General features: G+C 60.4%; 47 protein-coding genes and 9 pseudogenes (1 of these 56 running past the window's edge). 30 read left to right on the top strand and 26 right to left on the bottom strand.

What is annotated here, in order from left to right; translation table 11 throughout:
• Positions 1–422, bottom strand: the 5' portion of a protein-coding gene (locus tag C8J33_RS21465; protein WP_110802660.1) for a YkoF family thiamine/hydroxymethylpyrimidine-binding protein. It extends 187 nt beyond the left edge of the window; 422 of the gene's 609 nt are visible here — the first part of the coding sequence; it begins with the start codon at positions 420–422; the stop codon falls past the left edge of the window.
• Positions 423–765: 343 nt separating this feature from the next.
• On the bottom strand, positions 766–1,485 hold the full coding sequence (locus tag C8J33_RS21460; RefSeq protein ID WP_132449429.1) for a helix-turn-helix transcriptional regulator: 720 nt from the start codon (positions 1,483–1,485) through the stop codon (positions 766–768).
• Positions 1,486–1,569: 84 nt separating this feature from the next.
• Here C8J33_RS21460 and C8J33_RS21455 point away from each other — a divergent pair, with 84 nt between their 5' ends.
• Positions 1,570–2,001 carry a RidA family protein gene (locus tag C8J33_RS21455; protein ID WP_110802661.1) on the top strand — a complete coding sequence of 144 codons (432 nt, stop codon included), beginning with the start codon at positions 1,570–1,572 and terminating at the stop codon, positions 1,999–2,001.
• On the opposite strand, the pseudogene C8J33_RS27600 reads toward C8J33_RS21455, so the two are convergent.
• Positions 1,982–2,578: pseudogene (locus C8J33_RS27600) on the bottom strand (integrase); the annotation flags it as partial. The gene C8J33_RS21455 and the pseudogene C8J33_RS27600 sit on opposite strands and share 20 nt — an antisense overlap.
• A gap of 144 nt (positions 2,579–2,722) precedes the next feature.
• Here C8J33_RS27600 and C8J33_RS21445 point away from each other — a divergent pair.
• Both C8J33_RS21445 and C8J33_RS21440 read left to right on the top strand, forming a co-directional pair.
• Entirely contained in the window at positions 2,723–3,634 is a 912-nt protein-coding gene (locus tag C8J33_RS21445) for an HNH endonuclease (protein ID WP_132665332.1), read from the top strand.
• A gap of 113 nt (positions 3,635–3,747) precedes the next feature.
• On the top strand, positions 3,748–4,842 hold the full coding sequence (locus C8J33_RS21440; protein ID WP_110808111.1) for a nucleotidyltransferase family protein: 1,095 nt from the start codon (positions 3,748–3,750) through the stop codon (positions 4,840–4,842).
• Between the two features lie 151 nt (positions 4,843–4,993).
• Here C8J33_RS21440 and C8J33_RS21435 read toward each other — a convergent pair whose 3' ends face one another.
• From C8J33_RS21435 to C8J33_RS21410, 6 genes are read right to left on the bottom strand one after another with little or no spacing between them, the layout of a single operon-like run.
• A complete protein-coding gene (locus tag C8J33_RS21435) occupies positions 4,994–5,680 on the bottom strand; it encodes an amino acid ABC transporter permease (RefSeq protein ID WP_110802702.1) in 687 nt (228 codons plus the stop codon).
• 19 nt (positions 5,681–5,699) lie between these two features.
• On the bottom strand, positions 5,700–6,407 hold the full coding sequence (locus tag C8J33_RS21430) for an amino acid ABC transporter permease (RefSeq protein ID WP_110802701.1): 708 nt from the start codon (positions 6,405–6,407) through the stop codon (positions 5,700–5,702).
• Positions 6,408–6,460: 53 nt separating this feature from the next.
• Positions 6,461–7,285: an amino acid ABC transporter substrate-binding protein gene (locus tag C8J33_RS21425; RefSeq protein ID WP_132665289.1), complete on the bottom strand. Its 825-nt coding sequence runs from the start codon at positions 7,283–7,285 to the stop codon at positions 6,461–6,463.
• 16 nt (positions 7,286–7,301) lie between these two features.
• On the bottom strand, positions 7,302–8,042 hold the full coding sequence (locus C8J33_RS21420; RefSeq protein ID WP_110808112.1) for an amino acid ABC transporter ATP-binding protein: 741 nt from the start codon (positions 8,040–8,042) through the stop codon (positions 7,302–7,304).
• Positions 8,036–9,517 carry an NAD(P)-binding domain-containing protein gene (locus tag C8J33_RS21415; protein WP_110802698.1) on the bottom strand — a complete coding sequence of 494 codons (1,482 nt, stop codon included), beginning with the start codon at positions 9,515–9,517 and terminating at the stop codon, positions 8,036–8,038. Before C8J33_RS21415 ends, C8J33_RS21420 begins: the two co-directional genes overlap by 7 nt.
• Positions 9,514–10,512, bottom strand: coding sequence for a LysR family transcriptional regulator (locus tag C8J33_RS21410; protein ID WP_110808113.1), 999 nt, complete (start codon positions 10,510–10,512; stop codon positions 9,514–9,516). Before C8J33_RS21410 ends, C8J33_RS21415 begins: the two co-directional genes overlap by 4 nt.
• A 162-nt stretch (positions 10,513–10,674) precedes the next feature.
• On the opposite strand from C8J33_RS21410, the gene C8J33_RS21405 reads away from it, so the two are divergent.
• Both C8J33_RS21405 and C8J33_RS21400 read left to right on the top strand, forming a co-directional pair.
• Entirely contained in the window at positions 10,675–11,157 is a 483-nt protein-coding gene (locus C8J33_RS21405; protein WP_110802696.1) for a CMD domain-containing protein, read from the top strand.
• Positions 11,154–11,723, top strand: coding sequence for a peroxidase-related enzyme (locus tag C8J33_RS21400; protein WP_110802695.1), 570 nt, complete (start codon positions 11,154–11,156; stop codon positions 11,721–11,723). The genes C8J33_RS21405 and C8J33_RS21400 overlap by 4 nt, the downstream gene beginning before the upstream one ends.
• A 550-nt stretch (positions 11,724–12,273) precedes the next feature.
• Here the strand turns inward: C8J33_RS21400 and C8J33_RS21395 are convergent.
• Both C8J33_RS21395 and C8J33_RS21390 read right to left on the bottom strand, forming a co-directional pair.
• The gene (locus C8J33_RS21395) at positions 12,274–14,745 is read right to left on the bottom strand and encodes a glycoside hydrolase family 3 C-terminal domain-containing protein (protein WP_110808114.1); all 2,472 of its coding nucleotides are present in this window, start codon (positions 14,743–14,745) and stop codon (positions 12,274–12,276) included.
• A gap of 76 nt (positions 14,746–14,821) precedes the next feature.
• Complete coding sequence (locus C8J33_RS21390; protein ID WP_110808115.1) at positions 14,822–16,105, bottom strand: MFS transporter; 1,284 nt, start codon at positions 16,103–16,105, stop codon at positions 14,822–14,824.
• Positions 16,106–16,307: 202 nt separating this feature from the next.
• On the opposite strand from C8J33_RS21390, the gene C8J33_RS21385 reads away from it, so the two are divergent.
• Positions 16,308–16,982, top strand: a complete 675-nt coding sequence (locus C8J33_RS21385; protein ID WP_110808116.1) for a TetR/AcrR family transcriptional regulator — start codon at positions 16,308–16,310, stop codon at positions 16,980–16,982.
• Between the two features lie 143 nt (positions 16,983–17,125).
• On the opposite strand, the pseudogene C8J33_RS21380 reads toward C8J33_RS21385, so the two are convergent.
• Positions 17,126–17,534 (bottom strand): annotated as a pseudogene (locus C8J33_RS21380) (Fur family transcriptional regulator).
• 356 nt (positions 17,535–17,890) lie between these two features.
• Between C8J33_RS21380 and aztA the strand changes: the two are divergent.
• The 7 genes from aztA to C8J33_RS21345 all read left to right on the top strand — a co-directional run bounded on the left by aztA (position 17,891) and on the right by C8J33_RS21345 (position 24,216).
• On the top strand, positions 17,891–18,697 hold the full coding sequence (gene aztA, locus C8J33_RS21375) for a zinc ABC transporter ATP-binding protein AztA (protein ID WP_132665288.1): 807 nt from the start codon (positions 17,891–17,893) through the stop codon (positions 18,695–18,697).
• Positions 18,690–19,556, top strand: coding sequence for a zinc ABC transporter permease AztB (gene aztB / locus C8J33_RS21370; protein WP_110808128.1), 867 nt, complete (start codon positions 18,690–18,692; stop codon positions 19,554–19,556). The genes aztA and aztB overlap by 8 nt, the downstream gene beginning before the upstream one ends.
• A gap of 20 nt (positions 19,557–19,576) precedes the next feature.
• Positions 19,577–20,527 (top strand): zinc ABC transporter substrate-binding protein AztC, encoded by a 951-nt coding sequence (aztC, locus tag C8J33_RS21365; RefSeq protein ID WP_110802689.1) that lies wholly within the window; start codon positions 19,577–19,579, stop codon positions 20,525–20,527.
• Between the two features lie 74 nt (positions 20,528–20,601).
• On the top strand, positions 20,602–21,729 hold the full coding sequence (locus tag C8J33_RS21360) for a CobW family GTP-binding protein (protein WP_110808118.1): 1,128 nt from the start codon (positions 20,602–20,604) through the stop codon (positions 21,727–21,729).
• Positions 21,726–22,013 (top strand): hypothetical protein, encoded by a 288-nt coding sequence (locus C8J33_RS21355; RefSeq protein WP_110802687.1) that lies wholly within the window; start codon positions 21,726–21,728, stop codon positions 22,011–22,013. The genes C8J33_RS21360 and C8J33_RS21355 overlap by 4 nt, the downstream gene beginning before the upstream one ends.
• Positions 22,014–22,406: 393 nt before the next feature.
• Positions 22,407–22,997 (top strand): helix-turn-helix domain-containing protein, encoded by a 591-nt coding sequence (locus C8J33_RS21350; protein WP_110802686.1) that lies wholly within the window; start codon positions 22,407–22,409, stop codon positions 22,995–22,997.
• Positions 22,990–24,216: a type II toxin-antitoxin system HipA family toxin gene (locus C8J33_RS21345; protein WP_132665331.1), complete on the top strand. Its 1,227-nt coding sequence runs from the start codon at positions 22,990–22,992 to the stop codon at positions 24,214–24,216. Before C8J33_RS21350 ends, C8J33_RS21345 begins: the two co-directional genes overlap by 8 nt.
• A gap of 168 nt (positions 24,217–24,384) precedes the next feature.
• Here the strand turns inward: C8J33_RS21345 and C8J33_RS27350 are convergent.
• A pseudogene (locus C8J33_RS27350) lies at positions 24,385–24,555 on the bottom strand (IS630 family transposase); the annotation flags it as partial.
• Positions 24,556–24,621: 66 nt separating this feature from the next.
• Between C8J33_RS27350 and C8J33_RS21335 the strand changes: the two are divergent.
• Positions 24,622–25,629: an IS110 family transposase gene (locus C8J33_RS21335; protein ID WP_132665287.1), complete on the top strand. Its 1,008-nt coding sequence runs from the start codon at positions 24,622–24,624 to the stop codon at positions 25,627–25,629.
• Positions 25,630–26,381: 752 nt separating this feature from the next.
• Positions 26,382–26,497, top strand: a pseudogene (locus tag C8J33_RS27945) (helix-turn-helix domain-containing protein); the annotation flags it as partial.
• A 68-nt stretch (positions 26,498–26,565) separates the two neighbouring features.
• Here C8J33_RS27945 and C8J33_RS21325 read toward each other — a convergent pair.
• From C8J33_RS21325 to C8J33_RS21315, 3 genes are all read right to left on the bottom strand, one after another.
• The gene (locus C8J33_RS21325; protein WP_245507238.1) at positions 26,566–27,741 is read right to left on the bottom strand and encodes a lactonase family protein; all 1,176 of its coding nucleotides are present in this window, start codon (positions 27,739–27,741) and stop codon (positions 26,566–26,568) included.
• 112 nt (positions 27,742–27,853) lie between these two features.
• Positions 27,854–28,834, bottom strand: coding sequence for a mannonate dehydratase (locus tag C8J33_RS21320; RefSeq protein ID WP_132665286.1), 981 nt, complete (start codon positions 28,832–28,834; stop codon positions 27,854–27,856).
• 74 nt (positions 28,835–28,908) lie between these two features.
• Positions 28,909–29,613: a FadR/GntR family transcriptional regulator gene (locus C8J33_RS21315; RefSeq protein WP_132665285.1), complete on the bottom strand. Its 705-nt coding sequence runs from the start codon at positions 29,611–29,613 to the stop codon at positions 28,909–28,911.
• Positions 29,614–29,747: 134 nt separating this feature from the next.
• Between C8J33_RS21315 and C8J33_RS21310 the strand changes: the two genes are divergently transcribed.
• The 5 genes from C8J33_RS21310 to C8J33_RS21290 are packed head-to-tail and all read left to right on the top strand — an operon-like array spanning position 29,748 to position 34,907.
• Positions 29,748–31,349 carry an ABC transporter substrate-binding protein gene (locus C8J33_RS21310; RefSeq protein ID WP_132665284.1) on the top strand — a complete coding sequence of 534 codons (1,602 nt, stop codon included), beginning with the start codon at positions 29,748–29,750 and terminating at the stop codon, positions 31,347–31,349.
• A 16-nt stretch (positions 31,350–31,365) separates the two neighbouring features.
• On the top strand, positions 31,366–32,394 hold the full coding sequence (locus tag C8J33_RS21305) for an ABC transporter permease (RefSeq protein ID WP_110802679.1): 1,029 nt from the start codon (positions 31,366–31,368) through the stop codon (positions 32,392–32,394).
• Entirely contained in the window at positions 32,391–33,302 is a 912-nt protein-coding gene (locus C8J33_RS21300; RefSeq protein WP_132665283.1) for an ABC transporter permease, read from the top strand. The genes C8J33_RS21305 and C8J33_RS21300 overlap by 4 nt, the downstream gene beginning before the upstream one ends.
• On the top strand, positions 33,292–34,134 hold the full coding sequence (locus tag C8J33_RS21295; RefSeq protein ID WP_132665282.1) for an ABC transporter ATP-binding protein: 843 nt from the start codon (positions 33,292–33,294) through the stop codon (positions 34,132–34,134). The genes C8J33_RS21300 and C8J33_RS21295 overlap by 11 nt, the downstream gene beginning before the upstream one ends.
• On the top strand, positions 34,131–34,907 hold the full coding sequence (locus tag C8J33_RS21290; RefSeq protein ID WP_132665281.1) for an ABC transporter ATP-binding protein: 777 nt from the start codon (positions 34,131–34,133) through the stop codon (positions 34,905–34,907). Before C8J33_RS21295 ends, C8J33_RS21290 begins: the two co-directional genes overlap by 4 nt.
• Positions 34,908–35,121: 214 nt before the next feature.
• Here C8J33_RS21290 and C8J33_RS21285 read toward each other — a convergent pair.
• Both C8J33_RS21285 and C8J33_RS21280 read right to left on the bottom strand, forming a co-directional pair.
• Positions 35,122–35,696, bottom strand: a pseudogene (locus C8J33_RS21285) (DUF924 family protein).
• A gap of 16 nt (positions 35,697–35,712) precedes the next feature.
• Positions 35,713–36,780: pseudogene (locus C8J33_RS21280) on the bottom strand (cation:proton antiporter); the annotation flags it as partial.
• A gap of 8 nt (positions 36,781–36,788) precedes the next feature.
• Between C8J33_RS21280 and C8J33_RS21275 the strand changes: the two are divergent.
• Both C8J33_RS21275 and C8J33_RS21270 read left to right on the top strand, forming a co-directional pair.
• Positions 36,789–37,217: pseudogene (locus tag C8J33_RS21275) on the top strand (methyl-accepting chemotaxis protein); the annotation flags it as partial.
• 66 nt (positions 37,218–37,283) lie between these two features.
• On the top strand, positions 37,284–37,571 hold the full coding sequence (locus C8J33_RS21270; RefSeq protein WP_245507237.1) for a helix-turn-helix domain-containing protein: 288 nt from the start codon (positions 37,284–37,286) through the stop codon (positions 37,569–37,571).
• A 304-nt stretch (positions 37,572–37,875) separates the two neighbouring features.
• Here the strand turns inward: C8J33_RS21270 and C8J33_RS21265 are convergent, their stop codons facing one another.
• Positions 37,876–38,688 (bottom strand): ABC transporter ATP-binding protein, encoded by an 813-nt coding sequence (locus C8J33_RS21265; protein WP_422038805.1) that lies wholly within the window; start codon positions 38,686–38,688, stop codon positions 37,876–37,878.
• A gap of 233 nt (positions 38,689–38,921) precedes the next feature.
• Between C8J33_RS21265 and C8J33_RS21260 the strand changes: the two genes are divergently transcribed.
• From C8J33_RS21260 to fhuF, 6 genes are all read left to right on the top strand, one after another.
• The gene (locus C8J33_RS21260; protein WP_132665280.1) at positions 38,922–39,434 is read left to right on the top strand and encodes an RNA polymerase sigma factor; all 513 of its coding nucleotides are present in this window, start codon (positions 38,922–38,924) and stop codon (positions 39,432–39,434) included.
• 86 nt (positions 39,435–39,520) lie between these two features.
• Entirely contained in the window at positions 39,521–40,504 is a 984-nt protein-coding gene (locus C8J33_RS21255) for a FecR family protein (RefSeq protein ID WP_110802673.1), read from the top strand.
• 157 nt (positions 40,505–40,661) lie between these two features.
• Positions 40,662–43,064 (top strand): TonB-dependent siderophore receptor, encoded by a 2,403-nt coding sequence (locus C8J33_RS21250; RefSeq protein ID WP_165929857.1) that lies wholly within the window; start codon positions 40,662–40,664, stop codon positions 43,062–43,064.
• A 5-nt stretch (positions 43,065–43,069) separates the two neighbouring features.
• Positions 43,070–43,963: an ABC transporter substrate-binding protein gene (locus tag C8J33_RS21245; protein WP_132665278.1), complete on the top strand. Its 894-nt coding sequence runs from the start codon at positions 43,070–43,072 to the stop codon at positions 43,961–43,963.
• A 31-nt stretch (positions 43,964–43,994) separates the two neighbouring features.
• On the top strand, positions 43,995–45,941 hold the full coding sequence (gene fhuB, locus C8J33_RS21240; protein WP_165929856.1) for a Fe(3+)-hydroxamate ABC transporter permease FhuB: 1,947 nt from the start codon (positions 43,995–43,997) through the stop codon (positions 45,939–45,941).
• Complete coding sequence (gene fhuF / locus C8J33_RS21235) at positions 45,938–46,669, top strand: siderophore-iron reductase FhuF (protein WP_132665276.1); 732 nt, start codon at positions 45,938–45,940, stop codon at positions 46,667–46,669. The genes fhuB and fhuF overlap by 4 nt, the downstream gene beginning before the upstream one ends.
• A 246-nt stretch (positions 46,670–46,915) precedes the next feature.
• Here the strand turns inward: fhuF and C8J33_RS21230 are convergent, their stop codons facing one another.
• The 6 genes from C8J33_RS21230 to C8J33_RS21205 form a co-directional block, all read right to left on the bottom strand.
• Entirely contained in the window at positions 46,916–47,416 is a 501-nt protein-coding gene (locus C8J33_RS21230; protein WP_245507236.1) for a hypothetical protein, read from the bottom strand.
• A 53-nt stretch (positions 47,417–47,469) separates the two neighbouring features.
• Positions 47,470–48,633 (bottom strand): ABC transporter ATP-binding protein, encoded by a 1,164-nt coding sequence (locus C8J33_RS21225; RefSeq protein WP_110802668.1) that lies wholly within the window; start codon positions 48,631–48,633, stop codon positions 47,470–47,472.
• A 71-nt stretch (positions 48,634–48,704) separates the two neighbouring features.
• On the bottom strand, positions 48,705–49,730 hold the full coding sequence (locus tag C8J33_RS21220) for a Gfo/Idh/MocA family protein (protein ID WP_132665275.1): 1,026 nt from the start codon (positions 49,728–49,730) through the stop codon (positions 48,705–48,707).
• 28 nt (positions 49,731–49,758) lie between these two features.
• Positions 49,759–50,592, bottom strand: coding sequence for a carbohydrate ABC transporter permease (locus C8J33_RS21215; RefSeq protein WP_132449427.1), 834 nt, complete (start codon positions 50,590–50,592; stop codon positions 49,759–49,761).
• A 1-nt stretch (position 50,593) separates the two neighbouring features.
• Entirely contained in the window at positions 50,594–51,487 is an 894-nt protein-coding gene (locus C8J33_RS21210) for a sugar ABC transporter permease (protein ID WP_343289814.1), read from the bottom strand.
• Between the two features lie 112 nt (positions 51,488–51,599).
• Positions 51,600–53,063, bottom strand: coding sequence for an extracellular solute-binding protein (locus C8J33_RS21205; RefSeq protein WP_132665274.1), 1,464 nt, complete (start codon positions 53,061–53,063; stop codon positions 51,600–51,602).
• Positions 53,064–53,361: 298 nt separating this feature from the next.
• On the opposite strand from C8J33_RS21205, the gene C8J33_RS21200 reads away from it, so the two are divergent.
• Both C8J33_RS21200 and C8J33_RS21195 read left to right on the top strand, forming a co-directional pair.
• Entirely contained in the window at positions 53,362–54,639 is a 1,278-nt protein-coding gene (locus C8J33_RS21200) for an ROK family protein (protein WP_422038846.1), read from the top strand.
• 362 nt (positions 54,640–55,001) lie between these two features.
• Positions 55,002–55,448: pseudogene (locus C8J33_RS21195) on the top strand (IS66 family transposase zinc-finger binding domain-containing protein); the annotation flags it as partial.
• 129 nt (positions 55,449–55,577) lie between these two features.
• Here C8J33_RS21195 and tnpC read toward each other — a convergent pair.
• Positions 55,578–56,812 (bottom strand): annotated as a pseudogene (gene tnpC / locus C8J33_RS21190) (IS66 family transposase); the annotation flags it as partial.
• Between the last annotated feature and the right edge of the window lie 262 nt (positions 56,813–57,074).

The raw sequence follows: 57,074 nt of genomic DNA, 5'->3' as shown, positions 1-57,074 counted from the left end.
TAGATCTCGTCCATATGCTGGTCGATACCGAGCGTGTAGAGCGAGAATTGCGCCGCCACGGGCTGGCCGGACGAGGGCGCATTCGATACGGCGGTCATTGCCTGACGTTTCCGCTCAGCCAGTGGCGCTATCGGCCCGCTCAGTTCCGGCACCTGGCAGATCGGATCGTCCGGTTCCCCCGGGCATCCGCGCGAGATGGTCGCATGGAGCACGCAGTGCTTACCGCTCGCCGCAGCGGCCACGAACAGATCGCGCATTGCCGCGAACACAATGTCCGGCGTGCCGACGAGAAGTGTCGAGATGTCGTCCGTTTCGACACGCAACCGGTCACGATAGGGATCGAGCGCGCCGAGCGCGCCCAGAATGACGCCGACGAAATCGTCGGTCATGGGATACAATGAAATCTGCGCGCCGGAAAACATCACTACCTCGCTCCGCTGGCATTATCCAGATCAGCTTAAGGGTCCATGATCTTGACGATCACATCTCAGCCCCGGCTATACGGAGCACCCCTGTCTTCCCGATTGATAGGCTGAGATTGGAAGCAGATGCAAGCGATATTGAAGCCGTGGGCGATATACCGGTGTTCTCTCGCCGGTGACGATGCTTGTGCAGATATCCTTGGGATCCACCCATTCGATGCGCCGCGCGGCCGATCCAGGCGCATTGCGTATCATAGCGGTTATGGCGTTCGTAGGGGTTATCTCGTCGCGAAGGAATCGGAATTTCGAGCCTTCGCTCAATGCATGCCACGACCGCTCATCGTCAGCGTGGCATCTTGTTGAAAGGGCAAACATCGTCCTCGAAGGGGACGTGTCTTCGACGAAACTGCGCGCCCTCCACGATCTCAGGCGTGCTGATCCTGTCCATGCGGAAGTGGCGGAAATCCTCGCGGGCGGCATCCCAGGCCACGAGATACCAAAGTGGCGGCAGGATCAGCAGGGCCTGCGGTTCGACCTCGCGGATGGTTTCTACGCCTTTGGCGTCGCGGTAGCGGAACCGCAAATGTAGCCGCTGGAGAAATGCCGTCTCGAAGGCGGGCAGCAGCGCGGAATCGATCAGACCCAGGTCCGAAACATCCTGCCTGGGTGACAACTGTCCGACATACAGGCAGTCGAGAAGCCGGCGCAGGTCTCGCACCTTGTCTGCCGGCAGTGCCCTCTCGATCTTGGCAAGCCCCGCATCTGCGAGATCGGAGAAGGGAAGGGACCGGGCCGCACGCATGGCCGCAACGCTGATGAGGAGCGCAAACACCTCCGTCACGGAGAGCCGGGCAGTGGTCTGCACCGACTCTGGGTCGAGCTGAAGCCCGCCGCCCCGGCCGGATTCGGAATGGATGACGAAGCCCTGGTCACGCAGTGCTACGATGTCGCGCAGCACCGTTCGCCGGGAAGCACCAACCTCCCCTGCCAGGTCGTTAACCGTCGCGGTTCCGCTGCGCCGGAGGATGCGCACGATAGCGTCATGTCGGAAGCGAATGTTCATTTATGGATCCTGGCACATTCGGTGCCAGATTATGGCACCAATTTACTCTAGGCGGGTCATGGTAGCTCAACGAGGAGATTAAACATGACACTCCAAAACCAGACACCCGTCGCAAGCGCAACGCCGGTTATCATCAACCCTTCCCATCTGCACGACCCGACGCCGAATGGCTACAGTACAGCTGTCATCACCCCTGCATCCGGTCGGCTGGCATTCATCTCCGGGCAAGGCGGGCAAGACCGGACTGGCGCTCTTTCTCCGGATTTTGCAACACAGGTGGAACAGGCTTACGCAAACCTTGCCGCCGTAATCGACGCGCTTGGCGCTCGCCTGGATCAGGTCGTGAAACTGACAGTTTTCGTGGTTGATCACGACATGTCGAAGCTGGGTGTGCTGACCGAGAACGTGATCCGGGTGTTCGGCGATAAGTTCCCGGCACAGACATTGATTCCAGTGCCAAGGCTCGCAATCGACCCCATGCTTTTCGAGGTTGAGGCCGTAGCTCTGCTGGATTAAGCGCTCGACCGACGCACCGACATCGCGTCGTGTTGAATACTCGCGAACACCCGGTCAGCGTTTTTAATACAGCGGGTGCCCTTTGCAGCTTGGCGAACTTGATCCACGTCATTATCGCGGCGACCGGACAGGTGGTGTCGGATGAGCCGCGACCCACCTCGATCTCTCGCCATACAGTTTTACCGCGCAAGGTAACCAGCATTCCCTTGTCGAGGATTTCGATCCAGCCGCGCCCATCTTCGGTCGGATCTGTTTTTAGATCGAGGCCGACGATCTCCGAGCGGCGTGGGCCGCCGGCGAATCCGATCAGGAGCATGGCGCGGTCGTGCAGGCCACGCAGAGAGCCGCGATCGAGTGTCTCGATTATGGCGATGATATCTTTGGTCAATACCGCTTCCTTTTGCACAGGTGGGCGGGCGCGGCTGTCTCGAATACCTGCCATCACCGTGGCAATATGTCGGTCCTTTCGATCAAGGGTGAGGTCGCGCTGGGCATAGTTCCAAGAGAGTGAGGAAAGGCGGCGTTCGATTGTGGACACAGAGTTCGGCGAACTCGCCGCCTTGACGTAACCCGGGGCGCGATCCGCAAGACTGGCGATATGAGCCAACGCCTGGTCGACATTAAAAGGGCAAATAACGCGCCTAGGTACGACGCGCTTGAGGGCATGCATAATGACCTATCACCCTGGTTTGAATTGCGGTCACCATGGTACAGATCGGTTATGGGATTCGGAGTTTTCATTCACCGCACGGATTCGATCTATGACGACAGCCCGGCTGAGCGATATCAGTTTCCGAGCCAGTATCTCGGCCGTGTCCAATCCTGTGTCGGAGAATGGATCATCTATTATGAACCCCGAAAGGTGGCGGCGACCCGCGGATATTTCGCCGTGGCCAAGGTCGCGCGAGTTATTGCAGATCCGAAAGCGCCCGGAATGTACTTGGCTTTGATCGAACCGGGCAGCTACCTTGATTTCGTCAACGCCGTCCCCTTCAGCGGGCCTGACGGCGTGATCGAGAGCGGAGTGCTCAACGAAGTGGGCCGGATTTCGGGACGGGCGCAGGCCGCAGTTCGGCCGATCTCGCCAGTGGATTTCAATCGCATTCTGTCGATGGGGCTGGCGGAAGATCAACCCGAGTTGCCGCGGTTCGGTGAGGCGACTGAGACGTCAGGGCCGAGTGGCTTCTCGGACAGTGCCCAAGCTCCTTTCATGTTCGAACAGGAGAGGGCGCGGGTCACGCAACTCTCTTCACGCATCGTTCGTGATCGCCTGTTTCGTCGTTTGATATTGCAAGCCTACAACAAGCGGTGTGCGATAACCGGCTTAAAGCTGATCAACGGCGGCGGCCGGGCCGAGGTAGACGCCGCCCACATCCGCCCGGTCGACGCGAATGGTCCGGACATCTTGTCGAACGGCATTGCCTTGTCCGGAACAGCCCATTGGATGTTTGATCGCGGTCTTATCGGCTTGTCGGACGAACTTGAGGTTCTAGTCTCACGCTATGCAAACGATCGCGACAGTATCCAGGGTCTCATCAACCAGACCCGAAGGGCGATCGTGCCAGTAGGTATTCACGAGCGCCCGCATCCCCAATTTCTACAATGGCATCGTGAGAATACATTTAAACATTAGCATGCCGGTGGTTTATATCCTTTCAAGGCGGAGAACTTACGTCCCGTATTGCGACCTATCCTTTCGAGCGTTATACTGTTTTTGAAAAACAGTATAACGCCGGAGTCGAGCTTATGAAATCTGTCGACCTCATGTACCAGACTATGCTCGCCGAGCTAGGTCAGCGCTCGCTTGACGCCGCTTGGACGGCTGATTTCCCTCCAGAGGGGCGATTTACCCCTGCGACCATCAAGGGACGCAAGTATTGGTACTTCGACATCCCGGATGGACACGGTGGTACCAAACGTCGCTATGTTGGTCCTGCTGACGATCCGGATATAGCACAACGCGTATCTGATCATAAGCGGGACAAGGACGACCTACGCGCTCGCAGGCGGTTGGTAAATACCCTGACCCGCGAAGGTGGGATGATTTCCCCCGACGCCATGTCGGGCGACATTGTCGAAGCTCTTGCCGATGGGGGGCTCTTTCGACTCCGTGGTGTTCTAATAGGCACGGTGGCCTTTCAATGCTATTCAGGGCTGCTGGGCGTGCGCCTTCCCATGGCTGCCATACTGACCGGCGATGCGGACATCGCTCAGGATTATGCCATCAGTCGAGAGGTTGAAGATAGTCTGCCTCCGATCGTGGAGTTGCTGCAGCACGTCGACGCCAGTTTCCGGCCCGTTCCACATAGATCGGGATCAGGGGCCTCGTCAGCGTTTCAGAATGCCGACGGCTACAGAGTTGAATTCCTGACATCGAACCGTGGCTCGGACGACTACGTCGATCAGCCAGCGAAGATGCCTGCTCTTGGCGGTGCTAGCGCGGATCCACTGCGCTTTCTCGACTTTCTCATCAGGGAACCGGTCAGGACAATCCTGCTCCACCGAAGCGGCATCCCAGTCGTTGTCCCTGATCCGGCTCGGTATGCCGTCCATAAGCTCATAGTCGCCAGCCGTCGGCACACCGACGGGCAAGGGCCAGCGAAGCGCGAGAAGGACATTCGTCAGGCCGCGCTGCTTTTCGAGGCGCTGCAGCAGACAAGGCGATCCGCTGACTTGGCCCTCGTCTACAACGAAGCGTGGGAGCGCGGCCCTGCGTGGCAAGACGCTATCCGAATTGGGGCGGGGATGCTGCCGGCACCAGATGCAGACCGGTTCAAAACTGTCCTAATCGACGGCGCAAAGAAAAACCGAGAAGAAATTGAACTTCCGTTCGGCGAATAGACGTACTTGAATTGAATGCCAAGCTGTTGATCTCGTTGGAAGTGGCTCACACAAATAGGGTGCCGAGAGTCCGATTCTGTTCAAGGTGGCGGTGCGAACTCAAGATGCTGAACGCAGGATTTCTCGTTTAAGGGCGTGCTAACATTCAATGTCATACTCTCAGCGACCGCTCGAGGCGGTCTGCAACGAATGTGACGATGTAAGCGATCACCATGTAGACGAACACGGCGATCAGGAAAGCTTCGAGGTAGTAGAAGTTAAGGGCCGCAGTCAGTTGCGACTGGGCGAAGATATCGACGACTTCGATCGCAAATCCCAGCGAGAGCGCCTTCATGATCACCATGATCGAGTTGGCGAGATCGGGGATCGCAGCGACGATTACCTGAGGCAACATCACCCGGCGAAAGAGCTGTGTTTTCCTGTAGCCGAGGGAATAGGCGGCCTCTGCTTGCCCGTTGTCGAAGGAATTGAGCGCGCCCTTGACAACCTCCGCCTGGAAGGCCGAGACGCAGAGCGTCAGCGCGACTATCAGGGTGATCCAGTTCGGCGTCGAGTGACCGTTGTAGTCAATGCCGACGAGCGAGGTCAGGAACCTCGATGTCGGTGGTAGGCCGTAGTAGGCGAGGAAGATTACGATCACCATTGGCACGCCTTTGAAGATGACCTTGTAGGCGACGACTAGTTCGCGGAGCAAAGGAATACGCCGATATTCCACCATCGCGAACAGGCTGCCGATCATCGTGGAGAAGACGAAGATGCCGAGAGCCATGGCGAGCGTCACGGGGACTGCGCCGAGTATGTCCCAGAGATCGGGCAGAAGGACTTCGGAGTCGAACATGGTATGACCTTTCGAACGCTCAGACGCTGGGCATGACTGTGGCTTTCGCTCGGGCAGTGTTGGGCGCAAACCGAGCGTTTCGTTTCTCGAAGAAGCGCACGATGCTCCATGCCACGAGGCAAAGCAGCGAATAGATCACCGCCAGGACCAGGTAGGTCTCGAACTGGTACTGGTTGTAGTCGCGCTCCATGACGAGGTGGGCGGTCGCCATGACGTCCGCAGCGCCGATGTACATCACGAGCGCGACGTTGTGGATCAGGTAGATGATGGCATTGCCGTAGCCCGGCAGGGCGATGTGTACCGCCTGAGGACCGACCACCCGGACGAGTTTCTGCAGGAAACTGTAGCCCAGACTGTCGGCCGCATCGTGCTGACCCCGTTCCACGGCGAGGTAAGCAGGCCGCAGCACCTCGGACAGATACCCACCATGATACAGGCTGAGGCCGACCATCGCCGCCACGTTCGGAGAAACGAAGTCCTCCACGTCAAGGAGAGCCACCACCAGCGGCAGTCCATAGAACGCGACGAAGAGTTGGAGAACGACAGGGACGCTTCGGGCGTAGGAGACGTAGAAGTCAGCAAACTGGCTGACCACGGGAATCCTGCGCACACGGAAGGTGGTGGCGACCAGGGCCAGCAAAAAACCGGCGATCATGGCCGTGAACGTGATCGCGAGCGTCAGCGGCAATGCCGAGAGCAGCTCTGGGATCATGATGGAAAGGTCCACTGGGGAGCACTCCTTGTTTCAGTCCTGGGCCTGATCGCCGGTCGTTGCCAACGTCACTTCATGTACGATGTGATGTCTTCACCGAACCATTTCTGCGAGAGCTTCGCCAGTGTGCCGTCAGCCTTCAGTTCTTTCAGAGCCTTGTCGATGCCTTCGGAGAGTGCCTGGTTCTCTTCCGAGCGGTGGATCAGGATAAAGGTGTTGTTGATCGCAGCCGGCTCGCTCGCCGTGATCTCAAGCTTCTGCTGGTCGATCACCGTCTGCTCGCCGAGGTTCGATGGCAAAATCAGCGCGTCGTATTTGCCGTTCTCGACCTCTTTCAGGCGATCCGGATAAGGAATGCCAGCGCTGGAGGCGGTAACCTCGATCTGGGTGTCGGGGTTTTTTTCCTGCCAGGCATTCGCAAACTTGTAGATGCCGCCACCTGCCGTCACGGGCACGATCTTCTTGCCGACGAGATCCTTCATCTCCTTGATGCCGCTGTCCTTGCGGCTGTAGATCTTGATGAGGCTGGCACCAATCGGGCTTTCCGGGATAAGGAACTGCTTTTCGCGGGCGGGTGCCCGATAGTAGCCGCCGGTCGCCATGTCGTACTTGCCCGTTGCAAGGCCGGTCTCCTGCGCAATGTCGGCGGCACCTTCCATCAGGAATTTGTACTGTGGCAGCTTGGCGTTGATCGCTTTCAGGACATCCGGCTCATAGCCCTGAGGCTCGACGCCGATCGCCCCCCAGGAAAGCGGCTTGGATTCGGCGGACGTCGCAACCTTGATCGTGCGGACGTCGTCTGCACGGGCGAGACCAGCGGTCGCAAGTGCGAGTGTGAGGCCTGCAACGGCGAGACCGAAGGTGCGGCGGGATGTTGACGCGAGGAATGACATGTCAGGCAACCTTTCGTTACTGGATGGAGTGTTCTGTGGTGAGGAACTGGGTGAGGCGCGGGTTCGATGAAGCTTCGAAGATCTCGGCGGGACTGCCGTCGGCCGCAACGACGCCGCGATCCATGAAGACGATGCGGTTCGAGATGTTTCTTGCAAACTGCATCTCGTGCGTGACGAGAAGCGAGGTGATCCCCGAGGACGTCACGTCTCTGATCACCTTCAGAACTTCGCCGACAAGTTCGGGGTCGAGCGAGGATGTGGGCTCGTCGAACAGCATGACGTCCGGCTTTACCGCCAAAGCACGGGCGATGCCCGTCCGCTGGAGCTGGCCGCCTGAGAGCTGTGAGGGATAGCTGTCGATCTTGTTCGACAGGCCGACCCGATCCAGCTCTTCCAACGCGATCCTGCGCGCCTCTTCCTTCGACTTGCGCTGGACCACAACGAGCGGATCCATGACGTTCTGGAGGACCGTCATGTTCCTGAAGACGTTGAACTGCTGGAAAACCATGGCGGTACGAAGCCGGATCGCCTGGATCGCCGTGCGGTCGAGCTTCTGGTAGTCCATACGAACGTCATCGAAGGCGATCGTACCCGACGACGGTCTAGCCAGAGAGTTGATGCACTTCAGTAGGGTCGTCTTACCCGTGCCGCTCGGTCCGATGATCGACACGACATCGCCGCGCTTTACGGAGAGATCGACACCATTGAGAACCTGCGTGCTTCCGTAGGATAGCTTGATGTTCTTCAGCTCTAGCATTTCAGGTCCGTGTCCTTTCGGAGTGGTTCGCGGAGCGCATCGTCGTCGGCCCATTCGTCCCCGAGGAGTTCCGGCGTGTCGAAGGCTTGAAGGTTTTCGAAATGACGCTCCCGATCCTCGACAAAAAGCGCCCGGACGATGCCACGCGCGAGCCGGTCCGCGCCTTCGCTGACCGCAGGGATGTCTCCTGTCAGCTTGCCGTGGGTCAGCGTCGCCGGGAAATTGAAGCAGTGGATCTTCGAAAGAGCGGGGCAGGCGCCGGGCACCGTTTCAAGGAACTCGAACGCGTCGCCGAGATCCGGTGAAGACTCGAGTTCTGCATTCGGCATGCCGGCCGGCACGGGAAAACGATCGCGCCAAAGCCGGATGAACGGTGAAACGGCTGCGAGTTCCGGTCTGTTTTTCAGCTCGATCTTGAAGCCGGTCCCGAAGATCAGGAAGTCGATGCGATAGCGACCCTTCGGCGTGTCGAGTAGGATATGATCGTCCTTCTGAAGGAGCGCCGTGATGGGACTTTGCAGATGTAGATGGGCCTGCGGAAAGGCACTGAGGCGCAGAACGCTCGGGCGTGGCGGTGGTGTCTGCTCGCCCATCGCGTAGTTCAAGAAGCGCCACTTCCACGCGTCGGGAAGGCCTGCGAACCCATGTACGACGCCTTGGCTGCCAATGCCGGTGAACTTGTTGATACGGGGCAGCTCCCTGCGACGAACGAACATATCGAGGCGTGCCGCTCCGGCCTCCAGCGCGGTTGCGGCATTGTCCATCGCCGATGCTCCAGCGCCAACCACCCCGACGCGCTTGCCGCGAAGAGCGGAGAAGTCGATGCTATCCGCAGTATGAGCCCAGAATGTCCGATCGATGTCGTTGGAGATCGGCGGCACATAAGGCCCCCCAAGGCCATCGCGACCGGTGGCCAACACCACGTGACGGGCGATTAGGGTTTTCGTCGAGCCGGACTGGCTGCAGTGAAGATCGAGCATGCCATCCGCGCGCGGCAGGATGGCCTCGACGGAAACACCATTTCGCACGGGAAGGTCGAGGACCCGTCGATACCAGATCAGATAGTCCATCCAGATTTCGCGTGGCGCCCGATCGAGCGCAGCCCAGGCTTCCGATCCGAAACGAGCCTCGTAGTAAGCGCGGAATGTAAGAGCCGGCAGTCCCATGGCGGGTCCGGTGAGCTGCTTGGGGGAGCGCAGCGTGCGCATCCGGGCATAGGTGACCCATGGGCCTTCCTGGCCAGCCGGCGCCTTGTCGAGCACGACATGGTTGGCCACGCCCAGGCGCTTCAGCATGCCGGAAGCAACAAGCCCCGCCATACCGCCACCAAGGATGACGACGTCGATAACCGGCCGATCGCCGATGACACGCGGTGGGACCCAGGACTTCGCCGGGAGCTCCAGCCAAGCCAAGTCCTGTGCCAGCCGCGCTTCAAGTGCGTCGAGGTCTTTTGGGAGAGAGGACGCAGCGCTCATGTCGGCACTCTTTCAGGCGAAGCGGTCGGTCCATAGACCGTGTCTGCCAAAGCGTCCGCGCCACCCGCATCCAGCAGGCGGCAGCCCGGCATGGCCAGCGCGACCGCACGAGCCGCGTCGATCACGGCCGCGACGGTGGCGGTCATGGGCAGCGCCGCAGGTGAGATTGCCCCAAACAGAAACGGGATGTCGTGGTCAAGCATGCGCATCACCGTGCCCTCTATGGGGACGCCGACCACCGTTGCCGGTTCGACGATCGCCACGCCAAGGCCAGCACGGACCATGGTCAGAGCCGTCATCGATGCATTGACGTCGATCATCTGCTGCGGCTCGACACCGGCCTTTTCCAGTGCCTCATCTATGCGATGACGTAGGCGGTACGGGTTGGCTAGGGTTATGATGCGGCGCGCGGCAAGCTCTGAAAGCTTGACAACCTCGCTGTTGGCGAGCGGATCGCTATCAGCAAGTGCAACAACACACGGCGCATGGGCAACCCAATGGACGTCAAGACCGGGATGTTCCAGCGGCAGGCTTGAAATACCGAAGTCCGCCGAACGTGCGAGCACGGCCTGGACAACGTTTTCCGCAGCAAGCGCCTGTACGTGGAGATGACGCGGGATCAGCCCTGGTGCGACCGCAGCGATGGCTTGAGGAAGCACACCTGCTGCGAGCGAGGGCGTTGCTGCGATCGTCAGGGATACCGGCTCGCCCAAGCCAATTGCGCTGGCCCTTTCGCGGATATGGGCAAGGCTCGACAGATGCCGTTCTACTTCTGCATGGAAAAGTAGCCCGCGTGCCGTTGGTGTTATCCGAGGTCCGTTTCGGTGCAGGAGTGCGTATCCGATATCCGCCTCTAGATCCTGGATGAGCCGGGTCACCGCCGGTTGAGAGCGGCCGAGCAGCCGCGCTGCACCTGTCACGCTTCCGGCGGACATGACGGCTGCGAAGGCCTCGAGTTGTCGAACATCTATAGAGCTAGAATGCATGAATGACATCAATCACCCTCCTTCATGTGAGTAAAGCATGAGCATGCTCAAATGACGATCATTCCTAGATAATAATTCCACATGACTCGGCGACCTTCATTCCAGATTGACATGCTTCGATCCTGTACCTACCTAAATTTCACGCCTGTTCTATGAGCCAAGGAGCGTGTCTTGAACGTGATCGAAACCCTCGTGTCTGCGAGGCCGGGCTCTGCTCTGGCCGACGCCATGGAAAAACGCGCCGAAATCCTTCGCCTCAGCCAGGCGGCACACGATGCGGTTCTCCTTCCTCGGGATCCCGGCGGACTTTCGCATGGCCTCAGGGCAGCACTTGCGGCACGCATGTCGCGGCAGAATGCGGACGAAAGCCTTGCAGCTCACTATGAGACACTCGTCGCCCGCGCCGCCGAGCCGGAGACAAGTCATCTCGTGATCCCCGGCGCGACGAGCGACGATCTACGAACGGCAGCGATCGTCCGGCACGCCGACATGCTCACGGTGTCGCCTCGCGATGCGACCCGAGCCGACATCCTCGCGCTGAGAGAAGTGGGTCTTGATGATGCCGACATCGTGCGGCTGTCGGAACTCGCTGCGTTCGTAAGCTATCAGGTGCGCGTGATCGCCGGCATGAACCTGATCGGGAGAAGAACATGAGCGACGTGATCCATAGCTTTACCACCAAGGTTCCGCGTTGGCAGCCGTACGTGGTGCCCGTCGATCTTGAGACGGCAACGGAAGAGCAGCGTGCGGCGATGCAGGTCACTCCCTCGGGCAAGGGCATCTCCACCTATGTCCTGACCCTCGCGCATGATCCGGAGTCGCTCGCCGTCCGTTCGCCGCTCTTCAACGACATCATGTACGGCAAGGACGGGCTTGCTTCGGGTGAACGGGAACTCGGGGCAACCGCAGCGTCCGTCGTAAACCGATGTATCTATTGCGCGGCTGTCCACGCATCCCGGTTTATCAGCCACACCAAGCGGGCAGACGTCATCGATACGATCTTTGCAGACGGGGTTGATGCGGAACTCGAAGAGCATCTCCAGGCGATCTTCACCTTCTCGGCCAAGCTCTCGACGGCCCCGCCCAAGGCGACAGACGACGATGCAAGAGCGCTCGGCGATGTCGGATTCGATGAACTACAGCAGCTGGACTTGGTTTTCTCTTCAGCGATCTTTGGTTGGGCGAACCGCCTCATGCACACGCTCGGCGAAGCAGTTTAAGATTAGGCTGATCGTTTAGACAAGGTAACCATGAATGACGGTGTCCGTATTCTTGGTGCGGCGGCCTCAGCATGTCGTTGATGACCGCCTTTTCACTGTTAGCTGTCACCTGCACTCTCGCGTCAGCGGCCTTAACCGCATCATCGCAGCGCTTGTCTGCCTCAGCGCCATCACTGGCCCGAGAGTCGTCACTTTCGCTCGTCAGCTTGCCGTCTGGCTTGCTGGTCATGTGCTGGCTCCTGGTGAACTGTCGCCAACCTAATTAGCGATGCGCCGAAAGTTCCGCGCAGGGCCAACGTCATCACCAAGTACCGCATTGCGCCAATCGGAGATGTTAAAGACGTGCTGCTTGTGGCGAGGCATCAAACTTGTATTGGGTGCTCTGCGAGCGGCCATCATCGGAACGCTCAATCACAACGTCAATGCTCGCGCCTGGGCTATCATGTGGCCATACATCACCGAGCCTCTGCGGAAAACGTTACCGCAATGGCTCGGTGGTTAAGCTAGCGCCTATTGCGCATGCCCCGGCTCCGATCGATGACTATGCCCCTCAGATAGAGGGGTCTGTAACGTGACCCAGCCATTCCGCCGGGTTGACGATGGCGATGCGGCTGCGGATATCGGCGGCATTTGCGGCAATCAACAGCTCATAATTACCGGCTTCCGAGCGGAAAGCCTTTGCCGCGACATCGAAGAAGCTCAGATCGCGCAACGTTACCGTCAATGTCGCGGTCGCGGTTTCGCCCGCGGCAAGTTCAAGCTTTGCAAAAGCCCGCAATTCCTTCTCGGGCCGTGAGAAAGCCGAGGCCAGCGGACGCACATAAAGCTGCACGACATCAGCGCCCTTGCGCGCGCCGGTATTGGTGACATCGACAGTCACGGTGATACCGTCCTCACCGAGTACCGTAGACGATGCCTTCGCCTCACCCCAAGAAAATTGCGTATAGCCCAGACCGAAGCCGAACGGGAAAAGCGGCTCCACCCCATGGCTGTCGTGGTGGCGATAGCCGACAAACACACCCTCATCATAGCGCACATGACCATCCTGGCCGGGATAGACCAGCGGATTGCCAGTGATGGCGGAATTGTCCGACAGCGATTTCGGGAAGGTCTGCGGCAGGCGGCCACCGGGTTCCGCATCGCCGAACAGCACGTCTGCCACAGCATTTCCCAGTTCCTGGCCGGGATACCAGATTTGCAGAACGGCCTGAACCTTGTCCAGCCACGGCATTTCCACAGGCCCGCCGGTCTGGAGGACCACAACGGTGTTCGCATTGACGGCTGCAACCTTTTCGATCAGCTCCTCCTGGCGGCCCGGAAGGCGCATATCGGGAAGATCGAGACCTTCGGTATCCCACTGACCCTCACGGCCAACGAAGACAAGGGCGACATCGCAATCGGCAGCTCTGGCAACGGCTTCATCGATGGCGGCATCGCCGAGCGGCTTTTCGACGCCGAAGCGAATGGCCGTCAGGTGAATGCCATCGGCGGTATCTGCCGGCGAGCAATAGTCGATTGTCAGCGTGTAGCTGCGCCCGGCTTCCAGTTCCAGCCCCTGGCGCTGCTCGCTATTGGCGGTGCCGAAATAATTGTCGCCCCGCGCCCAGCCATCATAGCCGTTTACGACCAGCTTGCCGTCGATAGAGAGCTTCGCAAGACCGGCATTGGTCATGCCGAAAATATGCTCACCACTGTCAGAAGGCACGAATTTCCCGGTGATCCGCGCCGAGAAATTTGCGGGATCGAGATCGGGTGACGGCAGGTCGAACCAGAAGAATTCGCCCTTATCAGCCCTTTCCGTGTGAACGGGCGTGCCTTCCAGCGCCCGGCCGGTGAAATATTCAACTTCGATATCGCCTGCGAAAACCTCGACAAGGCGGTTATTGCTGCATCCGGCCGCGTGGTGCACGCTATTGGCATTGGAAAGGGCGGCGCGAATACCCTGAAGTGGGCTGACGGTGTAATGCGCGGCAATCTGGGCGCTACCGCCACCCATGACGCGGGCTACACCGGCATTGGGCCCGACAACGGCGATGCTGTCGAGCGAGGTTCGCGCGAGTGGCAGAATACCTTCGTTCTTGAGCAGCACCGCGCCTTCGGCACCGATCTGGCGGATAAGGGCGCGATCCTCAGGCAGGTCGAGTGAGCTTTCCGCAAGATCGGGCGCAGTTTCGAGCGCGCCAACCCGCTCCAGCAGCGTCAGAATGCGGCGTGCCGCATCACGCACCGTTTCAGCCTTCACCTCGCCATCGTGAACGGCCTTGACCAGCTTTTCGCCACGGTCACGGCTGGGCCCGGGCATTTCGAGGTCGAGACCGGCATTGACCGTATCGGCCGTTGAATGGGAGCCGAACCAGTCCGACATGACAATGCCGTCGAAGCCCCATTCCTTGCGCAACACGTCAGTCAGCAGCCACGGATGTTCGCTGGTATAGGTGCCGTTGAGGCGATTATAGGATGACATGACAGCCATTACGCCAGCTTTCTTCACCGCCTGCTCGAAGGGCAGAAGATAGATCTCGCGTAGGCTGCGCTCATCGATGTCCGACGACATCGTCTGGCGCTCGATCTCGGATTCATTGCCGGCAAAATGCTTGATCGTTGCCGCAACACCACCGCTCTGCACGCCCTGGATATAGGCAACGGCGAGAGATGCCGTCAGCAAGGGATCTTCGGAGTAGCACTCGAAATTACGACCATTGAGGCCCGAGCGATGGATATTGACGGTGGGCGCCAGCAGAACCGATGCGCCCTTGCTTTTCGCCTGGCCAGCCAGCGAAACACCCATGCGCTTCACAAGCTCCGGGTTCCACGTCGCACCAAGCGCAATCGCTACGGGAAAGCAGGTTGCCTTGACACCGGCAACCAGGGAGCCTGCACCACGGGCGCCATTGGGGCCATCTGTGACCTTGATCTTGGGAATGCCGAGACGCTCGACTGGCACGGTTGTCCAGAAATCTGCGCCTGCCAGCAGCGAAACCTGCTCTTCGAGCGTCATCTGGTTCAGGATATTCTCGATCATACGAGCCTCCGGTTTTGCAATGCTATGGAAGAAGGGATGCGTCAGTCATCGGGAATGGCGCGTCCTTGGCATCCTGTCAGCGGACACCGCGCACGGGGGCAATCGCCAGCGCGCCGAGGAAGGCACTGACAGCGGCCACGGCATAGAGAACGCCATAACTCTGGCCCCCGGCATTACCGATCGCGAGAAGAAGGGGTGCGACAGCCGGGGCAATCGATTGCGGCACGGCATTGGCGATATTGAGAACGCCGAGATTTCTGGCCGCATGGGTTTCGCGGTCCGGCAAGATATCCACGACCAGCGCCTGATCGACCGCCATATAAACGCCGAAGCCGATAGAGGTCACTGCGATACCGCTGTAAAAGGTGGCGAGATCGCTTGAGAAAACAATGACCACAATACCTAGCGCATAGGTCATGGCGGCTACCAGCACGAATGCCTTGCGGCGACCCATGCGATCAGACATGTAGCCGGACACGAAAGACGAGCCGACAACGCAGATCGCTGTTATCAACGTCGATATGAACATGATGTCGCCGATATCGGCCTCCGCCACCTTCAGATGATCCATCAGGTAATAGACCTGATAGGATGTCAGGACCGCAAAGCCGAAAAACACCAGAAAGCGGCTGAGCCATGCATAACCGAAATCAGGGTGTTTGATGGGATTGACCCAGAAGCTGCCCAGCAATTGCGACAATCCCGGTGCAGCCTGCTGCGGCGCATCCCTGGCGGGACGATCCTCGATCACCAGAACAAAGATGAGAACCGTCACTAGGCCGATAGCCGTGGGCATGAGGAACATCGCATTGCTGGCGGTTCCCGTCAGGGCCAGAATGGCGCTACCGATCAGCAGGGCGATATAGATCGACATGCCCGCAAGCGCAGAAACCAGACCGCGCTGATGTTCGGGTACCTGATCCGGCACGGTTGCCACAAGTGCCGCCAGCATGGCGTTGTAGGCCGTCTGGATTACGCACCACGCGATGCCGATCACCACGAGGCTCGATGTATAGGCCATGAAAATCTGCGCGATACTTCCCACCACCACGCCACCCACCAGCCAGGGCTTGCGTCGCCCGAAGCGCGACCGTGTACGATCCGAGAGTTGTCCGAAAATAGGGTTGGCGAGCAGCGCGAAAAGCGCCCCGATGCCGAGGATGGCTCCAAGGCTGGCACCTTTGCCTGCGGGGTCAAGCGTATTGACGCGAATGGCCAGCGTCATGGCAATGGGCGTCATGACGGCCGTGAAGAAGCCGACACTGGCAAGCCCGTAAGTGAGAATGAATGGCAGACCGACCGATTTTTCGATCGCCTTGCCCGAAGCAACTGCAATGATATCCGGGCCTGCAATGCTCATTTCCGAAATCCTCCACCTCGAAAAAGTTCGTACCGGTATCGTCCTCCGTCGAACCTCCGGTTAAATCTACCGACTACTAGGTATTTATAAAGAGTCAACTTTTTTGTTTGTTCATGGACTGGCATTCGGGGTTTGCGCTGAAGGTTACGGGCCGCATATTTCACGCTAGAAGAGCACGAACGCATCGAGGGGTGGAACAGGTATGAATGAAGGGAAAGCCGTCGGAGAAACCTTCGATGGATCGCCGATCAAACGGCGTAAATCCTCAAAAGGCATTATCCGGCGAGAGGAAATCCTTACCGCGGCCAGGCGCCACTTCGCCAGTGCCGGCTATCAAGGCGCCTCTTTCGCAGCCATCGCCGCCGATGTCGGCCTCTCCTTGCCCGGCCTGCTTCATTACTTCCCGACAAAGGTGGATCTTCTGCTTGCCATTCTCGACAAGCGAGATCTGGAAAGCACATCGGCTATCGACGCCAGTAGCGCCAACTGGCGCACATTCCTGCTTGGCCTGATAGAGGTTGCCAGAAACAACCAGACCATTCCGGGCGTGGTGCAGGCATTTGCTGTTCTCAATGCCGAAAGCCTGACGACAGACCACCCGGCGCAGGCGTGGTTCGCCTCAAGGGTGCACGATCTCAAGGGAAACCTGGTGCGCTCGCTGCAAAAGGGGTTAACCGCGGGCGAACTGAAGGCCGATACCGATCCCGACATCATCGCGGCCGAACTGATAGCCATGATGGATGGTCTTCAGATGCTCTGGCTCAGATCGCCAGAAGAGTTCGATATGGTCACGATTTTCTCGGCTTATACCCATCGCCTGATTGCAGCAATCGAGCTTGTCGAGCCAAGACATCACACGGAAAAAGCAGGCCGATAACCGGCCCGCGTCAGGTGGAAGGCAACGTCAAACGCCTCAAATCCATCAAGCGGCAAATGTTTGCCGGGCTAAGCTCGGCCTGCTCAAGGCAAGAGTTATGGCTGCCCTATGACCCTTTACTGCGCGGAATATGAGTCAGACCCTCAGCGGCATTCGGCGCAAAGGCCGTGCACCTCGATCGTGGTCGAGCGGATCTTGAAGCCGCTGTGCCGGGCGCGGGATCCCAAGGCGTCTTCGATCGTCGCGTCGTGGAATTCGTTGACCTTTCCGCAGGACTCGCAGATCTCGAAGGCGGTGATCCGTGGGTGGATCTGCCCGTGCATTGAATGACAGCACACGACGAAGGCATTCATGCTTTCCAAACGGTGAATACGGCCGGCCTGCATCAGCTTGTCCAGCGCCCGATACACCTGAAGCGGTGCGCGCAAGCCGTCGTCGCGCAGCCTGTTCAGAATGCTGTAGGCGCTCAGCGGCGGACGCTTGCAGAACCGAGAGCACGAGGCTCTGGTTTCGCGTCAGCTTCAGATCATCGGAAGGAACGGCGGGCAACATGCAGATCTCCGAAAGGGTGTCGGTCTTTGAGGTCGGCCCGGGATTGTTTCTGCCGGTTCCGGGTCGTGGCTTCATCGCATCGCGGTGGATCCTCGAGGCGGCAACGGCGACGGTAGGCGGGCCCTCGCTCTTCAGCGTGCAGACCTCGTTCCGGCTTACGGCAGCGGAAACCCCAATGAGGTCGTCGCGTCGTTTGATCTCGCCTATCACCTGGGGTTGATCCGCCGGCTGCAAGGTCACCGTCTTCTCGGATCCGCGCCGTCATCGGAACGTCGAACATATGTTATTACGTAACAATTCATTTGACGTATGTAATAACATTACTTATACCGCCGCTGTCAATCCCTGAGGACGCGATGAGCAGCACCTGCCTGGAATTCAAAGATCTGACGCTCGGCTATCAGCGCCACGCAGCCGTCCACCACCTTTCGGGTGTGGTCGAGCGGGGGTCGCTGACGGCGGTCGTGGGTGCCAACGGATCCGGCAAATCCACGCTGATGAAGGGCGTGGCCGGCATCCTGAAGCCGATCAGCGGCAGCTTCGACGCGGCGTTCAGGCGGCTCGCCTATCTTCCGCAGCAATCCGAAATCGATCGGTCCTTTCCAGCACGGGTGATCGATCTGGTCTCGCTCGGTTTCTGGCAGGAGAGGGGGCTCCTTGGTGGCGTGACCCGCAGCGACAAGGCGCGGCTTCTGGGCTGTCTTGCGGCCGTCGGCCTCTCGGGTTTCGAGACCCGGTCGCTTGACAGTCTTTCCGGCGGGCAGATGCAAAGGGCGCTCTTCGCCCGCACCATGCTGCAGGATGCCGATCTAATCCTGCTGGACGAACCCTTCAACGCGGTGGACGAGCGCACGGTCCGGGACCTGCTTGCGCTGATCCGGCAATGGGGGGACGAAGGCCGGACAATCCTTTGCGTCCTTCACGATCATGCGCTGGTGAGAGGCCATTTCCCGCAGACGCTGCTGATGGCCCGCAAGCGCGTGGCATGGGGCAGGACGACCGATGTCATGACGCCGAACAATCTTGCGGCGGCCCGCACATTCCAGGAGGCCTGGGACGAGAACGCCGCCTGGTGCGTGGAGCCGGTCCCGGGGCTGCTGCCTCAGGCCCCCGAAGATCCCCTGAATGGCCGGGATGTGGCGCGGAGTGCCGCGCATGTTTGAATGGCTGGTGTCTCCCTTCCTCGAATACGGCTTCATGCAACGGGCGCTTCTGGGCTCGCTGGTGCTCTCCGTCAGCTGCGCACCTGTCGGCGTCTTCCTGATGCTGCGCCGCATGAGCCTGACAGGCGATGCCATGTCCCATGCCATCCTGCCGGGTGCGGCCATAGGCTTTGTTCTCTTCGGGCTCGAGATCATGCCGATGACGGTCGGCGGGCTGGTCGTCGGCCTGTTGGTGGCGCTCGGCTCTGGCTTCGTGTCGCGCTTCACGGTCCAGAAGGAGGATGCCTCGATGGCGGCCTTCTATCTCATCTCGCTCGCCGTGGGGGTGCTGCTGGTATCCTGGCGCGGATCGAGCGTCGATCTGATGCATGTGCTGTTCGGCTCCGTCCTGGCGCTCAACGACGAAGCGCTGGTCTTGATCCTCGGAATTGCCGTTGTCACGTTTCTGGCCCTGGGCATTTTCTGGCGCGCGCTGGTCGCCGAATGCCTCGATCCTTTATTCCTGCGCTCCGTCAGTCGCATCGGCGGCCCGACGCACCTCCTGTTTCTGGTGCTCGTCGTTCTCAATCTGGTCGGCGGCTTCCAGGCACTCGGCACGCTGCTGTCGGTCGGGCTGATGATGCTGCCGGCCGTGACCTCGCGCTTCTGGTCGAACGATGTCCGGGCGCTTTGCGGGATCGCCATCGCTATCGCCGTCGTCTCGTCGCTTGGCGGCCTGCTTTTATCCTATCACGCCTCCATGCCATCCGGCCCGGCCATCATCATGGTCGCGGGCGTCGCCTACCTGTTCTCCGCTCTCTTCGGCCGAAGGGGCGTGCTTGCCAGCGCGCTTCCCTCGCGTCGGCATACGTCCGCCTGATCACCAAAAAGGAGATTTCCATGTTCAGGACAGTCCGTCTCATCACGTGCGCCAGCATTCTTGCCCTTGGCGGCTTCGCGTCCGGCGCGTCGGCCGCCGACCTCAAGGTCGTAGCCAGCTTTTCCATCATCGCGGATCTCGCGAAGAACGTCGGAGGGAGCCGCGTTCAGATCTCGACCCTCGTGCCCGTGGATGGCGACGCCCACGTCTACGAGCCGCGTCCGGCCGATGCCGCAGCGCTCAAGAAGGCTCAGGTCGTTCTGGTCAACGGCCTCCATCTCGAAGGCTTCATGTCCCGGCTGATCGAGACCAGCGGCACCGAAGCGCCCGTCATCGAGGTCAGCAAGGGCGTCGAGCCGTTGAAGGCGGACGAGGCGGAAGGGCACCACGACGAAGCCGGCAAGACTCCCGAGGCCGGCCATGCGGGCCATGATCACGGCGCGTTCGATCCCCATGCCTGGCAGTCGATCGCCAACGGCGAGATTTACGTGAAGAACATCGCCGACGCCTTCTGCGCAGCGGACAAGGCGGGTTGCGCGACGTATACGGCCAATGCCACAGACTATCTGGCAAAGCTCAAGGCGCTGGATACGGAGGTGAAGGCCGCGATCGCCGGCATCCCGCAGGAAAAGCGCACCATCATCACCTCGCATGATGCCTTCGGCTACTTCTCCCATGCCTACGGCCTGAACTTCATCGCACCGGAAGGCATATCGACCGAAGCGGAAGCTTCTGCGGCCGATGTCGCCAAGCTCGTCGATCAGGTGAAGCAGGACAAGGCGTCGGCGATCTTCGTCGAAAACATCACCAACCCACGGCTTGCCGAGCAGATTGCCCGCGAGACCGGCCTGAAGATCGGCGGCACGCTCTATTCCGACGCGCTTTCGGCAAAGGACGGCCCGGCCTCCACCTATATCGACATGTTCCATCACAACGTAAAGACGATGACGGCCGCCATTCTCGGCAGCTGATCCGCAAGCGCCTGTCCGGCTTTGGCCGGGCAGGCGTCTGACCCCGACCTCAAACCGCAGGGAGTCCCTGGACGATGGCGGGCAGCGTGTTCAAGCGATGGCGCAAGGCAGCGGGTGCTACGGAGGATGGGGTGAAACGGCTGTACGATTCCGTGCCGGTCACGCTTCTGACCGGCTTTCTCGGATCGGGCAAGACAACGTTGCTGAACGATGTTCTGGCTGATCCGCGCATGCAGGGTACGGCCGTGATCATCAACGAGTTCGGCACCGTCCCGATCGATCACGATCTGGTCCGCAAGGGCTCCGAAACCTATGCCCGGACGACCACCGGCTGCATTTGCTGCACGGCGACAAGCGACATACGGGGCTCCCTGTCGGAGCTTCACGATGCTCAGATGCGTGGCGACATACCCCCGGTCGCTCGGGTTGTGATCGAGACGACCGGACTTGCCGACCCGGCACCGATCATCAACAGCGTCATTCCCGGGGGATCGCCGGCGCTGGCGCTGCGGGATCATGTCGTCGCCCGGCATTTCCACCTTGCCCGTGTCGTAACCACGTTCGATGTGCTGGGCGGCCGCGCGACGCTCGACGGTTTCCTGGAAGGCTGGAAGCAACTGGCCTTTGCCGATCACGTTGTCCTGACCAAGACCGATCTCGCTGGGGGGCATCACGACTGGCCGGGAGAACTGAGCGCGCTCAATCCGGCCGCTGTCTATCACGACCGCCACCGGCAGGGGTTTGCGCTCGCCGAACATTTCGGCAAGGGTGCCTATTCCGTCAGCGGCAAGACCGAGGACGTCCCCGGCTGGCTGGCGATGGAGAGGCTGGCGGCTCACGGAGATCATGCCCACGACCCCAACCGGCACGGCGATGAAGTCGAGGCGATCAGTCTGCGTCATGACGTGGCCCTTTCGCCCCAGGCGGTCGAGACCTTCCTGCACATCGTGACGACCAATATCGGCTCCGGCCTGCTGCGGCTGAAGGGCCTGTTCGCGCTTTCGGATGATCCGGCCCGGCCGCTGGTCGCGCACGCCGTGCAGCATCGCCTCTACCCGCTCCAGCGCCTGGAACGCTGGCCGGACGACGATCGCGGCAGCCGCGTGGTGCTCATCGGCCGGAACATGCCGGTCAAGCCGATCCGCGATCTCTTCGAGGTGCTGGCTCCCCGTGCGCCAACACGCAAGCGCGGCGCGGCATGAGTGCGGCCTTCGTCAACCCGCTGGCGCGAAACGGGGCCTCGGTCATCAACAGTGCACGCTCGATCAAATCCTGGGCACGCCAGCTGCTCGCGCTGCCGGACGAGGCAGTTGTCACGGTGAGCGAGCTCGCTTGCCACGTGCCCGGCTGCCCGCCGAAGGAGACGGTCATTCTGGTGATGCAAGACACGGATATGCTCCAGGTCTCCATCCATATGGCGATGAAGGATGTGTCGGAGCAGGATCTCGCCCATGCGTTTTCCGATGCCGTGAAGGCCAAGCAATGAAATGAACGCATGATGTGAGGAAGCGCGATGCGATGTTTGGTTCGGATCGACGCATCGTGCGTCGCGTGAGAGTGGCGAGCATCTGTCGCGCGACTATTCGATACCGAAAAGGCCGAGCAATGTCCCCTCGACATGCGTGCGGCCCCTGTCGGACTTGGCAATCGCGACTGCCTCGCCTTCACTGGAGCCGTGGTCGTTGAGCGCGTTCATGCGACCGGGGATCGAATTCGGGCGACTATCAACACCCGCCGGTGCTGCACCAGTCAGAATGATATAGAATCCTGCATAAAACACCCAGTTAATACACTATCATATATCATCATTGCCATGCCTTGCAGAATCCTTTATATATTATCCTGTATATATGGTATTGCCTGATACAGGATAATGATTATGGCATACAAAACTGAGCACATCACCCAGCAGATACGTGCAGCACGCGAGGCACGTAACATGTCCCAGCGCGAGCTAAGTGCGCGCTCTGGCCTGACACAGAGCCATATATCGCAGATAGAGCGGGGCACCATGGAGCCGGGACTTGCAAGTCTCGTGGATGTTGCGCGTGCGCTCGATCTCGAGATCGTCCTCGCTCCTAAAAAGCTGATGCCGGCGATAGGAAACATCCTCGCCAGCGCATCCTTAACGAGCAATTCCCTGACCTCGCAACAGCGCCATCTGGTGGGACGTATCGACCGTTGGCTGGCTGAAGGAAGAGATCGCTTCGCTGTCGCCTCGGATGCCGATAGCCTTAAGGACAGTCTAGCGCTCCTGCGCCATCTGCCATTGACGGCCGACGAGCTGGAAACGCTACATGACCTGACCATGAGGCTTCAACGCTGGAAGAGCGATCCGCCCTCGCCCAAGGAAGTGCGCGATTTTGTGCACGCCGTAAGGGCACTGCGCAATGCAGCGGTGCATCGTGACCGCGATGACGCGATTCCGCGCTCGGCCTATGCGCTGGACGAGGAGGACGATGATGCCTAAGGTCACGGTACTGGATGTCAGGCTTAATGGCGAACGGGTCGCGACCCTGACCAACCTGCAGGATGGCCGCACCATCTTCGCGTTCAACACGGATTATATCGACAACGAGAAGCGCCCGACACTCAGTCTTTCCTACAAAGACGCCTTCGGCGGGCTTGTGACCAAGTTCCGGCCTTATAACATGGTCGTGCCGCCGTTCTTCTCGAACCTTCTGCCGGAAGGACCGCTGCGCCGATACCTTGCCGAACGCGCCCGCGTAAAGCAGACGCGCGAATTTTTTCTGCTTTGGATGTTGGGGCGCGACCTGCCGGGCGCGGTAACCGTACACTCCTCGGAAGGGGATGACGCACCTCCGGACGACGATCGGGACGATCTCGAGGCACGACCGAACGCCTTGCGGTTTTCGCTGGCCGGCGTGCAGCTGAAATTCTCGGCATTCAAAAATACGGGAAGAGCAGGCGGCCTGACCATACCGGCGGAAGGGACCGGCGGTTCATGGATCGTGAAACTGCCTTCTCAGCAATATAGCGGCGTTCCCGAGAACGAGTTCGCGATGATGACGATCGCCGGCATGATGGGGATGAATGTCCCCGAGATCCAGCTGGTCGATCTGGATGCCGTCGACGGTCTACCGCAAGGCTTGGGCGAGCTGCAAGGTCAGGCGCTGGCGATAAGGCGCTTCGATCGCACGGCGGAAGGTCCGGTCCATATCGAAGATTTCGCGCAGGTGTTCGGTGTGTTTCCCGATCACAAATACGACAAAGGCAACTACCGTAGCATCGCGCGCGTGCTGGGTATCGAAACAGGACCTGCCGATGTCGCCGAGTTCATACGGCGGCTCGTTTTCAGTACGCTGATCGGCAATGGCGACATGCATCTGAAGAACTGGTCGCTGATCTATCCTGACCGACGAACACCAGCGCTTTCCCCCGCTTACGACCTGCTATCGACGATACCCTATATGAAAGGTGAGGATACGGCCGCACTAAACTTCTCGCGCACGAGGAAAATGGCCGCGTTGTCACTGGACGAACTGGCGCATCTCGCCGCCAAAGCGGAATTATCCGAGAAGCTGGTGCTCGATACGGCACGCGAGACGGTGGAGCGTTTCCGAGCCGTGTGGGACGCGGAGACAGCCAACTTGCCAATGGCCGACAAGGTTCGGGAAATGATCGAAGCACACGCGCCGTCGATCGCGTTGTATCGAGAATGCACGTAGGCGAAGGGACAGGGCGCCGTCCGAAGATGACGCCCTGGCAAGCTGGGCATTGATCCGTGAAAATTTCGACGCTTCACTGCATAGGCCGACAAGGTCTTTCTCGGCATCAAATGCAGATCGCGTTTGATCTCAGCCCGAACGGGCGGGAAACGCTAGAGCGCCTCCACTTTACTCGGGGTCATATCCGCACGATTTGAAGTCGTTGGCGCATTCTTGCGGCTCGAACAGGGTGACGATCTGGCCGACCGTATTCCATAAGCCCTCGACCGTGCGCTCGGCTTTGGCGCGCAAGGCAGCCTTGAGCTTGGCGAACGCCTTCTCGATTGATGTTGTGGATGGCTCCTGCTTCAGCCGGCGTATTCCGGCTTAGTTCGGGTGTCATTGTCCGGAGCAAAGGAGCGATCCATGTCAGAACTTGCCACAGTTGGTATTGACCTCGCAAAGAGCGTCTTCCAGATCCATGGTGTCGACGAGAACGGTCTGGTTCTTGTACGGCGCCAGCTTCGCCGCAGCCAGTTGCTTGCGTTTTTCCAGAACCGCCCACGGTGCCTGATTGGCATGGAGGCTTGCGCTGGTGCTTATGACTGGGGACTCAGGCTTCAGGAAATGGGACATGACGTCCGGCTGATGCCGCCGTCTTATGTGAAGCCATACGTGAAGCGCGGAAAGACCGACGCCGCGGACGCGGCCGCCATCTGCGAGGCTGTGACGCGGCCCTCGATGCGGTTTGTCGCCATCAAGAGTGAGTCCTGCTCGTTGGTCATGGTTCTTCATCGCACGCGGGACTTTCTGGTCCGTCAACGCACGCAGATCGGTAATGCGATCCGGGCTCACATGACTGAGTTTGGCATCAAAACGGCTAAGGGCGCGCAGAATGTCAAGCGGTTGAAGGAACAAGTGGATCAGTTGCCGCAAGCGGCTCGGATGCCCTTGATCTTACTCTTTGAGCAACTTTCCGAAGCGGACATGCGGATCGAGCGGCTGACGGGCGAGATCGAAGAGACCTATTCGCAAAGCGAGACAAGTCAGCGTCTGGCGATGATCCCTGGTGTGGGCCTTTCGGCGACGATTATCGCGGCAACGACACCGAATGTCGACAACTTCGACTGCGCGAGGGATTATGCCGCCTGGCTCGGCCTTACGCCCAAGCCTCACTCTACCGGAGGCAAGCAGAGGGTGGGCGGGATCTCGAAGATGGGTAATCGATACATCCGGCGCCTGCGGTATCTCGGCGCCATGGCGCAGATCATGCTCAGACGTCGGCTCAAGCGAGAGTCAGGATCGGACCGGCTGTCGGGCATGCTCATGCGGAAGAAGACGAAGATTGTCGCGATTGCCCTGGCGCATCGCATGGCAAGAATGATCTTCGCCGTCCTCAGGGACGGTTCTCGATACGAGCCGCAGGCCGCCTGACAGCTCTCGGAATGGTCAGGGCAACGTGAGGTGATGGCCAATAAGCAGAGACGAAGAACCAAGACACCCCGATCAATCCGAAGCTCTTCGAGAGCGCTCGATTGAGTAGGACCTGCTCTCCAGGCGGATATTCATCAGGGCGCGCAGCGGTCTCGCTGCATATCAGACGCGGTATACCTGGCCGCAACCGACCTGTTCACCGGAGCCAATCGTATCCTTGAATCGCAGGAGCCATCCATACATGGATTGAGCAGGGCTGATTTGAGATGGTAAGCGCTCTCTTCGTTTTCACAGTGATATGGCGGATTGAGATGCTGAGCTTTCAGAGTTTTTGCCGCCATTTTTGGAGACGCTTGGCCTTGAGTGTGTTTCAGCGCGGCATTTGACCCCGCTATAAGCGCGGAAGCGCCAACTCAGCTGGACAGTAAAAAACAGAAATACATCAGCATGTTACGTCGTAGCGTCTAGGCTCAACCTTCCGCACCTCCAAGGGGTTAAACTCGGCAGCTGGTTCATAGTCGGAACAGAGGCCGACCCGGATAGGATAGGTCTGGATCTCATCGCTGACAGATCCGGCCACGAAAGCGAAATGGGCTATACGGTTCGAAAGACGTGCGAAAGAGAGTGACGGCGCTATGCTCAATAGTTCCATAAGATATCTTATCTAATCGATATATGTAGCGAGGTGGGTTCAAGGATGAAGTGCGACTTGCGATAGATAACAGTGGCTTATCAGTTGCAAGGAACGACCCATGAAACGCACCTATTACCATATCGATCTGGATGAACGCCGCAAGATTGCGCGCTGCGTACGGCTGGACTGAGCGTTGACGTGATCGCCGAGAAACTGCATCGACATCGCTCGACCGACGGCGTTCGCGGAAAGGGTGAAGCCGACATCGTTCCCCTTTGCCGACGACGACTGCGACGACCCGATCATGGCACGTCGACGATTTCGATCCAGTTCGCGCCCTTGCCCACGGGATAACGCCCTTGTTCTGTAAGCCTGCCGGTCTGGCCGTCTATGGCGTAGACGGAAAGCCTGTCGGATTTCTCTCCCGATGCGATGAGGAAGCGGCCGGTGGGGTCGATCCGGATGCCCCGCGGCTGTTTCTCCGTGCCGATGCTGCTAAGACGTGTCAGCGCGCCGGTTTCGGGGTCTACCGCAAACGCCGTGATGATGCTGGTCGATCGCTCGGTCGCATAGACGAAGCGGCCGTCGGGCGTCACGCCGATATCGGCCGCCCAGATCCGCGCGGGTGGCGTCGTGGTGCTGGCGGCTGCGGGCTTCAACGGCTGACTGAACGGCGGCGGGGGTGGAGGCGCGACGCCCGGCTCGAGGGTCGATTCGGGTGGGAGGATCGTGGCGGTGTCGCGTTCGGCCAGCGTCCCCGTCGCGGCATCGAGAGCGTAGTGGATGACCTCGCCGGTGAGTTCGGTGAGAATATAGATGGACCGGTTGTCCGGGGAGACGACGATATGTCGGGGACCCTGCCCCGGCTTTGTCTGCACGGATGCCGGGCTGTTTGGCTCCAGCAGGCCTGTCTCGCCGTTCAGCCTGTATTGAAGCACCGCATCTGCGCCGAGATTGGTGACGAAGATGTATTTTCCGCTTTTATCGCTGACGATGGAATGCGCGTTGTGCCCGGTCGGGATGACCTGCTTCGCACCGTCCTTGACCAGACCTTCCAGGCCCACCGGAAGGGATGCGATCTTGTTGCCGCCGTAGGACGCAAAGAACAAAAGCCTGCCGGAAGGATCGATCGAGACATACGGCATGCTGTCCGGCAATGCGGCCGATGCCTTCTCCGTCAGGCTGCCCGTGGAGGGATTGATCGCATAGGTCAGCACCCGGTAGGGCTGCGACCGGACGACGGCGTAGAGACGCGTCCGGTCGGGACTGACGGTCATGGGCATGACCGAGGTGCCGGCATCGACATCACCCAGAGATTTGAGATTGCCGGATGTCTCATCCAGCCGATAGGTATCGATCTTCCCGTCTGTCGCGGCGGAAACGTAAACATATGTCTCTGCGCGCGATACGGTGGCAGATACCATCGAGGTGGCGGCAATCGTCAGGCAAAGGGCTGAAACGGACATTACTTTCGGCATCGGCAATCCTTCGCGTTATGATGAAGAGGCAGGCGACCGGGTGCCGGCCGATCCGGCATTTCACGGTGAGGGTGAGAGCGACCGGCTGCCTTCCGTCGGCAGCCAGCAGGTCTCAAGCGTCGAAGGCGACCAGCGCCTGCAGCAGCCCGGCGGTGTAACCGTAGCAATAGGCGAAGGCAACGCCCTGCGGGTCGCGGCCGGAGATCGCGGGCACATGATCCGGCATGATCATGTAGGAGTAGCCGACTTCCTTGTAGACCTTCAGGGAGCGGGCCATGTCCATGTCGCCTTCATCTGGGAACGTTTCCATGAAGGAAAGCTTCCGGCCGCGGATGTTGCGGAAGTGAAGGTTGAAGATCTTCTTCCGGCTGCCGAACCAGCGGATGACGTCCTCGATCTCCTCGCGCGGATTGTCGAGCATCTCGCCGACCGTGCCCTGGCAGAAATTGAGGCCGTGATAGGCGCTCTCCCGCATCGTGACGAATTTCTTCAGCCCTTCCACCGTGCCGAGGACGCGGGTCACGCCCTTGTAGCCGGGCGGGGTGTAGGGGTCGTGCGGGTGGCATGCGAGGCGCACGCGGTTGGATTCAGCAACGGGCACGACGCGTTCAAGGAAATAATCGATCCGCTCCCAGTTCTCCTCTTCGGAAAGGACACCGGCTAGACCCGGTGCGGCGTCGCGATCGGTCTTGTCCCAGCGGAAGGACGCGTTGAGAGAACCGCCCCGCCCCTTCTCGTCCGGCGTGCGCGGAATGCCGATCAGGTTGAGATTGTACTTGGCCGCGGGAATGCCGGCCTTTGCGAGGTTCTCGATCAGCGTGCAGATCGCGTCGATCTGCCGGTCGCGGTTCGGCCCCGCCAAAAGGATGTCGGGATAGGTCGCCGTCTCGATCGGGCTCGACGGCAGCGGCAGCTGAATCATGTCCAGGACGAGCCCGAAGCTTTCGACCTTTTCGCGCAATCTCTTGAGATCGTCGAGCGACCAGCGGTCGAGCGGACCGTCCGGATCGGCGCAGATATGGTTGACGCCGAGCTGTGACCAGACCCGGTAATCGTCGTCGTCGCGCGCAGCGAGTTGGGTTCCTACATACATGTCGTATCCTCCTGAACGTGATATGACATAATATGAATTTTGCGGGTTGTCGAGCGAGGCGCAGCGGTGTCGCCTTACCGCGCGAGCCGCCGGTATCGCTTCTGGCTGGCGACGAGATGATCCCGCATCGCCACCCGCGCCATCTCCGGATCCTGATCGAAAATCGCGTCGAGAACGCGTTCATGCTCGGCAAGGACGCCTGTCAGGTACGTCCGGCTTCCGGCATCCGGCAAAGTGGGAAACTGCCCCCGGGGAATGGATCTCTGGCCGTATCGGTCGAGCGCTTCGGCGAAATACCGGTTGTTGGTGGCAGCGGCAATGGCGCGGTGGAACAGGAAGTCGATCTCTACCGTCGGGTCGCCGGCATCGATCTTGCGCGCCATCTCCTGATGCGCCAGACGGATGGCCTCCTCTTGGGAAGCGGACCGTCTATATGCAGCAATTCCAGCAGCTTCCACCTCAACACCCATGCGAAACTCGATGAGTTCGAGCGTCTGTGGTACGCTTTCTAACTCGATCGGCGTCAGCGTAACGGATGTCCGGCTCGCGGTATCCATGACAAACATGCCCTTGCCCTGGATCGGCGTGACCAGCCCGGCCGCGCGCAGTTCGGCAATCGCTTCACGCACCACGGTACGGCTGACGGAGAACTGGCGTTCCAGTTGGGGTTCCGTCGGCAGTTGTGCGCCGGACGAGAGGGTCCCTGCTCCGATCTGGCGCTTCAACTCGTCTATGACGCCCTGCGCAAGACGCGGCCTTCGATTTGAAACGGTTTTCATTGTTCTGTCCCCATGCCGCGTACAAGGCAGGTATCACATTTTACGACGTGCTATTGCGACTTTCAAAAAATGACCATAATCATAATACGACATATCACCTAATCTTGATGAATATGTCTCTGGGAGGACGTTCGATGAAACCTTTTTGCTCACCGTTTCTGGTAGGAGCGGCCCTCGCCGTCTCTCTCGGCAGTGCGACGGCCGCGTTGGCGGAAACCCCGAACGATCAGTTGATCATCGGCACGTCACTGGCGCAGGTCCTGTCGCTCGATCCGCAGCAGGGAACCGAGGTCAAAACGCAGGAGATCCTCGCGAACACCTATGACCGCCTCGTCTTCTCCGACCAGACCGATGGCTACAAGATTAAGCCGCAACTCGCCGAAAGCTGGGAGGTGGACGACAAGGGCATCACCTTCAAGCTGCGCGACGCCACCTTCACCTCCGGCAATCCCGTGACGGCGAAGGACGTGGTCTTCTCGATCGTCCGTCTCCTGAAGCTCGACCAGTCGGCCGCCACCAACTACAAGACCGCTGGTTACACGGCCGACAACATCGAAGGCCTCGTGTCCACCATCGATGACAAAACATTCCGCATCGAACTGACCGACAAGGTTATTCCCGAAGCGCTTCTCTATCGCCTTGCCATGGGCGTTTCGAGCGTCGTCGATAGCGTCGAGGTCGAGAAGCACGTAAAGAACGGCGATTACGGCAATGAATGGCTGCGCACGACCGCGGCCGGTTCAGGTCCCTACACGCTGCGTCGCTGGACGCCGAACGACATCGTCCTGCTTGAGGCCAACAAGGATTACCGCGCTGGCGCGCCGGCCATTCGTCGCATCGTCATGCGGCATGTACCCGAGAGTCAGGCCGCCCGCCTGATGCTGGAGCGCGGCGATATTGATATCGCCAACGCGCTGACGGCCGCCGACGTCCGGACCTTCGAGACGAACACAGGCTTCGTCATCGATCAGGTCAAGACCGGCGGTTACTACGTGCTGGCGATGAATGCCGGCCGGGAAGCGCTTGCTAAGCCCGAGGTTCGCGAAGCCATCGCCTACGGCATCAACTACAAGGGCATCGCGGATACGATCCTCGGCTCCTACGGCCGCTGGAGAAACGTGCCGGTTCCCGAGGACTGGGCCGGCGCCATCGCCAATCCCGACTGGTCGTTCCAGCCCGAAAAGGCCAAGAAGCTGCTCGCCGATGCCGGATACCCCAACGGCCTGTCGCTGACGCTGAAGACGATCTCCCAGACGCCGCGTGTCGATATGGCGACAGCGATCCAGGCAAGTCTCGCCGAAATCGGCATCACGGTCACGATCCAGCAGGGCAACGGCGCGGATATCGTCGCGGCTCACCGGGCGCGCGACTTCGACCTCCTTCTTCCACAAACCGGCTCTTTTATGCCGACGGCGCTCGGGTCTCTGGACAATTTTGCGTCGAACCCGAATAATGCCAAGGAAGCCAACAATGCCGGCAACTTCGTCTGGCGCTCGGCCTGGGACATTCCGGACCTCAATGCGCTGCGCGAACAGGCGAACCGGGAACGCGACGATGCGAAGCGTCTCGACCTCGTCCGGCAGATCCAGGAAAAATTCATCGCGCTGAAGCCGGCGGTGCTTCCGATGTTCGAGCGCTTCGAGCCGATCGTCGTCAGCGGGCGCGTGAAAGGATATAGCGGCCACCCTTGGTCCCTGACTCGCATCGAAGCTGTCACCAAGACAGACGCCCCGTGACCAAGGCGATCGTCTCATGAAAGAGTTCACCCTCATCGAGCTTGGCAAGCGGATTGGCCAGTTGCTCCTCAGCCTGTTCGTTCTGCTTATCGTCACCTTCGTGATCGGTCGCATCCTGCCGACCGACCCCGTCGGGGCGATCGTCGGGGAGCTGGCCGATCCTGCCGCCTATCAGGCCATGCGCGCTCGGCTCGGGCTCGACCTGCCGGTCTATGAGCAGTTCTGGCTGTATCTGACCTCGCTCCTGCACGGCGATCTCGGAACGGCGATCCTGACCGGAAACCCGGTCCTGCAGGATCTGGCGCAGGCCTTTCCCGCGACGCTGGAGCTGGCGACGCTCGCTGTCATCCTCTCGACGCTGGTGGGCGTGCCCCTCGGCATGACCGCGGCCTTTTTCCGCGATACCTGGATCGACAAGTTCACGCGCGTGATCTCCCTCGTCGGCCATTCGATCCCCGTCTTCTGGTTCGGCATCGTCGGCCTCGTGATCTTCTACGCCGGCCTCGAATGGGTCGGCAGTCCGGGGCGGGTGGATGTCTATCTGGAGGGTCTCGTCGAGCCGAGGACCGGGTTGCTGCTGGTCGACAGTCTTCTCGCCGGCGATACCGAGGTCTTCTGGAACGCCGTCCACCACATTATCCTGCCCGCCTGCATTCTCGCCTATTCGGCTATGGCCTACATTACGCGTATGACCCGCAGCTTCACGCTGGAGCAGCTCAATCAGGACTATGTGATCGCGGCCCGGGCCAAGGGCGCATCCAGCATGCGGATCGTCACCGGCCATCTCCTGCCGAACATCGCGGTCCAGCTCATCACCGTCCTTGCGATTTCCTACGGCGGGCTGCTCGAAGGCGCTGTCGTCACGGAGATCGTGTTCTCCTGGCCCGGCATCGGACAGTACATGACCAATGCGCTGATGACCGGCGACATGAACGCGATCCTCGCAGGCACCCTCATCATCGGATTGATCTTCATGCTCCTCAATTTCCTGTCGGATCTCGCTTATCTGGTGTTCGATCCCCGTACCCGCGAGGTGACGACATGAGCGCCGGCGATATTCTCTCCCCCGCCCCCGCCCCCGCCTCTGTGGCGCAGGGTGCAGTCAGCCGCTTTGCCGGTAGCCTGCGGAGCTTCGTCGTCAAGCTGGCCGACGAGCCTCTGGGCATGTTCGGTTTCGCGGTTCTCCTCGTCCTTGTCATCGTTGCCATTCTCGCGCCATGGATCGCGCCCTACAGTGCCACGTCGCAAGATCTCACCCAGGCGCTCCAGCCGCCGAGTTTCGCCCACTGGGCGGGAACCGACGAGTTCGGCCGGGATATTCTCTCCCGCCTGATCTACGGCACGCGGATCACCATCCAGACCGTGCTCGCCGTGTCGCTGATCATCGGGCCCGTCGGCCTTCTGATCGGCATCGTCGCCGGCTTCGTCGGCGGACGCACGGACGCGATCCTCATGCGCGCGACCGATGTCGTCCTGAGCTTCCCCTCGCTCATTCTGGCGCTGGCCTTCGCCGCAGCGCTCGGCGCCGGCCTCAACACGGCCATCATCGCGATATCGCTCACCGGCTGGCCGCCGATCGCGCGTCTGGCACGGGCCGAAACGTTGATCGTGCGCAACACGGACTATGTGGCGGCGGCAAGGCTCTACGGCGCATCGCGCACGCGCCTGCTGTTGCTCTACATCGCGCCAATGTGCATTCCCTCCGTCGTCGTGCGGCTGACGCTCAACATGGCCGGCATCATCCTCACGGCCGCCGCGCTCGGCTTCCTCGGGCTCGGCGCGCAGCCGCCGGCACCCGAATGGGGCGCGATGATTTCCAACGGGCGCAAGTTCATGCTGGACAACTGGTGGGTCGCGGTCATGCCGGGCCTTGCCATCCTGATCACCAGCCTCGCCTTCAATCTCGTGGGCGACACCCTGCGCGACATACTGGATCCCCGCCATGCTCGTTGACCAGCCCATTCTCCAGATCCGGGATCTTTCGGTTCGCTTCGGGCGGGCGAAGATCCCGGCCGTCAACGGCGTCAGCCTGACGGTGGGCGCCGAGCGGGTCGGCATTGTCGGCGAGTCCGGTTCGGGCAAATCGACGCTCGGCCGCGCGGTCATGCGCCTCCTGCCGCCCGCAGCCCGGATCGAGGCCGCGACCATGGATTTCGAAGGCGCGCCGCTTTTGACGCGCAGCGAGAAGGCGATGCGCGGCCTGCGAGGCAATCGCATGGCGCTGATCATGCAGGACCCGCGCTATTCGCTCAATCCGGTCCTCACCGTCGGCAAGCAGGTGGCCGAAGCCGCAACGCTGCATCAGAAGATCAGCCGGAAAGATGCCTACGCGCTTGCCGCCGATATGCTCGGCCGCGTCCGCATCGCCGATATCGAGCGGACGATGGCGCTCTACCCGCACCAGATCTCCGGCGGCATGGGTCAGCGCGTCATGATCGCGATGATGCTGCTCTCCAAACCACGTCTGGTCATCGCCGACGAACCGACATCGGCCCTCGACGTCAGCGTGCGCGGCGATGTGCTGCGGCTTCTCGACGAACTGGTCCGGGAGAACGCCTCAGCCCTCCTGCTCATCAGCCACGATATCCGCATGGTCGCCGCGTTCTGCGAGCGGGTGCTGGTGATGTATCAGGGACGCGTCGTGGAAACGCTGACGAAGCTCGAAGACGCCGCGCATCCCTATACGCGCGGGCTGATCGCCGCCATGCCCGATCCGAAACGTCCCGTTTCCCGATTGCAGGTACTCGACCGTCGGGCCATCAACGAAGCCGGAAGCGCGCTATGATCGATGTCGAAAATCTCTCCGTCTCCTTCGGGCAGGGCGCTGCCCGGTCTCAGGTCGTCAAGTCGGTGTCGTTCTCCGTGCGCAAGGGTGAGACGCTCGGGATCGTGGGCGAGTCCGGTTGCGGAAAATCGACCGTCCTGCGCTCGCTTGCGGGACTCGACCGCCACTGGGAGGGATCGATCCGCCTGGCCGGCGAAGCCATCGATCCTGACCGCCGGCGCGAGCAGCTTCTGCTCGCACAAATGGTCTTCCAGGATCCCTATGGCTCCATCCATCCGCGCCATCGCATCCGGCGGGTTCTGGCCGAGCCGATCAGAGCCATGGACAAGGGGCCGGGATGGGATCGCGTCGGTCCGGCGCTCCGCCAGGTCGGCCTGCCCGAGACGTTTGCAGAGCGCTTTCCGCACGAACTATCCGGCGGCCAGCGCCAGCGCGTCGCTATCGCCCGCGCCCTGATGCTCGAGCCGGAGATCCTGCTTCTCGACGAGCCAACGTCGGCCCTCGACGTCTCCGTCCAAGCCGAGGTGCTCAACCTCCTCTGCGATCTGCGCGACGAGCGCAATCTCACCTATGTCCTCGTCAGCCATGATCTCTCCGTCATCGCCCATATGTGCGACCGCGTCCTTGTCATGCAGCGCGGCATCTTCGTGGACGAGGTGACAAAGGAAGACCTGCAGCGCGGCGTCACGCATCATGCCTATTCGCAGATGCTCTTCGAGGAAGCCGTCAATGGCCTGAGAACGGTGAACGACGTGGCGCCCGTCCTGAATTAGAGGCGGCGCCGAAGCGTTCTGCCGAACGGCCCGTCGGGGCCATCCGGCATTATGACAAGCCGATCGCCTACCGGTTGTTCGTCTTTCGCCACTCGGCAAACAGCGTGAGAGCTCTCTAATATCGCCTTGAATGGCCGGCCAAGCTTCATTCCGAGTGCTCAGCCACGGTTCAGCACCAGCTCCTCCGCGCGGCATACGTGATGATGACAAGCCCTTACCCCTGGAAACCGCCTCTCGCGAGATAGGCACTCTCCTCCGCCGTCGTGGTCCGGCCGAGCCCCGGATTACGGTGTGGGAAGCGTCCGAAGCGGCGAATAATATCGCGGTGGCCTTCGGCGTGCGCCAGCCAGGGCTGTCCTAGCCCGGCGTTGAGCCGCACGGATAGCTCCTGATCGGCCATATCCTCCGAATGGGCGAAAGGCAGACAGAAGAACAGCCGCAACTCCGGCTTGACGCGCGCCATATGCCGCGCGTCCAACGCCAGCCGGGCATAGTGACGGGCGAGCGGGTCGGTGGCGAACATATGCGCCGTGCCGCGAAAGGCGTTGCGCGGGAACTGGTCTGTAAGGATCAGCAGGGCGAGCGCCCATCCGCGGTCGCCATCCAGTTGTCGCAGCGCCTTGCCGCTACCTCCCCATGGAATTCCAGGAAGCGGTCACGGAAATCGCGATCGAAGCTCACGTCCTTTTCGAACCAGCGGTCTCGCCCGCCCGCCTCCAGCCAGAAGCCCGTGACGGCCGAGATCCGGTCCTCGCCTTCGCAGGGCGTTCTGTTGCGCCGGGCGATCATCAAGCTGAGCTTGGTCCGCGGGGGCATCCCTGCGCGGTGTGTTGCCATGGATCAGGTCGCGACCGGCGTAGATGCCATCGGTAGTCTCAAGGGCGAAGCGCTCGCTATCGCGTCAACGAACGTCCTCCATCACGCGCCCACGTTCGTCCTCATCCATATCCATCAGTTCAAGCGCCTTCCGGCCGAGAGCCAGCGCAGATTCGAATGTCTCGCGGATCTGATATTCCACGCCGGCATGGATCAGTTCGATGGCATGCTCGCGGTCGAACGAGCGCGTTAGCACCGGCACCAGCGGGAACTCCGCCTTGACCAGCTCGGCGATCTTCAGGCTCGCCTCGCGGTCATTGACCGCGATAATGACGAGGCCGGCGTCATGGGCGCCGGCGGCATGAAGGATGTCGAGGCGCGCTCCGTCGCCAAAATAGACCTTGAACCCGAAATCCTGCGCATCGCGGATGGCGTCCGTATCGGTCTCGATGATGGAGATCGAGCAACCATTCGCCAGCAGAGGCTGGCTGACGATCTGACCGAAGCGGCCGAAGCCGATCAGCAACACGCTGGCCGACAAATTCTCCGCCGCCTCGACCCCTTCGATCGATGGTGCGGGCTTGGGCATCAACCGGTCGTGCAGGATGATCATGAGCGGAGTGAGCGTCATCGAGACGATGATGGTCGCCGTCAGGATGGCGTTTGCTTCACTGTCGATGATGCCGACCGATGCGGCCGCAGCGTAGAGCACGAAGGCGAACTCGCCACCCTGTGCCATCAGCACGGCGCGCTCGATCGCCTCGCGGATTCCGGCCCGGAACAGGCGGGCGACCACATAGAATCCGATGGTCTTCAGCGCCATGTAGGCGATGACGGCGAGTGCGATCAGCCGCCAGTTGGCGGCGATGACCGCAAGATCGAGCGACATGCCGAATCCCAAGAAAAACAGCCCGAGCAGGATGCCGCGAAATGGCTCGACATCGGCTTCGAGCTGGTGACGGAAAGAGGATTCAGACAGGAGCACGCCGGCGAGGAAGGCGCCCATCGCCATCGACAAGCCGCCGAGCTGCATCGCAAGCTCCGCACCCAACACGACGCAGCCGCCGTTGTCATGAGGCCGGCAGGGGTTTTGCAGTGGTTGCCCAGGAAGTTCGGGAACTCGCGCAGCGCTCTGCCAAAGCGGCCAAGGAGATCAAAACTTTGATCGGCAATTCCGAAGTTGCCGTCGGCGAAGGTATTAAACTGGTCAATGATACAGGTGAAGGCCTTACGGCGATTGCAGGGCTGGTTCAATCCATCCACCTGCAAATGGATACGATCTCCACTGCAGCACAGGAGCAGTCGCTCGGGATCGGGGAAGTGAATACGGCAGTAAATCATATGAATCAGGCGACGCAGCAAAATGCGGCAATGGTCGAGGAGATGAGCGCGGCAGGTGTGGGCCTTGCGCAGGAGAGCGGTAAGCTGACGGATCGGCTCGGCGAGTTTCGGACGGCCGACGATCGCAAGCACGCTCAGCGAGAAGATCACTAAGGCGATTCCAGATCGAGGCGCGCCTCATGAGCTAGGCTGCGGGTGCTTCGGACCAGAGTTGACGCAGTGAATACGACATCCCTCTTGGACGGTCGCATTCCGCTCGCCTCCCTTATGCAAGTGCTCGCTATAGCCGAATGTCTGAACTTTCGCCATGCCGCTAACAGGCTCGGCATCAGCCAGTCCAGCGTCAGCACTCGTATCAAGACGCTGGAAGAAGACCTCGATATTTTACTGTTCGAGAGGCGACATCGTGGTGTGCGCCTGACCGACGGCGGACGCGGGCCGGAGCGCCTCGTGATCGCCGGCTTTTCGCCATGTCGTTCCTGTTCTGTGCGCTCACGACCTGAATGAGACGCCGTGAGCGGATTTGAACGGTTGGTTCCATCAAATGGTAGAGATAATGGCGGAAACGGGTTGGCTCGCGTTGCGTATCTGGCAAGGCAGACAGATAAGCCCATCGCAACCGCGCCACACAGCTCTGACGAAAAAAAGCTGTCCTCGGTGTGACGATCGCCGGTATTATGGTGCGCTAGTATTGGAGACGCCTGCGCAGAACAGCCAAGAGGCATTCCGACATTGCGGGAGCGAACAAGGTTTGAACCGTGAAAGCCAACATTCCTCCTTGCTCGGTGCTTCGCCAATTTTGCCGCACTCCTCATAAGGCGTAGGCGAGTGGGTTTGACTGGTGGGTGACGGAGATAACGCCCATGTTGATCCCGTAAATCGTGTGAAGCGTAGGCGGTACCATGATCTCCTCGGGCGTTCCGGTGGCGACGACACGGCCGCCTTTTAGCGCGTGGATTCGGTCGCAGAAGCGCGCAGCCATGTTGATGTCGTGAAGGACGATGACGACGCTTCGCCCGCTTTCCCGCGCCAGCCTTCGAACGAGTGAAAGCACCTCGAGCTGGTGCGCGATATCAAGCGCTGCTGTCGGCTCGTCGAGCAGTAGACACCGAGCATCCTGTGCGATCAGCATGGCGATCCATGCACGCTGCCGCTCACCGCCGGAAAGCGTATCCACGATGCGTTCAGCAAAATCTTCGATGTGCGTCGACGCAATGGACGTCTCGACCTTCTGTCTGTCGACGTCGGAGAACCGGCCCAGAGCGCCATGCCATGGATACCGTCCACAACCGACGAGTTCCCTCACCGTCATTCCCGATCCGGTACCGAGATCCTGTGGGAGATAGGCAACCGACCTTGCAAATTCACGACTGTCGTATCCTGCGAGATCCCGATCCCCGTAACTGACCCTTCCCTGTGTTGCAGCCTGCTGCCGAGCCAGAATTTTGAGAAGACTGGATTTGCCGGATCCATTGTGCCCGACAAGGGCCACCACCTCTCCTGCCGGAAACGTCAAAGTGACGTCCGACAGGATCGCGTTCCCGTTGATCTCGAGACTGATCCCATTCACTGAAAAGGCGTTTGCTATTTCGCTCGTCTGTTGCCATTGCCGAACCAGAGCCACGTGACCTCCTCTAAAAGGAATTTGATGCCGGAAGCGCAATAGACGTCCTGCCTGCGCAGCAATCCTAGTCGATCGTGACCGGATGATGCAAGATTGCAACGTCCGAAAAAGAAGACGGTCGTACTCAAGTTAATGTCGCGCCGTCTCTGGAACACGCAATCCGTATGCTTTAGCAATCACCGTTATCAGCCAGTGTCTCCTGCTGGCAGCTAAAATGACCGGCGACTTAACCGATGACGATGAACATCGCCAGATTGTTGAACTCTTTCGTTCACCTGAAGCCTCAGTTGCTGGCCACCGCCCGTCGGCGTCGGGCCGATCACAGTCTTGCGGAGGATCTCCTTCAGGATGCATGGATCAAGCTCCAGACGGCCGTCCCGCAGCAGACCATCGAGAACCTTGCCGGCTACATCCACAGGACGGTTTCCAACACCACGGTCGATCACCTCCGAGGCGACAAACGCCGTCGTGATATCAACGCGGAGGTGCAGGGCATCCTGAGAGGTGAGGCCGAGGAGCGCTCGCCGGAACGCGCCGTAATGGCGCGCCAGACACTCGCTGCTGTTGCCGCGACGCTTGACGCAATGCCGGAACGCTCACGTCGGATATTCCTGTTAAGCCGTTTGGATGGTCTCACCCATAAACGGATAGCAGAACGCGAAGGCATCAGCGAAGAAGCCGTATACTATCATATCAGGCGGGTTCTCGAGAACCTTGCAGTCCTGCGCGGGGATATCGAAGCATGATCGACGCCGGCGGATCGACCTTTGCCGCTTCTGTGGTAAGACCTTGGCTCCTCAGACACATCTAGGAAGATCGTTCGGTATACGACATGAGCGACACCGACAAGAACATGGCCGGCCGTCATCGCGCCGCGACCGATGCGCGAGACTGGCTCGCGCGGCTGACGTCGGGTTCGCTGAGTGCCGCCGAACTCCAGCAGTTCAAGCACTGGCGAGACTGTCGCCCGGAACATCGCGCCGCCTTCGAAAAGGAGCGACTGTTCTGGATGGGACTCGATCGGCTGGACGAACAACTCAGCCACATAGCCAGTCCGAAAAGACCGCCTCTCACGCGGCGCGCCTTTGTCGGCGGCGGAAGTCTTGCTGTGGGCGCGCTGGCCAGTGTGGTCGCCGCCCCGCGCCTCAGCCTGTGGTGGAATGCGGACGTGGTCGTACCGGCAGGTAACCAGCGCGAACTCGCGTTTGCGGATGGCACAGTCGCAGCACTCAATACGGGCGGGGCAATCACGATCGATTTCAGGCCCGGTATGAGGCTTGTCCATCTTTTGCAGGGCGACGCTGAGTTCGTTGTTCCCCCGGCCGTGGATGGCAGTGCCTTCAGGGTCGCCTCGGGCGGCGGCAACACCGACATTCAGCACGGGCGCCTTCTCGTCAGCGCCCGTGAGGACCTGACTGCCGTCGCCGTCGTGGATGGAGATGCCTCCGTCTACAGCCCGGTCGCGGCGGATGAGATCGATGTCTCGGGACGTCCGTCCGTCAAAATCTCGCCCGCCGAGCAAACAACATATCGATTTGGCGAAATGCCGGATCAGCCGACGGTCGCGGATCTCGAAATGCTGCTCGCATGGCGACATGGAAGGATTATCTTGGAAGGCAAGCCATTTGCGGCGGCTATCGCCGAGATCGGACGCTACGTCCCGGAAGCAGTGATTCTACGGCCGGGCGTCGATCGCGACGCGCGCGTCAGCGGCATATTCTCCACGACGAAACCTTTGGCGGCACTGCAGTCGATTGCAAAGACCCAAGCCCTGTCCGTCCGCCGCATTCCCGGCATTGCAATCGTTCTCGCGTAAAATCGACAGACTTTCTTCGAAACCTGTTTAGGTAAATCCTTCTCTCATACGTCAAGATTTCGAACACGGTAGAATGCCGGTGTTTGCGAGATGACGTGTGCATAGGGGCGATCGAATGAGGAACACTGGAAATGGCAGGCCGCGGCAGGCAGGACAAATGAGGCTGTTGCCCGCGCTGATGGCAGGCGTGACGATTGGCTTTGCCGGGTTGGCGAACGCCGGGATGGGCAGTCCGGCACAGGCGCAAACCAACCAGACCCGGGCGTTTGACATCCAGGCATCATCGCTGTCGCGTGCCCTGCGCCAGTTTTCGCAGCAATCCGGCGTTCAGGTCGCCTACAGCACCGCGATCGCCTCCAGCGTCTCGGCCCCGGCCGTCAAGGGACCGCTGACGCCGGAAGATGCGCTGTCGGCGCTGCTTTCAGGCTCCGGCCTGCACTATAGTTTTACAGCCAGCGGTGCGGTCACCATTCTGGGTGCAGAGCCTGTAACGGGCTCCGTCAAGAACTCCGAAGCGACGGTGCTTGAGACGATCCACGTTGTTGGCAGGGGTGGCGCCTACGAGCCGGTAGAGGGTTACCGTGCCGAAAGCTCATCATCCGGCACGAAGAGCGATACCCCCATCATCGAAACACCGCAGTCGATCAGCGTGGTGACGGCGGACCAGATCGCCAACCAGCGCGCGACATCCCTCTCCGACACCTTGAGCTACACGCCAGGCGTCACGACCCAATCCGGCGGGTTCAGCCGCATGGTCGATGACTTCATGATCCGTGGCTTTAATACAGCAAGCGGCAATACCGGTACCTTGCGTGATGGCATGAAGTTCCAGTCGAACGTCTATGATGGTGGTCAGGAGCCTTACGGGCTTGAGCGTGTGGAGGTGCTGCGGGGCGCGTCCTCCGTCCTCTACGGACAGGTTGCACCCGGCGGAGTCGTCAACGCCATCTCCAAGCGTCCGACCGCCGAGCCCCTGCACGAGGTCAATCTCGAATACGGAACCGACAACAGGAAACAGATTTCTGCCGATTTTGGCGGGCCAATCGATGAGGAGGGCGTCCTGACCTACCGGCTGACCGGCCTTGCCCGGGATGCAGACAATTGGGTCGACAATACGCCCGATGACAAGAAATACATCGCTCCTGCCCTGACGTGGAAACCGGACGACGAAACAGCGCTGACGCTGCTTGGCAGCTACCAGCATGTGGATACCCGCTTCGCGCCGCCATACCTCCTGACGGACATCACGTCTGGCAAGATCTCCCGCAACACCTTTACCGGTATCGACGATTTCGACACCTACCAGTCCGACACCTACACGATTGGCGGCATTTTCGAGCACACGTTCGACAACGAAGTAAAGCTGCGGAGTTCTACCCGGTATTTCCACGCCGATATTCAGTGGAACTACATGATGCCGAACGTGACGCCCATCAGTGCATCGGGGATCATGACACGGCTGGCCTCCGAACGTGCGGAAACGTCCTATGGCATCACATCCGACAATTCGCTCGAATACACATTCGATGCGCTGGGTGCCGAACATACGGTTCTGGGCGGCCTCGACTTTTACCGCCGCTCCTATGACAGCCACCGCTATCGCGGCGCAAGCTACAGCACGCTCGACCTCAACACCGGTGTCAGCACCGGCAGCCCCAATGTGAATCATGCCGTTGATCGCGGATCCGACAGTCTCGGTGACCAGTACGGCATCTATCTGCAGGATCAGATCAAGTTCGATGATCACTGGGTTCTGCTTCTCGGCGGACGCCACGACTGGGCCGACAGCACCACGAAAAGCTATCAGACCGGTGTCGTCACGGATCAGCGGGACAATGCTTTCACCGGTCGTGCCGGGCTCGTCTATCTGTTCGACAACGGCGTCGCTCCCTACGTCAACGTCAGCCAGTCCTTCTTGCCGCAGGTCGGCTCGGATTATCTCACGGGTAGCGCGCTCAAGCCAAACGAAGGCCTGCAATACGAGGCGGGCGTTCGTTATCAACCTGGCGGTACCGATCTCCAGTTCAGCGCCGCCATCTATGACCTGAACCAAAAGAACGTGGTTTCCTATAGCTCGACGGGCAACGCATACCAGCTCGGCGAGGTCCAGTCGCGCGGCCTCGAACTGGAAGCCCGTGGCGAAGTTGGAAACTGGGGTCTCGTTGCGGGCTATACATTCACGGATGCGGAGATCACGCAAAGTGCAAAGACCGCCGAAGTGGGCGAACAGGTCGCCCTTGTCCCAAAGCATAGCTTCTCGCTGTGGGCGGATTATGGCCTCGATGATCTCGGGCTGGAAGGCGTTCGGGTCGGCGGCGGCATGCGGTTTATCGGCAAGAGAAACCTGACCGACAGCGCGATCGACAATGGCGGCTACGTCCTGTTCGACGCGCTGGCGACTGTCGATCTGGGCAAGTTCGACCCCAAGTTGGATGGGCTCGACCTGAAGGTCAACGCTCGCAACCTGTTCGACCGCGAATATGTCAGCTGCGCTGCCATCGATGGCTGCCGTTTCGGCGAACCGATGAGCGTTTCGGCAAGCCTTTCCTACAAGTGGTAGTCCGAATGCGGATCACCCGACGTGACATTCTGGGAGCGGCCCTCGCCGCTCCCACCGTCATGTTGTCGCGCCATTCGTCTTACGCGGAAATGAACACGGCACGGATGGTCAGCCTGGATCTGCTGATCACCGAACTCCTGCTCACACTAGGAGAAATACCGATCGCGGTGGCGAACATCCCGCTTTACCGCCGTCTGGTATCAAGCCCGATCCTTCCACAAGGCGTCATGGATCTCGGCCCTCTCAACGAACCCAATCTGGAATATCTGCAGCAGTTGGCACCGGGCCGCGTACTGGTGGCCGACTGGCAGGCGCCCAACCTCCAGTCATTGGCGCGGATCGCCCCGCTGATGCCGATCAAGGTCTTTGCCGGCAAAGCGCCGGCCCTGACACATTGCGAGACACTGCTGTCCGACCTAGGGAAGCTGACAGGTCGGGGAGCTCGGGCCGTCGAGGCGATTGCCGCAACACATGAAGCGATACGGACCGCGCGGTCGCGGCTGCGGACATTTTCACGGGCAATTTATATCTGCCGCTTCAGCCGCGACGGGCGCAACATCGCGCTGTTCGGCGGAAACGGCATGTTGGGTGACGTCGCGGGTCGGACCGGACTGCGCAACGCATTCTCCGGCCGCGTGAATGCGGCCGGTGTAACCAATGCGCCCCTGTCTCGCCTTGCAGACGAACCCGATGCGGTGATCGTCCATTTCGATCGCGGCGAGGAAACCGACGTGGCGCTCAAGCGCCTTGAGGCAAGTGCGCTCTGGCTTGCCCTGCCCGCAGTCCAGAAAGGCCACGTGATCCGGATGCCCGTCATCTATCCAAGCGGTGGCCTGCGCTCGGCCGAACGCTTCGCAGATCAACTCGGCGTACAATTGGCAGCGCTTGCCGATGGCTGAAACGATTTCTGGACCCACCGGAAGCCGCTCGATGCTTCTGCCTTGCATTCTGTTCGGGCTGGGGCTTCTCTTGTTCGTTGTCTACATCAGCGTGACGGGACAGGCCGGTGCCTCGCGTCTTTTCGAGGCGCCCGCCACTGAACTCAAAACCGTGCAGCTGCTCTATGGAACGCTGCCTCGCTTCGTCGTCGCGCTCGTAGCCGGTGCACTGCTCGGACTGTCGACCACGCTTATGCAGCAGGGTCTGGGAAATCCGCTCGCGGAGCCTGGTACGATCGGTCTCCTTTCCTCCAGTCGCCTCGCGGTTGCCTGCACCCTGATCTTCCTTCCCGGTTTTACAGGCAGCGTTGCCGTGCCGGTCCTTGGAGGATCGCTGCTCGCCCTCGTCATCGTGCTCGGCCTATCGATGCGATGGGGGCTTTCGCCGCTTTTCCTCATCCTCAACGGCCTCGTCTTCGCCATGCTCTGCGACGCCGTCACCTCGATGTTGATCCTCAGCCACTACGACGAGCTTGCGGACCTGCTGCTCTGGCAATCCGGATCGCTGGTGCAGGACAATTGGCAGGTCGCCCAAACCTTGACCGTCTGCCTCGTTGCGCTCACGGGCATCATCCTGCTCCTCAAGAAACCATTGACGCTGCTGGATCTCGATGACGCTGCTGTTGCGAGCCTCGGTCTCTCGCCGACTGCAGCGAGACTGGCAGCGGTCGGTCTTGCCGCCGTTGCCGCTGCGGTGGTGACCGCGCAGATCGGCCTGCTCGCGTTCGTTGGGCTGGCCGGCGCGGCGCTCGCCAGACTTTGTGGTGCACGCCGCTTTACGCACCGCATGGCCCTCTCCGGGTTTCTCTCCGCTGCATTGCTTTTGCTGACGGATCAATCGGTTCAACTGGCAGAAGGACTGATGGCCATTCCGGCAGGCACGATCACGGCGCTTTTTGCTGCGCCCGTCTTGTTGATCCTGCTGCATTCCGGCCGTACGGGAGCGAAGAAGGGGCGGGTGCTCAATGTGAATGTGCCGGCTCGTATTCGTGCCACGCCGGGCATGTTGTTCGGCGTGTTCGTGGTGCTGATGATAACCGTTATTCTGAGCCTGACGGTGGGACGCACACCGGACGGGTTCACATGGACCACGGCCAACACGTTTTTCGAACTGCTTCCGTGGCGCTGGCCGCGTGCCGCGGGAGCGCTCAGCGCAGGCGGGATGATCGCGCTCTCGGGGTATCTCATGCAACGCATGACCGGCAATCCGCTGGCGAGCCCGGAACTGATCGGCGTGTCCTCGGGCGCAACGCTCGTCATGCTGCCGGTGATCGCCCTGCTGCCGCCGCTCGGCCGGACGCAGACCATGGTGATCGCCGCTACCGGCGCCTTGCTGTTCCTTGTCCTGGCTTTGCGGCTTGCGCGCAGATCGAACTATGCACCTGAAAAGCTGCTGCTGACCGGGTTAGCCATCACCGCGCTCAGTGGCTCGCTTCTGTCTGCCGCCATCTACTTCGGGGATGTCAGAGTGACACGCCTGATCGGTTGGTTATCCGGGTCGACCTATGCCGTGAGTTCGCGGGAGGCCCTGACATCCTTGGCTGTGCTCCTGGCGGTCCTGGCCGTCCTGCCCCTGACACGGCGCTGGCTCAGCATGCTGCCACTCGGAGAAGCCGTTGCGACGTCTGTTGGCATCGAGATCAAACGCGCCCGTTTCGTCTTGATCGTCCTCGTCGCTGTTCTAACGGGCACTGCCACCGTTATCATCGGTCCGGTTACCTTTGTCGGCTTGGTCGTTCCACACCTTGTCAGGTTGATGGGTGTTCGGCGCCCGCTGGCACAGGCCGCCGGGTCTATGCTCGCCGGCGCTGCGTTGATGACCGCATCCGACTGGATCGGCCGCATCATCGCGTTTCCCTGGGAAGTCCCCGCAGGGCTGGTCGCCAGCGTCGTCGGTGCTCTGTTCTATGGCTTGACGGCCCGGCGAGGCCGCCGATGATCGCCGAGCTCGCGCACCTGTTCAAGGGGCCGTTTGCCGCGTTGGGCGAGGCGTTCTTCGTCAATCCCGCGCCGCAACTGCCGCTAAAGACGTTCTTCGCCTCGCAGGCGCTGCGTGACAGGTTGGATTGCTTCTCGCAGCGCTGGCCCGAACCCGACCCCCGCGCCGTCGCGACACAATGGTCGAAGACCTATTTCTCGGTACTCCTGCCCGGCACGCTCCTACCTTCCCTGCTCCTCGATTGGCAACTCCCGCTTTCCGTCGAGACCGTCGGGCTGCACCTTTCCCCGGACGGCGCCGTCCGTGGTTTCGATCTGTCATCATCGGGAGGCCTCCGAAGGCCGACAGGAGAGACATTAGGCCGTTTCGAATTTCTCGTGGAAGGACACCTGCGCCCTGTTATCGATGCCATGGCCTCCGTTTTGCCCTTGTCCCGGAAAGTCCTGTGGAGCAACGCTGGAAATGTTTTTGAGAACGTTCTCTGCCGAGCGGCAGACCTGCTTGGCAAGGATCATCCCGCGCTGTGTGAGGCGAACGCTATCCTGGCAAATCGTCTCTTACCTGACGGAAAGCCCAATCCCCTATTCGAGCCCGTCCGCTACATTGTCGAAGCAGAAGCGGCCGTGCGCCAGCGCCGGATTTGCTGCCTGAGATATTTCACACCTGAACTCGGCTACTGCAAATCATGTCCGAAATTGAATCTCAGCAAAGATAACGAAACGAGATGATATAGCCGCCTGTTGAAGAACGCCAGCCCGCCTAAAGGTATAGCGACAAGGCCCATGATACAGCTTACGCCTTGACGGAATTCGAACCTGTGACACACCAAAGAATTGCGGCTCGGCAACACCTCCGCCGACCTGAACTCTGCACCAAGAGATTTAGGCCAATTGAATGAGTGTGTGGAAATTTGCGCGATCAGTTGGGTGATGCAGAGTTCGCTACGTTTTAGAAGCGGCGGCGCTCATGGCAAACTACGCGTAACTTTGTTCAGAGACAGAATCAAACGCCATGAAGCCGATGAACCCGGTGATCATCCAGCTCTGTTCGCTTCTCGCGCAGAAGAACACTGACTGCCAATTCAGCTTTTGGACACCGCCCCCGTGAAGCGCGATGCCGTCGTCGAACGTCTTGCGCGCAATGGCCGTGTCTCCCTGCACGGTCACGTCGCGCATAGTGGTCGCACGATAGAGTGCGCTTCGCCGGTCTTCAGCATAGGCTGTCTCCGCGGCGCGCTTGGCATCGGCAAGCCACGCCGTCCGATAGGAATCAACTGTGGGAAATCGTAGCCACCAGTCTTTCGGATTAAGCGAACCTTCGGCATCGAGGCCGCAGAAGCCATCCCTCCGGAAGAAGCCGCCAAAGATCGTCCAGTCCTGTGCAACGAAGCCTTCGATGTCCTGGCGCACCAGCATTTCCCAGATAGAGTGCCGGTCAGGGTCGGTGGTTGAAAACGGGTTGGTTTCGTCGTTCATGGCAGCGTCCTGTCGGGGATGATATCAGTGTCGGTCAGGGTCGGATGCCCGGTCTATCGGATGGCAAGACCCGTTGCGGGATCGAACCAGTGGAGACTCTCAAGCTCGACCGTCAGCGGAAGGCGTTCGCGCGGGCGCGGCGTTTTTGCCGGTGGAATGCGCGCGACGAGCCGGTTCTTGCCCTTGCTGCTCGATGTCCCCGCTTCATCGGTATCATTGACATCGACCGGTGGCGACGCGATGTCGAAGAAGACGAACGTATCCGCCCCGAGCGCTTCGGCAACCGGAACGGCCTCGTTGAAGATCGCCTCCTCCGGCGTGCAGACCCGGAACATTTCCGGCCGGATCCCCATGATCACCTGGCGTCCTGCGAAGTTCAACAAGGCAGTGTTCAAGGGCACGGTGATCTGCGTGCCCGTTCCGATCACCGTCGCCGTCAGCCCGGCGCCGCTGCTCGACAGATCGACGCGTACGAAGTTCATGGCCGGCGAGCCGATGAAGCCGGCGACGAAGAGGTTCGCCGGACGGTCGTAGAGCATCTGCGGCGTGTCGATCTGCTGCAGATTGCTTTCAGTCGCGTCACTCACGGGCTTAAGCACGGCGACGCGGTCGCCCATGGTCATCGCTTCGACCTGGTCGTGCGTCACATAGAGGGTGGTGACCCCCAGCCGCTCGTTGAGGAGCTTCAACTCGCCGCGCATTTGGACACGGAGTTTCGCGTCGAGGTTGGACAGAGGCTCGTCCATGAGGAAAGCTAAGGGATGGCGGACGATGGCGCGACCCATCGCAACGCGTTGCCGCTGCCCGCCAGAAAGCGCCCCCGGCTTGCGCTGCAGGTAGCGGGTGAGGTCTAGCATTTCAGCTGCTTCACGCACCAGCCGTTCAATCTCCGCCTTCGGCATCTTTCGCTGCTGCAAGCCGAACGCCATGTTTTCGTAGACCGTCATGTGCGGATAGAGGGCGTAGTTCTGGAATATCATCGCGATATCGCGATCCTGCGGCTCGACATGGCTAACGTCGCGGTCGTCCATGATCAGGCGGCCGCTGTTGAGCATCTCGAGGCCCGCGGCCATCCGCAGCAGCGTTGATTTTCCGCAGCCGGAGGGACCGACGAGGACAACGAACTCGCCGTTCTCGATCGTAAAGCTCACATTGGAGACGGCGACCGTTCCATCCGGATATGTCTTTCCGACCCGGTCGAAGGCGAGCGATGCCATTGAGGTTACTCCTTGTGTGTCGGGGTAGGACCGTGCCCCGCCGAAGATCGAGGCAGCGGTCCAGAAAAGGATCAGGCGATGTCGACGGCCTTGCCGCTGGCTGCGGACGCTTCGATCGCGGCGAGAACCTTGGCGTTGGCCAGGCCGTCCATTGCATCGGCGAGGAGCGGCGCATCGCGCACGACAGCATCGACGAAGCGGCCAATGGATTCAAGAACGAAGCCGCCGATGCGGGTCTCGCCGGTCGGCGTCATGCCGATATAGTCTGAATAGCGCAGGCCGCCCTCAACCATCCGGCGCAAGCCCCCGTTATGGGTAGGATCGGCTTGGATCTGGCCTTTATCACCGACCAGTTCCAGCTTGAAATCGACGAGCGACGGGTTGTCGGGTGACAGGATCCAGCTGTTCTCCATGGTGACGACCGCGCCGCCGGCAAATTCAAGAATGCAGAGGTGAAAATCGCGCGTATCGACGCCGCCAGCCTTCAACACACCGTCGCGCGTAACAGCATAGACCCTGACGACCTCGTCATTGAGGATGAAGCGCAGGACGTCCACAAGATGGCTGCCAAGGAACCAGAGGGCGGAGGATTTCGCGGCCCAGCTCAGCATCTCGAACGGCACGAAGGTTGTGTTCGACAGGCGCGCCATGCCATGCCGCGGCACGCCGATCTCGCCCGATTGCACCATGGTGCGAACCTGCGCCAGGATCGGGTTCACCCGGTTGTGAAAATCGATCATCAGCTTGCCTCTGGAGGCTGCCGCCGCCTCGACGATCTTCTCGGCTTCGCGCACGGTGGTCGCGAGCGGCTTTTCGCTCAGCACATGCTTGTTTGCCTTTAGCGCCGCCAGGATGATCGGCGTATGCGTGAAATCGGGGGTCGCAACGGAGACGGCATCGATATCGTCGCGTGAGACGAGGGCCTCGTAGTCCGTCAGGGCAAAGGCGGCGCCGGAGCTTTCCTTCATCTTCTGCGCCCGGCCTTCGTCGATATCGCAGACGGCGACGAGTTCCGTCTCGGGCAGCACGTTGAAGGTGTGGGCATGGTTGGTGCCCCAAAGGCCGGCGCCGATGACGCCCATTCTCAGTTTGGTCATGTCAGGTCTACTCCAAAATGGTGGCCGATTAGCCCTTCACCGAACCAAAGGTGAGGCCTCGAACCACGTAGCGGTCGAAAACGAGGAAGATGATCATCGGAGGGATCATCGCGACCACTGCGGCCGCGGCGATGTAGTTCCAGGTGACTCCGCTGGTGGCGAAGTAGCCGAGGGTGCCTACGGGAAGTGTGGCAGTGGATCGCGCGCTGAGCACGAGGGGGAAGGCCGCATTGTTCCAGGCAAACACGAAAGCGAACATGGAGGTAACGATGATGCCAGGGCGCACGATCGGTAGCGTGATGCGCCACATGATCGTGTACCAGCGGGCACCGTCCATTCGGGCCGCCTCTTCGAGTTCGGCCGGCACCTCGTCGATGAAGCTCTTCATCAACCAGACCGAGAAGGGAATTGTCATGGTCTGCAGCACGAGCACCATGGAGAGGTAGGAGCCGGTAAGGCCGATGCGGTTCATCAGCACGAAATACGGGATAAGGAAGGCGATCGGCGGCGCCATCAGCAGGCCGAGATACCAGAGCATGATGTTCTTCTTGCCACGCAGCTTGAACCGCGACAAAGCATAGGCTGCGGGGATCGAGAACGGCAGGTTGAGGAGCACGGCGCCGATGGCCACGACCAGGCTGTTGACGAGCTGAGGCGCGTTCGTGCCGGGATCGACCAGGATGTGACGGAAGGCGTTCAGCGTCGGTGTGAACGTGAATTGGGGCGGCATGGCGAAGGCCGTTTCAGGCGGGCGCAGGGCCAGCGCAATGAACCAAAGTATCGGCCCGATGAACACCGCGAGGAACAGGAGGCCCGCCGCATAGGTCAGGATCGTGTAGAGGCTACTCTTTGCTGAGGGCATGTCACCACTCCTCGTTTCGGAAGGCGAAGAAGACGTAGAGGGCGACGATGATGTTGACGATGAGCACGGTGATCCACGTCATGGCGCTCACAAGGCCGATGTTGAAGTTGATCAGACCCTGCTCATAGAGCGAGTAGCCGAGCGTGCGGGTGGAAGTGCCTGGGCCGCCGCGCGTCAGCACGAGCACCGTGTCGAAGGTGTTGAAGAGCTGCATGAACCGGAGCATGACGATGATGATGGCCGTGCGCTTGATCAGCGGCAGCTTGATCCGCATTAGGATGGTCCAGGCCGAGGCCCGGTCGAGCCGTGCCGCCTCGATGATCTCCTCCGGCACCGAGAGAAGGCTGGCATAGAGAACGATCGCAAAGAAGGGCGTCCACTGCCAGATGTCGGCGAAGAGGACGGCGGCGAGCGCCGTGGACGGTGAGCCGAGAAGACCGACCGCGGGAATTGGAATGCCGATGGACGTCAGCACCCAGGTTAGAAGGCCACCGCCGGGGTCGTAGAGATAGCGGAATAAAAAGCCCACGACGATGGGAGCGATCGTCGTGGGCAGAATGAGCAATGCCCGCACGACATTCATGCCTGGCAGTGCTCGAAGCAAGATCAGCGCGATCGATAGGCCGAGCGCGAATTCGAGCGCCGTTCCCACGAAGGAGAGCAACAGTGTATTGGTGAGAGCCGCCTGAAAGTCGAAGGCGTTCAGGGCCTGCACGTAGTTGTCAAAGCCGACGAAGGCCTGCGGCTCGGGCCCGATCTGCAGGTTCCAGAAATAAAAGCTGGAACGAAGCGCAAATAGCAGCGGATAGGCGATCAGCACCAGCAGCATGATGACCGAAGGCGCGATCAGCAGGTAGGGCAGGTTTCTGCGAACGAAGCTTCGCCGTCCGGTCATAGTAGCGACCGGCGTGTGGGCCGTTATCGTCGTCATCTCAACGTCCTGTGTCAGGGTTCCCGATGCCCCTGCCCGCTTCAAGGGAAGCAGACAGAGGCGGCACGCACAGGCGTCAGCTGTTGGCCAGCTTGCCGATCAGGGCCTTAGCGCCGTCGAGCGTGTCGTCATAGCTCTCCTTCTGGTAGGGGATCATGAAGTTTCCCTTGAGGATGCTGGCAAAAAGGCTGTTGGCGCGCTCGAGCGCGGGAGCCGGGGCTTCCGACCCAGTGAGAAGCTGGTTCAGCGTCAGACCGAATACGCTTTCGAGTGCGGTGTAACCGGGAACGGGTGGTCGCGTGACCTTGCCATTGCCCTGCTTCATCATGCGGTACTGCACGTCGAGATAAGGATAGACCGCCTTCAGGTCCTTGTCCTCGTAAAGCGAGGCGCGCCCGAAGTCGGAGAACTGGTAGTTGAGGTCGGGCCAGAGCGCCATCTTCTTCTGGGTCGCCTTGGAGGTCGCCCATTTGATGAAAGCATAGCCTGCCGCCTGCTTGGCGGAACTGGCGGGAACGCCTAGGCTCCAACCGCCGACGCTGATGGTCTGCGCTATTCCTTCGGCCTTGGGAAGCGCCGCGGTCGCATAGACGTCCATCACCGAGGACTTGCTGCCCGTCATGTAGCCCGAATTCTTGATCAGGTAGAAATACGGCGTCCACCAGTAGAACATGCCGATGTCGCCCTTGGCGAACCGCGTACCGGCATCGAACCAGACGTAGTTGATGGCTTCGGGCGGCGACAGCCGGTAGAGCTCGCGATAGACCTCGATCGACTTTTCCCAGGCCGGGCCGGAAAGCATCGGCTCGAAATCCCATGGCTGGGCAGGAAAGAACTTGAACCAGGAGGCGCCGTGACTCGCTGAGATCTGGGTGAACATATGAACGATTGGTGACGGCTGCGAACCGCAGACGACGGTCGGGAATACCGGTACGTCCTTGAACGTCTTGCCTTCGAGCTTTTTGAGCGTGTCGATATAGGCGGTCCAGGTCCAGGCATCCGACGTCTCCGTAGGGGGCGCGACGACACCCAATGCCTCGAACATGTCCTTTCGGTACATCACACCCTGCGCGTAGGCCGCGACTGGCAGCGTCGCGATTTGCCCACGCCACATGTTGGAGGAATAGAGGACCTCAGGGATGAAGTCGGCGAGATCGATATCGGGATCCTTGGCGATGTGATCGTTCAGGGAGACGATCCAGCCATTGTCAAGGTACTGTCCGAGCCACATCTGGTCGACGGCGATGACATCAGCATCCGAGGTGTTGGCCACGAAGGCGGAGACCAGGCGCGCCTGGAGCGCATCGTAGGACAGACTTTCTAGCTCGACCTTGATGCCCGTTTCCTTTTCGAAGTCAGGCAGCATCGCCTTCAGCGAGAAGAAGAAGGGATCTTCCACCGAGAGCACACGAACGCTGGTGATGTCCTGCGCCTGCGCCCGTGAGGCAGCGAGTGCGCCCAGCACGCCGGAGCAAACGGCTGCCGAAGAAACGCCCTTGAGCAAGTTCCGACGCGATAAGGCAATCATATCCTTCTGCATGTCTCTCTCCACAGTTTGCTTTGGCGCGATACGTCATCCTGCGTGTTTCCTGCACGCTGGTCGTCTACGCCGTTGTTCCCGTTTATCTGCCTGCGCTTCTCCGAGGCAGTATGTTTGTACGTCGCACAAACTTATGGTAGATGTCAATCGTGACGTTGTTGACCGAGAGTTTTTGTGAGCAGGATTGCATGAAGCGGCCGACGACAAACCAAAACCATTCCCGCAAACGGCTCTCATGATAATACGAGGAAGATGGCATGCCGCCTTGGGCCCGTACCGATTGAACAGGAAAGATGCCGTGGCTTCTGATCTCCAAAGCAGGAATAGTCTGAACGGCTTGCGGTCGGCGAGACCGGAGATCGCGAGGCCCGAGGCGGATTCCGAAGGAACCACGCCAACGGCCATGATGCTCGTTTCTCCGTCCGATATCGGCGCCATCAATCGCGGCAGGATTCTTCAGGCGCTCTACGACAACGGGCCGACGAGCCGGGCCGATCTCGCGCGTTTGGCCGGCGTCAACAGAACGACGGTGACCGGCATCGTACAGCCAATGATCGAGGAGAAACTTCTTGTTGAAGGCAAGGCCACGCGTTCGGCCGTCCAGGGAGGGAAACCAGCGCGCCCTCTGTTCTTCAACCGCGATGCTCCGATGCTCGCCGCCGTTCTGTTGCTTCCGGGCAGGATACAGACCTGCCTCGTCACCTTAACAGGGGAGATTTCCGCGCTCGAGAAGGCGCCCTTCGATGTGAACGGCGATGTCGAGGATTTCAGCCGCATTCTGACGGAAACCCTGGCACGATCGCTCGATCAGGCGACCCAGCCCCCTTTCGGCATCGGGATCGCGGCCGGCGGCATGATCGACAGCGACAAGGGCGTCATTGTGACCGTCAGTCTGGCGCCCGTCCTGACCGGCCTGCCGATCACCAATATCCTCAGCGCGCATTTTGGGTTGCCGGTCGTCATCGATCACCATCCCCGCGCTCTCCTAGTCGGAGACCGATGGTTCGGGCCGGGACGCGGCCAACAGAACTTCGCGGCCATTTACACCGGCGAAGTTCTGGGCGGCGCATATTACATCAACGGTCAGGTTTATAGGGGGCTTGCCGGTTCCGGTGGCGAACTCGGCCACACCGTCGTCCAGCTCGATGGCCGTGCATGCAACTGTGGGAAGCAAGGCTGCTGGGAGACGATCGCCACCCTTGCTTGGCTGAGACGAGAGGCGGAACGAGTGGGTCTCGATGACCCCGGGACAGTAACGAGCGCGCGTCTGGTTGAAGATGCCGAAAGTGGGTCATCGCGCGCCGAAGAGATCCTCGATCGCTACGCCCGCAACATCGCAGTCGGCATCGCCAATCTGCAGCAAACCTTGTCTCTCAACTTCTACATCCTGCATGGCGACGCTGCCACAGGAGGCGCGCGCCTGTCTGGATCGATCGAGCGCCATGTGCGCAGCTTCGTGCTGGCACGCCCCAACCAGGACATTACCATCGTCAGCAACGGGCTCGGCGAAGGCCACACAGCGTTGCGTGGGGCGGCTGGGCTTGTTGTCTCCGAGCATTTGAAGCTCAAGATTTAAGAAGGTCGCCGTTCTTGCCAAGAATATGAAGTTTAGCAGCCGGAATGCTGTGGATCCGTTCCGCCCTGATGGATGTCCAACCGGTGGCCTACCATTAAGCGAAAGGGTCCTGCTTCAAGACGATCCAACTCGATCCGACGCCTTGAACGGATATGAACTGCCGACCCCCTCATTAGTTGGCGGCACTCGTACTAAATTCCTTGTCCTGGCAACCACTTGCAGAAGTACCGCTCAGTTGTCTACCCCTCAAATATCAACGTGTACAAGGTCCTTATCCCTGCCGATGATCTGTAGGTGCGTCACGATGACTCGGTTCGTAAATTCCGACAGCGAGACGACGGCTAATTTGGTAGACTTCCTCTATGTTGGATGCGGTCGATCTTCCAGACGATATTGCTGCTCTGAAGGCGATGCTGATCGCCTTGCAGCCTCGTGAAGTTCGCAAGGACGAGCGGATCGAACGGCTGGAGAAACTGGTCGCCGCTTTCAAACAAGCGGCCTTTGGCCGCAAATCCGAGAAGGCTGATCCCGAACAATATGACCTTGCACTGGAAGAAATGGAAATGGCCATCGCGGCCGTCCATGCCGGAGACGAGACCGACAGCACTCCGGCTAAGCCGCATCCCAAATCTCGCGCCGCCAATCGTGGCTCTCTTCCCGCCCGTCTTCCTCGCGTTGAAGATATCGTCGAGCCGGAAAGCTTGGTCTGCAACTGTGGCGACGGCCTGCATTGCATCGGCGAGGACGTATCCGAGCGGCTGGATATCATTCCGGCGCAGTTCCGTGTCATCGTTACCCGCCGTCCCAAAGTAAGCGCTGTTGTCTCCGCACATTGACCACCCCTGAATGAACTTATTCCTCCCCTGACAACTCAGCGTGTGGGTCGTGGTACCTTCGCCTGTCATTGTCTTTGGGAGGCCGAAATGTGCAAAAGAGTGGTCGATGGCAAACAGGGCATCGATGCGCTTCACCGCCTCGAGGGCTACCGGCGAGATCGGCTTGGCACCTTTGCCGCGCCGAGCATTGCGAGCGACATCGGCCAATTCGAAGAACTTCCGGCGCGCATGGGCAAAGCAGAACGCGGGTGTTGCGGGCATTTGCTTCCTCGTCCGATCGAACAGCGGCCTCTCGGCGCATGCAAGCATGCGCCTGTCGGCTGAGAGATTGAAGCCGTTGTAGCAATCAGCCTGAAGAATGCCGCTGTCGGCCAAATGCCTTTGCGCGTGCTCGCCGCGCCGATCGCTGGAGGCGTAGAAGACCGCCCCCGGCGGCGCAGGGCCCGCAAACGGCTGATCGTCACGCACGTAAACCCATATTCGCCCGGTCGTGCATTGGCCCTTGGCCAGGATCGGGATCGTCGTGTCGTGGCCATGAAGCCGCTCGGCTTGGAACACATGGGCCTTGATCAGGTCGAAGACCGGCTTGAGGGCGAAGGTGACGTGCCCGACCTGATCGGCCAGGGTCCGGGTCGACAGATCGATGCCCTCACATTTGAACCGCGTGCTCTGGCGGTTCAGCGGGATGTGCTGCCCGAACTTGTCGAACACGATCGTCGCCAGCAACTGAGGGCCGATGAAGCCGCGCGGCGTGGCATGCTACGACCGTTCGGTCGCGCGGGGAACGGTGCGGGAGCCTGACAGATCGCCGCGCAATCGCGGCAGGTAAACTTTTCGCGCACCGTCTCGATGACCTTGAAGCGACGCGGGATCTCCTCCAGCGTTTCCGTCACATCCTCGCCCAGCTTCGACAGCCGCGAGCCGCCACAGCAGGCACGTGCCGTCGGCGCTTCAATGATGATGCGTTCGCGCTCGGCATCCTCAGGCCATGGCTTGCGCACCGGCCTCTTGTGGGCGAAGGCGCGCACGGACTGCGTTTGGGCCGCGGCCTCTTGGGCGCCCAGTTCGTCCTCCGCGGCCGACGCCACGAGCTCCTCGAGCTGCAATTCCAACTGATCGATCAGCCGTTGCGTGCGCTCGCGGCGCGGCCCATGCTTCTCGCGCTCCAGCTTGCCGATCAGCAGTTGGAGATGCGCGTTCAGCGCCTCGATGCTCGACAGCTTCGCCTTCGCATTGGCCGCTTCCGCCTCGGCCTGAAGCCGGGCTGCGCGCTCGGCCAACAGCGCCGCATGAGCGCTGGCAAGGTCCGATGGCAGGGTAAGCGGCGGCAATGTCATAGCGACATTGAATTAGATTTCTTAATGATCTCAATGTAAAATTGCAGTCAGACCCGGCTAGGGCGCCAAGTTTCCTGCGGCGCGCGCCAGTCAATTCCGGACAGCAGATAGGAAAGCTGCGCCGACGAGATTGCCACCCCTCCACCTTCGGCGGAAGGCCATATAAAGTAAGCGGCAAGGAGACCCCATCTGGCGCGGCTGATGCTGAGCAGGGTATTTCGGGCATACGAGTTCTCTGAATGTGAGGATCTATGTCTAGACC

The organism is Rhizobium sp. PP-CC-3G-465 (genome assembly GCF_004343445.1).
Taxonomy (GTDB): Bacteria; Pseudomonadota; Alphaproteobacteria; order Rhizobiales; family Rhizobiaceae; genus Ferranicluibacter; species Ferranicluibacter rubi.
The sequence above is the reverse complement of the archived record's forward strand: the minus strand, read 5'-3'. Positions and strand labels throughout refer to the sequence as shown.

Excerpts from the sequence above, each read along its gene's own strand:
- C8J33_RS21220 (WP_132665275.1), bottom strand. The coding sequence starts at position 49,730 with ATGACCAAACTGAGAATGGGCGTCATCGGCGCCGGCCTTTGGGGCACC.
- C8J33_RS21260 (WP_132665280.1), top strand. The coding sequence starts at position 38,922 with ATGACGATGAACATCGCCAGATTGTTGAACTCTTTCGTTCACCTGAAG.
- C8J33_RS21250 (WP_165929857.1), top strand. The coding sequence starts at position 40,662 with ATGAGGCTGTTGCCCGCGCTGATGGCAGGCGTGACGATTGGCTTTGCC.
- fhuF (WP_132665276.1), top strand. The coding sequence starts at position 45,938 with ATGATCGCCGAGCTCGCGCACCTGTTCAAGGGGCCGTTTGCCGCGTTG.
- C8J33_RS21290 (WP_132665281.1), top strand. The coding sequence starts at position 34,131 with ATGATCGATGTCGAAAATCTCTCCGTCTCCTTCGGGCAGGGCGCTGCC.
- C8J33_RS21445 (WP_132665332.1), top strand. The coding sequence starts at position 2,723 with ATGGGATTCGGAGTTTTCATTCACCGCACGGATTCGATCTATGACGAC.
- C8J33_RS21295 (WP_132665282.1), top strand. The coding sequence starts at position 33,292 with ATGCTCGTTGACCAGCCCATTCTCCAGATCCGGGATCTTTCGGTTCGC.
- C8J33_RS21360 (WP_110808118.1), top strand. The coding sequence starts at position 20,602 with ATGGCGGGCAGCGTGTTCAAGCGATGGCGCAAGGCAGCGGGTGCTACG.
- aztC (WP_110802689.1), top strand. The coding sequence starts at position 19,577 with ATGTTCAGGACAGTCCGTCTCATCACGTGCGCCAGCATTCTTGCCCTT.
- C8J33_RS21390 (WP_110808115.1), bottom strand. The coding sequence starts at position 16,105 with ATGAGCATTGCAGGCCCGGATATCATTGCAGTTGCTTCGGGCAAGGCG.
- C8J33_RS21245 (WP_132665278.1), top strand. The coding sequence starts at position 43,070 with ATGCGGATCACCCGACGTGACATTCTGGGAGCGGCCCTCGCCGCTCCC.
- C8J33_RS21355 (WP_110802687.1), top strand. The coding sequence starts at position 21,726 with ATGAGTGCGGCCTTCGTCAACCCGCTGGCGCGAAACGGGGCCTCGGTC.
- C8J33_RS21320 (WP_132665286.1), bottom strand. The coding sequence starts at position 28,834 with ATGTATGTAGGAACCCAACTCGCTGCGCGCGACGACGACGATTACCGG.
- C8J33_RS21410 (WP_110808113.1), bottom strand. The coding sequence starts at position 10,512 with ATGTCATTCATGCATTCTAGCTCTATAGATGTTCGACAACTCGAGGCC.
- C8J33_RS21310 (WP_132665284.1), top strand. The coding sequence starts at position 29,748 with ATGAAACCTTTTTGCTCACCGTTTCTGGTAGGAGCGGCCCTCGCCGTC.
- C8J33_RS21400 (WP_110802695.1), top strand. The coding sequence starts at position 11,154 with ATGAGCGACGTGATCCATAGCTTTACCACCAAGGTTCCGCGTTGGCAG.
- aztB (WP_110808128.1), top strand. The coding sequence starts at position 18,690 with ATGTTTGAATGGCTGGTGTCTCCCTTCCTCGAATACGGCTTCATGCAA.
- C8J33_RS21415 (WP_110802698.1), bottom strand. The coding sequence starts at position 9,517 with ATGAGCGCTGCGTCCTCTCTCCCAAAAGACCTCGACGCACTTGAAGCG.
- C8J33_RS21440 (WP_110808111.1), top strand. The coding sequence starts at position 3,748 with ATGAAATCTGTCGACCTCATGTACCAGACTATGCTCGCCGAGCTAGGT.
- C8J33_RS21305 (WP_110802679.1), top strand. The coding sequence starts at position 31,366 with ATGAAAGAGTTCACCCTCATCGAGCTTGGCAAGCGGATTGGCCAGTTG.
- C8J33_RS21215 (WP_132449427.1), bottom strand. The coding sequence starts at position 50,592 with ATGCCCTCAGCAAAGAGTAGCCTCTACACGATCCTGACCTATGCGGCG.
- C8J33_RS21345 (WP_132665331.1), top strand. The coding sequence starts at position 22,990 with ATGCCTAAGGTCACGGTACTGGATGTCAGGCTTAATGGCGAACGGGTC.
- C8J33_RS21425 (WP_132665289.1), bottom strand. The coding sequence starts at position 7,285 with ATGTCATTCCTCGCGTCAACATCCCGCCGCACCTTCGGTCTCGCCGTT.
- C8J33_RS21255 (WP_110802673.1), top strand. The coding sequence starts at position 39,521 with ATGAGCGACACCGACAAGAACATGGCCGGCCGTCATCGCGCCGCGACC.
- C8J33_RS21335 (WP_132665287.1), top strand. The coding sequence starts at position 24,622 with ATGTCAGAACTTGCCACAGTTGGTATTGACCTCGCAAAGAGCGTCTTC.
- C8J33_RS21420 (WP_110808112.1), bottom strand. The coding sequence starts at position 8,042 with ATGCTAGAGCTGAAGAACATCAAGCTATCCTACGGAAGCACGCAGGTT.
- C8J33_RS21315 (WP_132665285.1), bottom strand. The coding sequence starts at position 29,613 with ATGAAAACCGTTTCAAATCGAAGGCCGCGTCTTGCGCAGGGCGTCATA.
- C8J33_RS21395 (WP_110808114.1), bottom strand. The coding sequence starts at position 14,745 with ATGATCGAGAATATCCTGAACCAGATGACGCTCGAAGAGCAGGTTTCG.
- C8J33_RS21460 (WP_132449429.1), bottom strand. The coding sequence starts at position 1,485 with ATGAACATTCGCTTCCGACATGACGCTATCGTGCGCATCCTCCGGCGC.
- C8J33_RS21325 (WP_245507238.1), bottom strand. The coding sequence starts at position 27,741 with ATGCCGAAAGTAATGTCCGTTTCAGCCCTTTGCCTGACGATTGCCGCC.
- aztA (WP_132665288.1), top strand. The coding sequence starts at position 17,891 with ATGAGCAGCACCTGCCTGGAATTCAAAGATCTGACGCTCGGCTATCAG.
- C8J33_RS21300 (WP_132665283.1), top strand. The coding sequence starts at position 32,391 with ATGAGCGCCGGCGATATTCTCTCCCCCGCCCCCGCCCCCGCCTCTGTG.
- C8J33_RS21435 (WP_110802702.1), bottom strand. The coding sequence starts at position 5,680 with ATGTTCGACTCCGAAGTCCTTCTGCCCGATCTCTGGGACATACTCGGC.
- C8J33_RS21210 (WP_343289814.1), bottom strand. The coding sequence starts at position 51,487 with ATGACCGGACGGCGAAGCTTCGTTCGCAGAAACCTGCCCTACCTGCTG.
- C8J33_RS21385 (WP_110808116.1), top strand. The coding sequence starts at position 16,308 with ATGAATGAAGGGAAAGCCGTCGGAGAAACCTTCGATGGATCGCCGATC.
- C8J33_RS21350 (WP_110802686.1), top strand. The coding sequence starts at position 22,407 with ATGGCATACAAAACTGAGCACATCACCCAGCAGATACGTGCAGCACGC.
- C8J33_RS21205 (WP_132665274.1), bottom strand. The coding sequence starts at position 53,063 with ATGCAGAAGGATATGATTGCCTTATCGCGTCGGAACTTGCTCAAGGGC.
- C8J33_RS21230 (WP_245507236.1), bottom strand. The coding sequence starts at position 47,416 with ATGAACGACGAAACCAACCCGTTTTCAACCACCGACCCTGACCGGCAC.
- fhuB (WP_165929856.1), top strand. The coding sequence starts at position 43,995 with ATGCTTCTGCCTTGCATTCTGTTCGGGCTGGGGCTTCTCTTGTTCGTT.
- C8J33_RS21225 (WP_110802668.1), bottom strand. The coding sequence starts at position 48,633 with ATGGCATCGCTCGCCTTCGACCGGGTCGGAAAGACATATCCGGATGGA.
- C8J33_RS21455 (WP_110802661.1), top strand. The coding sequence starts at position 1,570 with ATGACACTCCAAAACCAGACACCCGTCGCAAGCGCAACGCCGGTTATC.